Source organism: Agrobacterium cavarae (assembly GCF_004310285.1).
GTDB lineage: Bacteria > Pseudomonadota > Alphaproteobacteria > Rhizobiales > Rhizobiaceae > Agrobacterium > Agrobacterium cavarae.
Genome location: NZ_SISF01000033.1, coordinates 172,488 through 228,946, shown reverse-complemented (window position 1 = coordinate 228,946; position 56,459 = coordinate 172,488). Strand labels below are relative to the sequence as shown.

Genomic DNA, 56,459 nt, shown 5'->3' with positions numbered 1-56,459 from the left:
AATCCCTACGGCATGCAGAGCCATCTCTACGACAAGACGCAGGTGGAGAACCTCGCCTTCCTCAAGCGCTTCCGCGCTCTGCTGGATGAGTATGAGGGACGCATGACGGTGGGCGAGGTGGGCGATGGTGCGCGCTCACTCAAAACCGTCGCCGCCTATACGGCGGATAATGACAAGCTCAACATGTGCTACACATTCGACCTGTTGGGGCCGGATTTCACCGCCAGCCATATTCGCGGTGCCGTCGATGGCTTTCAGAAAGCCGTGACCGATGGTTGGGTCTGCTGGGCTTTTTCCAACCACGACGTTGTCCGTCATCTCAGCCGCTTTGCCGAAAATGTGGAAGAGCAGATCCGCGTGGCAAAGCTTGCCGTCTGCGTGCTGGCATCCCTGCGCGGCTCCATCTGCCTTTATCAGGGTGAAGAGTTGGCGCTGACGGAGGCGGATCTTGCTTTCGAGGATCTGCGCGATCCTTACGGCATTCGCTTCTGGCCGGCTTTCAAGGGCCGCGATGGGTGCCGCACGCCGATGGTGTGGGAGACGGGCAAGCCGCATGCCGGTTTCACTGCCGCCGAAAAGCCGTGGCTGCCGGTTCCTTACGCCCATGCCATGCTGGCGGCGGATGGGCAGGAGCGGAAATCGGACTCGGTTCTCAATCATTACAAGGCGATGCTGGCCTTCCGTCGCAGCCATGCGGGCCTTCGCGATGGCGACCTGGCGTTTCTCGATACGAATCAGGATCTGCTCGTCTTCACACGTGAGAAGAACGGCGAGAGCCTGCTCTTCGTCTTCAACCTGACGCGTCAGCCAGCCGATTTTCGCCTGCCGCCGGAGTTTCGCGTCGTCGAGCATCTGGCAATGCCCGGGTTTGAGCCGGCCTTCGATATCGATATGGTGAAGCTGGAGCCACTGGATGCGTTCTGCGCACGGATCGAGCGGTCGTAATTCATTGGATCACTGACATGCGGTCTCAGAGGAGGCCCTTCGTCATGTCGGTGTCGAGGCTGAGAATGAAGCGGCGCAGCAATGTCCTGTCGAACTGGCCCTCGCGATCCATCATCCAGGACAGAGCCTGCTGTGAGGACCAGCCCTTCTTATAGGAACGGGCAGATGTGAGGGCATCGAACACATCGCAGATCGTGCTCATGCGCACCTCCGGGCTGATCTGCGCGCCTGAGAGACCCTGCGGATAGCCTCTGCCATCAATCCGCTCATGATGGTATCGACAGATATCCAGTACCAGTTCCGGCATATCCGATTGTTTTTGCAGAATCTTGTAGCCAAGCTCGGGATGTTGCTCGACGTATAATCGCTCTTCGGCGGTGAGCGGCCCCTGCTTGTGCAGAACCTCCCGCGGGATGGAAAGCTTGCCGACATCGTGTAGGATTCCGGCAATGCAGAGCTGCTGAACCACGGCCTCATCCATTTCCAGCGATCGGGCAAAATGCGTGAGCAGCGCCGCAACGGACAACGAATGGACAAAGGTTGCGGTATCGCGTGACCGAAGGCGTGAGATCCCGATGTAAAGACCAGGGTTTTCGTCCATTGCCCGGCCGATATCGTCCGCAAGCGGCGCAAATGCATCGATGGCGATATCGCGACCGTCAAACACACCCTCGATGAGGCTTTTCGCTTCATCGGCCTGTGCGCTTATCTTTTGTGCGACGCGGCTCTTGTCTTCCTTGCTGGCAGTCCTGATCGTTTTCGGCACCGCACCGTCAACACCAGTGTCCGGGGCATTCGTGCCGAGCGCAGTGTTGATAAAAACACCGCTGATCTCACCATTCACGATGGCGGAGAGTTGCTTGGCGTTCTTTACGGTGAAACGGCGGCCAACAGCAGGGTCATCCTGCCAGGGGCCTTCTATGCCCTCGACAAACATGCCGATCTTGACTTGCTTTTTGTCGATGCGTTTGATGACCAAAGATTTCCTCCAGGTCGCCGGTCATTGAACGATCATCATATATACTTCCTCAGGCCTTAATTTACTATGATTTTGGCGCGCGCGGGAAATAGAATTAGACTATTTACTTATGATTGTCTCCGCGAGCAGGCACGTGTTCATCCTTCAGCCGTGATGAGCTTGAAAAGATCGACATCCACCAGGCCCTTATCGGAAATCTTCAGGTGAGGTATGACGGGAAGAGGCAGGAACGCCACCTGAAGGAAGGGTTCTTCCAGTGTCGTGCCCAGCGCATAGGCCGCTTGGCGCAGGGTGTGCAGCGTGTCGCGCACGGTCTCATAGGGCTCCAGGCTCATCAGACCGGCAACGGGTAGGGCGATCTCGCCGGTGATCCTGCCGTTTTCCGCCACGACGAAGCCGCCCTTGATCTCTCCGAGACGATTGGCAGCGAGCGCCATGTCGTCTTCGCTGACGCCCACGACGCAGATATTGTGGCTGTCATGGCCGACGGTGGAGGCGATGGCGCCCTTCTTCAGGCCAAAGCCCTGAACGAAGCCGTTGGCGTGATTGCCGTTCTTGCCGTGCCGCTCGATGACGGCCACCTTGATGATGTCGTTGTCGAGATCGACGCTCGTCTGGTTGCCGTCGCTCGGTAGCTTGTAGCGGCGATGTTCGGTGATGATTTTGCCCGGCAATACGCCGAGAACGGACGTCTTACCTTCCGTTACCGGCACGCCAAAATGGGCGGCGAGCACCCGCCTTGCCTTGACGCTGTCGAGACCGACGGGAGCAACCGATTTGCGGGTGGCGAAAAGCGCGTCCGTGACGCGTCTGCCGGCGGAGAAGACCATGGAGGCCTTGCAGTTCTGCAGCGTGTCGATCACCACCAGATCGGCGCGCCAACCGGGCGCGACGAGGCCACGATCTCGCAAGCCGAAGGCTTTGGCTGCCGAAATCGATGCGGCGCGGTAGACGGCCAGCGGCTGAACGCCATTGGCGATGGCAGTGCGGATCATATAGTCCAGATGACCCTGTTCGGCGATATCGAGGGGATTGCGGTCATCGGTGCAGAGCGCCAGATAGGGCGACAGGCGCTCGGTGATGATCGGCATCAGCGCGTGCAGGTCTTTCGATACCGACCCTTCACGGACCAGAATATGCACGCCCTTGCGGATCTTTTCGAGCGCTTCCTTGGCGCTGGTGCATTCATGTTCGGTGCGGATGCCGGTCGAGAGATAGCCGTTAAGCCCGGTGCCGGACAGAAGCGGCGCGTGGCCGTCGATATGCTGTCCCTGAAACGCCTCGAGTTTCGCGATGCAGATCGGATCCTTATGGATCACGCCGGGAAAATTCATGAATTCCGCAAGGCCTATGACCTGTGGATGATCGCGGAAAGGCAGGAGCTTTTCGATCGGCAGATCCGCGCCAGCGGTTTCCAGATGGGTGGCGGGCACGCAGGAGGAAAGCTGCACGCGGATATCCATGATCGTCTCAAGCGAGGAATCCAGGAAGAACTGGATACCCTCCGCGCCGAGCACGTTGGCGATTTCATGCGGATCGCAGATCACGGTCGTCACACCATAGGGCAGGACGCAGCGGTCGAATTCGTGCGGCGTGACGAGCGAAGATTCGATGTGAAGATGCGTGTCGATGAAGCCCGGCACGACGATCTTGCCGGAGATGTCGATCTCCTCGACGCCGTGATAGGTCTCACAGGTGCCAACGATCGTGTCGCCGCAGATCGCAATATCGGAAGCGACGAGTTCGCCCGTGACCAGATCGAAGAAGCGTCCGCCCTTCAGAACGATATCCGCCTTCTCACGTCCGGTTCCCTGGTCGATCTTGCGTTCGAGTTTCGATACCACGCGTCACCTCATTTCGATTCTGTGCCTTGCGACAATTAAGCCTGGAAAGCGCTTTTCATGCAAAAAGAAAACCGGGCGCGTTGAGCGCGCCCGGTTCGATCAGCTTGTCTTTCGGTTGCGGTCACCATCCTCGCGCTCGATCAGCGGAGGAGGGCGCAGCACCTTATTCGGCCGAAACGATCTTGCCGCCCTGCCACTTGTAGAGCGAGAAAGCCTGGGAGGTGAGGTCGCCTGTTTCGCCATAGGTCAGCTTGCCGATGGCTGTCGGGATCGGCTCGCCGCCCTTCAGCGCCGTGGCAACCGCTTCGGAATCCTTAGCAGAGCCAGCCTTTTCGATGCCGGCTTTGAGAACTTCCACGGCGGCATAGGCATTCAGGGTGAAGGCTTCGGCCGGAATGTTGGCGGCCTTCAACGCGTCAGCGGCTGCCTTGGAGTCTGCGCTCTTCGTTGCGTCGGCAGCATTGGTGAAGATGGTGCCATCTGCCGCGGTGCCGCCGATATTGGCGAATTCGGAGTTGGAAAGGCCGTCACCGGCAATCACTGTTGCCTTCGCGCCGATGTCGTGCAGCTGGCGTACCAGAAGACCGGCTTCCGGATGGTAACCGCCGAAATAGACGACGTCCACGCCCTCGGACTTGAGACGGGCGGTGAGCGCGCTCAGATCCTTTTCGCCCGGTGTCAGCGCGTCATACATGACTTCCGTCACGCCGCCGGCATTCAAGGTCTTCTTGAAGGCGTCGGCAAGGCCTTTACCGTAAGCGCCCTTGTCGTGGATGATGGCGATCTGACGGTCCTTAAGCTGCGCCAGAACGAACTTCGCAGCCACTTCAGCCTGCTGGTCGTCACGACCGCAGGTGCGGAAGATGTTTGTCAGGCCGCGATTGGTGAGGTCCGGTGCCGTTGCTGTGGGTGTGACCATGACGACGCCATTTTCAGCGAAAACGTCGGAGGCCGGAATGGCAACGCCGGACGTGACCGGGCCGACGACGAATTTGATGCCGTCTGCAACCAGCTGGTTGGCGGCGGAAACGCCCTGCTTGGGTTCGCCGGCATCATCGGCAAGCTTCAGCACGACCTTCTCGCCGAGAATGCCGCCATTCTTGTTGATGACGTCGACGGCAGTCTGCGCGCCGTTCTTCACCTGGTCGCCGTAAGCGGCAACCGGACCCGTGAGCGGCGCCACGAGACCGATGACGATCTCGGCATGCGCTGCGGGTGCAAAGGCCACGGAGGCGGCAAGCGCCAGGCCGGTCAAAATCTTGATTTTCATTCATTTCTCCTTGGGTTGGGCGCATCGCCCGATTCGGCCCGATACCGGCAATGTGCTCGCTGATACGAGGCGCCGTTCGTCAGGCAAAGGAGTGCCGTTTCACATTTGAATTCCGTACCCCAGTCTTGCTTTGTGACAAGGCGGTGGCGATTTAGCAAGTCGTGTTTGATCTGGAAGCGGCGCGTGGACGTAAAAGCCCTTGTAAAAGCTATGTGATCGCCGCCACAGTAGGGAGGCGAGGTTTGGTCTATGACAGCGCGATAAAGACTGGCTTTTCCATCAGGCGGGGAGGATATTATGACGATGCTGTCGTCCGATGAAGAATTTCTGTCCCACCTGCCTGTCTTTCGACATTTCGAAGATGTCGCTGAGCCGGAACTCTATCGTCCGCTTCCCGATGGCTGGGCGCTGGCGCTTGCCGACATCGTCGATTCCACCGATGCCATTGCGCAAGGCCGGTACAAGTCCGTCAATATGGCGGGTGCTGGCGTCATCTCCGGCATCCTCAACGCCTTGGCGCGCCATGATCTGCCCTTTGTTTTCGGCGGCGATGGTGCGGCTGTCGCCGTGCCGCCGCAGGCGATCGAAGCATCGCGCGCGGCGCTCTCGAAAGTCCGGCGGTGGGTGAGCGAGGATCTTGGTCTGACGCTGCGTGCAGCACTCGTGCCATTGACGGAAATCAGGGCCAATGGGCTGGATGTGCGCGTTGCGCGGTTTCAGGCGAGCGATGACGTGTCCTATGCCATGTTCTCCGGTGGCGGCAACAACTGGGCGGACATGCAGATGAAGGGCGGGCACTATCTTGTCGACGAGGCGGAGGCAGGCGACAGGCCTGATCTTTCCGGCCTGTCGTGCCGATGGAATCCCATACAGGCGCGCTATGGTGCGGTGGTGTCGATCATCGCCACCCCACGTCCGGGCGGAGACATGGCGGCCTTCCGTCGGCTGGTTGCCGATATCGTCACACTTGCGAATGAAGACGGTCGCGAAGGCCACCCCGTGCCTGTCGAGGGGCCGGCACTCGGCTTCATTCGTGAGGGGCTGGTGATGGAGGCCAAAGCGCTGTCCGGTCTCGGTGATCGCGTGTCGCAGTTTCGCAAAGGCTGTTGGGTGGCGTTCCAGACCGTTCTGATCACGGTGCTCTACTGGCTGCGAAAGCCGGTGGGGCGCTTCGACCCTGTTCAGTACAAGACGACTGTCGCGAGCAATACGGACTTTCGTAAGTTTGATGACGGGCTGAAGATGACGATCGATGTGGATGCAGACCGGCTTTCTCGCATCAAGGCACGGCTGGAAGGTGCGGAGCGTGACGGTGTCTGCTTTTATGGATTGCATGAGCAGGATGCGGCCCTGATGACCTGCGTCGTCCCGTCACCACTGTCACGCGATCACATGCATTTTGTCGATGGGGCTGCCGGTGGCTATGCACGCGCGGCGCAGATGCTGAAAGAGCGTTCGGCGTCATCGGTCTGAACGGTCGAGGTGCCTGCGTGGCTTGAGCACTAAACACTCATCTGGAGCGCCGCGCACCCCGGCTCCGGGCTTCTAAAGCGCGTTGCGATCTTTCAGATTCGCTCTTTGCGCTTTAGGTCTTTGGTTTGTCGCAGGTCGGTGTCGCAAAACCGCTGAACAGTTTTGCTTTTACCATGCTTTAAAGCGCCGTGCGGCCTATTGGGCGCATAAAGACGCTTTACCTTTTTGATCGTGCTTTTCGAAGATCGAACTCGATGTTCGGGCCGATGCTGTCGATCAGGCCGCGGACTTGCTGTCGCTCTGCGCGCAGTAAATTTCTTCCAGCGATGCCAGGATCTTCTTCACCGAGTCCGACGTGCTGGAATAATAGATCGTCTGTGCATCGCGGCGCGTCTTGACGAGGCGTTGTGCACGAAGCTTGGAGAGATGCTGAGACAAGGCCGACTGGCTGAGGCCTACCTGTGTTGCCAGAACGCCGACAGGAACTTCACCCTCGACCAAGCTGCAAAGGATCATCAGCCTTTTGGGATTAGCCATTGCCGACAGAAGACCTGCTGCAACATTAGCTTGGTCTGATAAGGTCTGCGTCGTCATTTCCAGTCTCCTAAATTCGAAGCCGCCCCTGGCTTTCTAGTCCGGCAACGAATTGCCCCATGCGTCAAGTTTTACCAACATGGTCGCGAGACTGTATATACCTAAATCTAAGGTAAAGGCCACGCTTTATTAGAAGTGTCGTAATTTAGGCACTCATTATCTCGCAAGGCTGTTTTGGAGTATTATTTTCTGCTAAAAATCGTAAGTAACGCGAACGAAGAAATGATTAATGTCAAATCCGGTCAAAAATAATATTTTTTTATTCTTCGTAATTTTGACTGATGTAGTCATATTTTAATCTCAAATCTCGGCATGTCCCAAATCTAGTAGTGTGTGCGTTGCGGGGTGAGGGAAAGAAAGCAGCGCAGGCCTGTCGGGCCAACGCTGCTTCGAATGCCGTGGTATTGAAAAGATCCCGTTCTTTGGGATCAGCCCGCCATTGGCTGGTTGTCCTCCAGCCAGGCAGAATTTAGACGTTGCGGTGACGCGTCAGTCCTCGGACGATGTCTTCCGAGGTGATGGTGCCAATGACGGCACCCTGTTCGACGACGCCGATCGTGCCGGGCTGTCTCGCCATGGCATCGAGAATGTCGATCAAGGGCAAAGAAGGGCGAGCCGTGGCCACGACCGGGCTGTTGCCGTTATCGACTGCCACGCCGCGCCGCATCACGTCGGCGGCCGTCAGCATGGAAATCGGGTTCATGTTCTGGACGAAATCCGCAACATACTGGGTGGCGGGGTTACGCACGATCTCCTGCGGCGTGCCGCACTGGATGATGCGTCCACCCTCCATCATGGCGATGCGATTGCCGATGCGGAAGGCCTCGTCCAGATCGTGGCTGACGAAGAGGATCGTTTTCTTCAGCCTGCTTTGAAACTCCAGCAGCTCTTCCTGAAGTCGGCTGCGGATCAGCGGGTCGAGGGCTGAGAACGGCTCGTCCATCAAGAGGATCGGCGCGCCGGTCGCAAAAGCGCGGGCAAGACCCACACGCTGCTGCATGCCGCCGGAAAGCTCGCCCACCTTGCGCTCGGCCCAGTCCGACAGATTGACGAGTTCGAGCTGTTCGGCAACGCGCTTCTTGCGCTCGGCCTCCCGCACGCCGGAAAGCTCCAGCCCGAAGCCGACATTATCGGCAACATTGCGCCAGGGCAGGAGTCCGAACTGCTGAAAGACCATGGAGACGGTGCGGGAGCGAAGATCGCGCAGCACCTTGGACGATGCACGATAGGGATCGACATAGCCCGTATCGGTCTTGACGCTGACACTGCCGCGCACCACCGGGGCAAGGCGGTTGACGGCGCGCAGCAGCGTGGATTTGCCGGAGCCCGACAGCCCCATGAGGACGAGGATTTCGCCCTCCTTGACCGAGAGGGAGGCATTGGCAACGCCAAGCACCAGACCGGTCTCTTTGTTGATTTCGCTGCGGGTCCGCTCCGCATCGATCAGCGGAAGCGCAAGGTGAGGATTGTCGCCGAAGACGATATCGACATTTCCGAAGATGATCGCGTCACTCATACTTCATCCTCCGAGCCTGGCAGGCGAAAGAGCCGGTCAAGAATGATCGCCACGATGACGATACAGAGACCCGCTTCGAAGCCCATGGCAATGTTGACCGTATTTAGCGCGCGCACCACCGGCACGCCAAGGCCGTTGGCGCCGACAAGAGCGGAGATCACCACCATGGAAAGCGATAGCATGATGGTCTGTGTCAGCCCCGCCATGATCTGCGGCATGGCAAAGGGCAGTTCCACCTTGCGCAGCACCTGGGAGGGCGTGGCGCCGAAGGCGACGGCCGCCTCCACCAGCGCCGGCGGCGTGGAAATGATGCCAAGTCGCGTGAGACGGATGGGAGCGGGGACGGAGAAGATCACTGTTGCGATCAGGCCCGGCACCATGCCGAGACCGAAGAGCACCAGTGCCGGGATCAGATAGACGAAGGTCGGGATCGTCTGCATCAAATCCAGAACGGGACGCATGAAGCTGTAGACCCATTTGCGCCGTGCGGCGAGAATGCCGAGCGGGACGCCGATCAGCATACAGACGGAGCTTGCCGCGATCACGAGCGCCAGCGTCTCGGTGGTTGCTTTCCAATATCCGAGATTGATGATGAGAAGCAGGCCAAGGGCTGTGAAGAGCGGCATTCCGATGGAGCGTCGCATCCAGGCGGAGAGCGCGGTCAAAAGCGCCACGATGATAAGAGGGTGGGGCGCCTGCAGCAGGTAGAGGATAGCGTCGATAACGCTTCCGAAAATAAAGGCTAACCAATCAAAAAAGAAAGAAAGATTTGTGGTCAGCCAGTCAACTGCCTCTTTGGCGTAACGACCGACCGGTAAACGATTTTGGGGTGCACTGAGCCATTCCACGGTAAGATTTTGCCTTTCGTGAACGGGTTCATCTGTTCGGCTTCCGACGCTTGGAAGGTCGGAGGCCGGGCGTAGCAGGCGGGTAACCGGCCTTTACAGGCCGATATTCTTCTTGGCTGCAGCCAGCGCGTCGCCGCTGCCGTCCTTGGTCTTGACGCCTGCGAGCCATGGCTCGATGGCGCTCGGGTTTGCCTTTAGCCATGCGGTGGCTGCGGCTTCACCTTCCATGCCGTCATTCAAGATTTTGCCCATGATCTCGTTTTCCATGGGAAGCGAGAATTGCAGGTTCTTGATGAAGGTGCCGACATTCGGGCATTCGTCCAGATAGCCCTTGCGCACGTTCGTGTAGATCGTCGCGCCGCCAAGGTTCGGACCGAAGACGTCGTCGCCGCCTGTCAGATAGGTCATCTTGAAATTGGAGTTCATCGGGTGGGGTTCCCAACCGAGGAACACGATGGGCTCGCCAGCCTTATCGGCACGCGCCACCTGCGCCAGCATGCCCTGCTCGGAGGATTCCACCACCTGGAAGTCCTTCAGGCCGAAGGTGTCCTTCTCGACCATGCCGAGAATCAGGCGGTTGCCGTCATTGCCCGGCTCGATGCCATAAATCTTGCCGCCGAGCTGGTCGCTGTGGGGTGCGATATCCTTGAAGTCCTTGATGCCGAGTTCGGCACCCTTGGCATTGGTGGCAAGCGTATATTTTGCACCCGTCAAGTTTTCGCGCACCGTCTCGACCGACTTGTCTTCGCGGTAAGGTTTGATATCGCCTTCCATCGTCGGCATCCAGTTGCCGAGGAAGACGTCGATGTCCTGGTTTTTCAACGACGTATAGGTCACCGGAACGGAGAGGATTTTCACGTCGGTGTCGTAGCCGAGGCTTTTCAGAATGACGGAGGCTGTGGCGGTCGTCGCGGTGATGTCGGTCCAGCCGACGTCGGAGAAGCGGACGGTTCCGCAGCTTGCCGGTTCGGCAGCCTGTGCGCTGGCGGAAAAGACGGCGATTGCGGAAATTGCCGCGGCAAGAGCCAGACAGCGACGTTGATGTGCAAGCATTGCTTACTCCCTTTTTTGTTCCCTTATCATTATCAATATCCGCCAATCACAATCAACTCATGCGCATTTGCGTGAGCGGCGGTGTTGTTTGCGACATTGTACACTATCAGCCGCGACGAACAGAATTTCTATTCGAATCGGGTTTCGACCCTAAAGCTGTGACTTTCGTTCGGACACCCTTCCTTCTGTGGGTTCTGCGGGGCAAAAGAGCCTGAAACCTGATTCTTTTGTTGTCATTTGTCTTTTCGGGATAACCGGTTTCCCGCTTATCCCTGACAGACTTTAGAGGGCATGATGGCCAAGCTCTATTTCAATTACTCCGCGATGAATGCCGGAAAATCCACCATGCTCCTGCAGGCGTCCTACAATTATCAGGAGCGCGGAATGCGGACCCTGATCTTCACCGCCGCCTTCGACAACCGGGCCGGTGTGGGAAAGGTGGCCTCGCGCATCGGCCTGTCGTCGGATGCGATGATCTTTGAAGACAGCACGGATATTTTCGCCGAGGTGGCGCGCTTGCATGACGAGGAGCCGGTCGCCTGCGTCTTCGTCGACGAGGCGAATTTTCTCTCCGAACACCACGTCTGGCAGCTCGCCATGATTGCCGACAGGCTGAACATTCCGGTGATGACCTATGGTCTACGGACGGATTTTCAGGGCAAGCTTTTTCCCGCTTCCAAGGAGCTTCTTGCGATTGCCGACGAGCTTCGGGAAATCCGCACCATCTGCCATTGCGGCCGCAAGGCAACGATGGTGGCGCGCTTCGATGAAAGCGGCAAGGTGGTGAAGGAGGGCGCGCAGATCGATGTGGGGGGCAACGAAAAATACGTCTCCTTCTGCCGCCGTCACTGGGTGGAGGCCGTTCAAGACGCCTGAGCCGCGCGTTCTGCTGCGTTTGATTTTGGTCAAAGAAGGCAGGTGCGTGGGGGAGTAGGACCTGGCGTGGAAAGACCGCATCCGGCGGTTCCACTTCAGGAGTAAGCGCAATGCAAAGTTACGTTCTTCGTCTTCTCACAGCCGCTGCCATTGCCGGCTTCTTCACCTTTCCGGCCGCTGCCGCCGAAATCGAGATCAAGATGCTGAACAAGGGCGCAGATGGGCAGGCCATGGTGTTCGAGCCCGCAGCCGTGAAAGCAAATGTTGGCGATGTCATCACCTTCGTTCCGGTCGACAAGGGTCACGATGCCGCTTCGATCAAGGAACTGGTGCCGGAGGGTGTGGCGGAAGCCAAGGGCAAGATGAATGAGACGCTGAAGGTGACGGTCGACAGGCAAGGCGCTTATGTCTTCAAGTGCACGCCGCATTTCGGCATGGGCATGGTGGCGCTTGTGGTCGTTGGCGATCAGCCTGCCAATCTGGATGCGGTGAAGGCTGGCAAGATGCCGAAGAAGGCGCGTGAGAGACTGGATGCGGAACTGGCAAAGCTCAACCTATAAGCCTGCCTTCCTTCAAGCTCTCGCATTGAGATGAGGCCGTTCGTGGATATATGAAACGAGCGGCCTTATGCGTGTCGCGATCTTTCAGATTCGCTCCCCGCGTCGGCTCTTGTTTTGTCGCATGTCGTTTTTGCAAAACCGCTGCACAGTTTTGCGCGACATGCTTTAGTGCCCCATCGATTCGGGAGAGAACCTGCCATGGCGAAGACGCCGCCCCTTGAGAGCGAGATTGAAAAGGCCAAGGCGGCGATCAGCGACACACGCGCAGCCGAGGTCAGCCTGTTCCAACAATTCTCGGCACTCTTTGGCGCAGATGGGGCGGATGACAAGGCGCAGGTCAGTCATGAGCGCGAGCGTCAGGCGCTCGATTCCCTCCTTGCACGCTATGATGAGGTTGAGAAGACTCTCGCCAATCTCACGCTCTACCTTTCCGGCGACATCGAAAAATGCTTCGAACGTTTTGACGCCGCCAGTGAACGGACGCGCTATGAGAATTTCGTCGCCTTCTTCTCGCGCAACAGGGCGACGAAGCTTCAGGCCGAACGGGTGAAGACGTTTGCGATCGCCGGGACCTTGAAGCGGCTGCTGTTTCTTTCGGACGATGTGGCCGTGCTTCTGGCGAACGAGAAAGCTGCCGCTTCGGAGCTTTACGAGAGATGCGAAGCGCCGCTGACTGCGATGATGGAGAAGCGCCGCCAGTCGGCAGCCGAGATCGAGGCTGGGCGTCAGCGGTTGAAGGAGATCAATGCGTCGCTCGCAACCGTGCAATGGAAGCTTGGCAGTGTGACGGATGACAAGCGCCGCGCTTCACTGGAATCCGAACGGGAAAGCCTGTCGCTTGAACTGGAAGAACAGGAAAAATCCTATCAGGTTTTGAGAACCCGCCACCAGCGTCTGGAAGACCAGATCCAGCTGCAGGAATCGCTGTCGCAAAGCGCAACCCAGCGGCTTTCGGCACATGCCATGCTCTACAACATGCTGTCGCTGGCGATGGAGCGCGCCATCCAACTCTACGGCGCCGTGACCATGACGCTTGACGGGCTGATGCGGGAAATTGAAAAAGACACGTCGCCACATCCCCATCTTCTCGATCTTCTCAGGATCCACGCACACAACGCCATCACGCTCGATGATATCGACAAGCGCAAGGCCCCCGTCAGCGAGGCTTTTGTCCGTCGCTACAGAATAGAACGATCCCGTATCGTGGCAATTGAAGGTGCTGCGCGGTAAAAAGATACCTTTGCTGCGTTGTATCCATCGCGCGCGCACCTATCTGAGAACGAAGCTGTACTCGCAGAGGAGTGGGCCGTTGACTGACAATCGAGAGAGGTGGGTATGCTTGATTCCGTTTCGGCGTTCTTCAGACGTGTTTTCAGCGCGCTTGGACGAGGCCTGTCGGTTCTTGGCGCGGCGCTGATCTGGCCGTTCCGCGCCAGACAAGGATCTGCCGGCCCGCGGGCATGGATGGTACAGGCACCGCTTGCCGTCGGCCTCGTGCTCATCTTCGGTCTCTATGGCTACTTCATCTGGCAAACCCAGGTCTGGACGAACTTCAATCCGGATTACGTCAACGACTACAAGCTTTCGACCCGCACGGTCGGAGCAGGGCAGGAGTTGCCTGCCACGCCTGCGACAGTGCCTCAAGCGCAAACAGAGGCGCAGCCCACGACCGAGGGGGCCGCAACAGCGCCGGCCCCAGTTGCCGCAGCTCAGGCTGCTCGCAGTTGCCAGCCATCCGCCACCGTCGATGTTGCAGCAGGGCTTATCGATTTCAATGTCGATCAGAATGCCTGGATTTCTTCAATGCTGCTCTACAAGCTTGGCCTCTTCGGCGTCGATTGGGACAGTACGCCGTTTCTGGACAACAAGGCCTCCTTCCAGCGCGGCGTGAACCAGGCCGTTCGCCGTACCGCGGTGGAGCTAGTCGATACGCTCGGTCGTGTGCGCGGCACGTCCGGCATCAACAACGACCTGCAGAATGCCCGTGGCAATCTGCAGTATGATGAGTATTCCTGGTATTTCGGTCTGAGCCCCTTCGGCCCGAAGACGCCGACGCCAAGCTACTACCGTTCGGCCGCAGACAGTCTGCGCAAGTTCAACACCAGTCTTGCTCAATGCGCCTCTGTCTTCGATACGCGTGCGGACAACCTCATCCAGTTCATCGATCGCATCGCCAACGATATTGGCGGCACTTCCGCAATCCTTCGCGAGCGTTCCGAGAATTATAATGGCGGCTGGTTCGACACGCGCGCCGACGATCGCTTCTGGTTCGCTTATGGCCAGCTTTACGGTTACTACGGCATCCTCTCAGCCGCTGGCGCGGATTTCCAGCAGGTCATTCGCGAGCGAAACGTGACCAGCTTGTGGAACGATACATTGGCGCAGACGCGGGCAGCCCTTCGCATTCAGCCCTTCATCATCTCCAATGGCGATGAAAGCGGGTGGATCATGCCATCGCATCTGGCGACCATGGGCTTCTATGTACTGAGAGTGCGCTCCAACCTTGTAGAGTTGCGTTCCGTGCTGGACCGCTGAGCTCAGGAGCTTAGCCTGCGCTCCGACTGGATAGCGGAGCGCTTGAGCCGGCCCTGAAACGACTAAGTGGTTGTGCGGCTGGCACGCTCCGTCAAGCGAAGACGTAAAGCGTCAGGAGCGAGCCGCGACATCGCGCAGCGTTTCGATCATGATCAGCTGATCACTTTCAGCCGGATCGCCTTGGCGACGAGCTGGGTCCGGTTGACGCAATCCAGCTTCTTGATCGCATTGTTCAAATAGGCGTTGATCGTGTGGTCGGACAGCGAAAGGATCTGTCCGATCTCGGAGGATGTCTTTCCGTGAGACGTCCACCGGATGACTTCGATCTCGCGCTTCGTCAGCGTTTTCGGCGCCACCAGTTCCGCCTTGCGAATACGATCATAAACGTCGAAGGCATGGATGGCGACAATGCCCAGCTCATTGAGCACATTCTGACTGGGCTTTGGCGAATCTCCTTCGAAGCGCAGAACGTATCGACGACCGTTGAGACAGTTGATGGGCGCGATCACGCCACTGACGAGCCCGTATTGCACCATCAAGTTCTTCAACTCCGCGCTATAGGGCGGCACGGGAATGTCGTCTTCGAAGCACCAATATTGCGGCATCGATGAATTGGCAATTTTTGCCAGGATGGGGCAATCCGGCAGTTTGCGATGCTGATCGACGCTGCGAATGAAGTTGACCGGGACAGTCGTTTCCAGCACCACCGGAGCCAGAAGGTCGTCGCCCTGGGTCGGCACCTTCATCAGCGTGGTGTGGGTGAAGCCGAATGTTTTGGTGAGACGGGAGACGGTCTGCAGCCACTCAGGACGACTTTGGGAGGCCACTATCTCCTGACTGAATACAGACTGCCGTTCCAGTGTTGTCATGGTGATTACATTCGATAAGGTTTATATGTTAACATCAAGAAATATACGAACGGCAACAAATTTCCACCCCTAATTTCCAATAGTCCCAACTTTGGTTAGCACGGTGTTTTTCTAATCGTTTGAATATCTTGATTATTGGAGCGATTGAACTCACGACTTTCAAAGTCGCGTGGTTTGCTCGACCACCGGCTTCTCGCCTTGTGCCTGTCTAAGCGTGCCCGCGTGTCGCGCAAAACTGCTGCACGTTTTTGCGCGACACGATTTGATCGACGAGATCAAAGATCGAGATCGGCCTTGCCGGGCTTCGGCTTGTTCATCAGCTTTTCCAGGAAACCCAACATCACGGCAGAGATGACGAAAGCGAGGTGGATGATGGTGAACCACATCAGCTTGCTGTCGGAATACTGGTTGGCGTTCAGGAAGATCTGCAACAAATGGATCGAGGAGATCGCCACGATTGAGGAGGCGACCTTGATCTTGAGACTGCCGGCGTCGAGCTTTCCGAGGAACGATACCTCATCGTCCGCTTCATCAAAGCGGCTGACGAAGTTCTCATAGCCGGAGATCATTACCATCACGATAAGGCTTGCCACCAGCGCCGCGTCAATCAAGGCCAGCATGGCGAGAATCATGTCCGCATCCGTGTAGACGAAGACGTTCTGGGCGATCTTCAGAAACTTCAGTGCGAAGGAAAAAGCGTAGACGGCAAGTGCTGCCACGAGTCCAAAATAGAAGACGACGAGGATCCAGCGGCTTGAGAGAATGATTCGTTCAATAATGAGTTCAAGTGATTTCATGTCAGCGGGGCGCCCTTGGCTCGCGTTGAGATAATGTGCGTATTCGTAAAGCGGTGATTTAAGCGGAAAAGACCGATCTTCAAGACCATAGCATGCTGCACATTCTGTTTATCACGGGATGTTTTACGGTGGACCGAGCCTGAGGTCGCCGCACGTTCGGCGTCACAATTTTGCAACAATATGGTCCTCGCAAAATGGTGAGTGTTATAATCATATTTATTATGTTGACTCACATAATCAGGTTTTCTAATTCTCCCCCAGCGGCTCAGCCGTCACATTTCAGCACATATCCGTCGAGCTAGCCTTGAGGCTGTAGCGCGCACCGTCGCGCTTGCCTCTTGCTGTCCGACATCAGGGGGTCATCATGCTTATCCGCGGTTCTCAATCCGCCTTGTTCGTCTGCACGGCGCTGGCGCTTGTGCTCAATAGCGTTGGCGCGCAGGCGCAGACCGTGTCTCCGCAGGACGGACAAGAGCCCACTGTGCTGAAACGGATTACCATCAAGGGCGCGCGCGTTGCGTCGGGTAACCCGGCGGCGAACGCAGCGTCCGATACGCCGCTTGCGAGCGTGACGACGGCAGACGAGATCCGCAAGAAGGACATCAGCAATCTGCGCGATCTCGGCAATACGACGGAGCCTGGGGTGGATTTCACCGAGAGCAAGCCAGGCAAGGTGGGCGGGTTGTTCATCCGCGGTCTCGGTGGTCCACGCATCGTTACGCTGCTGGACGGAATCCCGGTATCGTCCTTCGGCAACCTCGTGCGTTCAGGTCCATCGTCTCCGACGACGGGCTTGAGTGACGGTGCAAACACGTTCGACTTTGCAGCGCTCTCGGCTGTCGATGTTGTGCGCGGCGCGGATTCGAGCCGGATCGGTCCAGGTGCCATGGGCGGCGCGCTGGTGCTGAGAACGCTTGAACCGGAAGACCTGATAGACCCAGAAAAGGGCTGGGGCGGCGTGGCGAAGCTTGGCTATGACAGCTCCGACAAGAGCCTCGGTGGTTCGCTGGCGGTTGCGAAAAAGATCGAGAACACTTCGGTGTTGTTCCAAGGCGCTTACAAGAAGGGTCATGAGCGCGACAACCTCGGCAAGCAAGACATTGACGGCTTCCAGCGGACCGCGCCAAACCCTGCCGATTTCGATCAGAAGAATGTCATGGCCAAGGTCCGTCAGGATCTTGCTGGTGGGCATCGCATTGGCGTGACTGCAGAGCGCTATGATCTCGATACCGATTTCGACCTGAGAACAATGCAGAGCCCCACAGTCGTCATATCCGGCGGGCGTCCTGCTACGACCTATCTGCCCGGTCAGGGCTGGGGTGAGGAAAACACCCACCGCGACCGCGTATCTTTCGATTATAGCTACGAGGCGGAGAGCGAAGACTCCGTTATCGACGCGGCCAATGCAACGATCTTCTGGCAAAAGCTGACCAAAGAAGCTGGATCGGATGGCCTGCGCACCAGCGATTCCGCTCGATACATGAGACACAACAGGGTGGAGGAAAACTCCTACGGTCTGACGGGCAACACCATCTCGCGTTTCGATGCCGGCTCTCTCGACCACGAAATTCGCTTTGGCGGCACGCTGCAGTTTTTCCAGACCGAACAATATCTGGCAGGTCTGCCCGCAAGCGCTGCCGTCAACAAGCCAGATATGCCGGATGTGGATGGCAAGAAGCTTGGCATCTATCTCGATGATCGTATCGGTTTTGGCGATAGCGGTTTTGCTTTGACCCCGGGCGTGCGCTTCGATTGGTATGATTATGATCCGCAAACGACGGCCGGTTACAACGGCGCATTGACACCAAAGAGCGGGACGCGCCTCTCGCCGAAAGTGTTGGCGACATATCAAGTCACGCCTGAAACCGAGCTTTTCGCGCAATGGTCGATGACATATCGGCCACCAACGATCGATGAGTATTACATCTACTTCCCCAATATCGGCTACGAGGTTCGCGGCAATCCGGACCTGAAACCAGAGACCGGGCAGGGGTTCGAGGTCGGCGCGAATTATGAGAGCGGCGATCTTTCTGGAAAAGTCACCGTATTCCATAACCGCTACTCGAACTTCATCGAGGACTACACCGTCTCACAGGCGCCGCTCGTCATGTCATGGCGCAATGTCGATAAGGCGCAGATTTCTGGTATCGAGCTAAAAACCCGCAAGGAGTTTGCAAACGGGCTTTTCCTCAACGGCTCTATTGCCTACGCCTATGGACGAAACAGCACTGATAAATCCTATCTACGATCCGTTGCGCCGTTCAAGGCGGTGGCAGGCGTCGGCTATGATCAGGATATTTGGGGCGTCGAATTGTCCGGCATCTTCTCAGCACCAATGCCCAACGATAACAATCCCAACACGTTCGATGCGCCGGGCTACGGCATCGCCAACCTGACGGGCTGGTGGGAGCCGGAACAGTTGAACGGCCTTCGCATCCAGGCTGGCGTCTACAATATTTTCGACAAGAAATATTGGAACGCCGTTGCCGCTCGCGACGTCAACCCGACGGCACAATCCAGCGGCAATCAGCCGGTCGATTTCTACACCGAGGCGGGAAGGTCGTTTAAGGTCTCTCTGACCAAGACGTTCTGATCAGGTTCTCCCAGATCGATAGGGTGGCGCGGAAGCGCCACCGTTTCAACTGAACTACGCCGCGATTTTTACCGGCAATACAAATAACCGCCCTTTCGCTCCAGCACATCCAGATGCAGATGGTCCTGATGGGTCGCGTCGCTTCCGGGCGACAGGACAGTGCGGAAGAAGAGGCAGGCGGCGGTGGTGATGGTGCGTTGGAAGGCGCCTTCCATGGTGCCGTCCTCGGTGCGCGGTTTCATCACCAGGGGCTCGCCCTTGTCGAAGGTCATGGTCGCAATGTCGACGGCGTTGCCCTTGGCATGTTCCGACATCTTGCCTGTCGCCGCGCTGTTGCGATTGCGGCAGATATAGGTGGAGGCATTGCCAAAGGCCGTGACCTGACGGTCGGGCATGGCGATCTTGGCGGTGGGGATGACTACGTCCTTTGTCCAGCGGGAAAGCGCAAGGGCTGCCTCGCAGCGCATCGTTCCCTTCGGCTCGAGTTTGATGCCGGGCAGAACCGCGGAGACCTCAAGGGGTGAGGCAATGCCGCAGCCGTCTTCTTCGCCCTTGATCGGCTCGATCTCCCGAAACTCGGCGCCGAGCTCTTTCAGTTGAGACAGGCAGGCCTTCAGCTCTTCCTGGTTCTCTTGCATCACCGGTTCGGGCGCGGGCTCGTCGGCTTTCTTCTCTTCAGTGGGCTTTTCCTCGGTCGGCTTTGCATCGCCGGGCTTGCCTTGTTCGGCTTTGTCGGCCTCCGGCTTTCCATCCTCGGACTTCTTCTCCTCCGGCGTGTTGCTTTCGCTCGGTGACGCATCTTGGGGCTCTGGCGTCTGAGGTTTTTCCTGCGGCTTAGGCACCGTGTTCTCTGGTGGTGGCGAGACCTGCTCGGGAGCCTTCTCGTTCTTCTCCGGCGAGGTCGCCTTTTCAGGCGTTTCCTGCTGTGGCTTTGCTTCCGGAACGGGAACCTGTTTTGGCGGTTCGGATGCGGCAATCAGCAGCGATGCCGCTGCCAGAATGAAGAAACGGTGAAGCATGTCGGTCTGTCGCCCTCTGTCGCGCAGATGGTTGCGCAAAAGCGAGAACGCGCCAACGGGCGATACGGTTCAGGAACGGCCCGCAAATCCGCTTGCCAAGCGGCTTTATTGCCGCTAACAATTTCGCCCATGAACACAACATCGAAGAACATTGCGATCTGGTGGTGGGGCAGCTGAGGCGGCCTTGACCAGTCATGTTCACACGACACGTCCAAGCCGCCCGAAATTTCAGGCGGCTTTTTTGTTATTCTGCCGCCGGTCATCATCGGGTCTAAAACACGGGAACTGCAGGTAAAATGGTTACAATCACTCAGGATGACGGTTCGGAAATCTACGAGACGAAGGGCGGCATCAAGGTCTCGCGCAAGCGTCGCGCAGCCGATTACGCTAGCGCAATCGACAGCTATGTCGATGGTCTGGACTCCCGTCGCGGCGCGGTCTTCTCGTCTAATTATGAATATCCTGGCCGCTACACGCGCTGGGATACCGCCATCATCGATCCTCCGCTTGGCATTTCCTCTTTCGGCCGCAAGATGTGGATCGAAGCCTATAACGGCCGCGGCGAGGTCCTGCTTTCCTTCATTGCAAAGAAGCTGAAAGCAACGCCGGATCTGACGCTTGGTGCGTTGACCGCCCGCCGTCTCGATCTGACGGTCAACGAGCCGGACCGCGTCTTTACCGAGGAAGAGCGTTCCAAAATTCCGACCGTCTTCACCCCGCTTCGTGCCATTGTCGATCTGTTCTATTCCAATGCGGATTCGGCCATCGGCCTTTTCGGTGCCTTCGGCTACGATCTCGCCTTCCAGTTCGATGCCATCAAGCTCTCGCTGCAGCGCCCGGAAGACCAGCGCGACATGGTGCTCTTCCTGCCGGATGAAATTCTGGTGGTGGATCACTATTCCGCCAAAGCCTGGATCGACCGCTACGACTTCGAGAAGGCCGGGCTGACGACCGAGGGCAAGTCGGAAGAGACCGAGGCCGAGCCATTCAAGACCACTGATGCGATCCCGCCGCGCGGTGATCATCATCCTGGCGAATATTCCGAACTGGTGATCAAGGCGAAAGAAAGCTTCCGCCGTGGCGACCTCTTCGAAGTGGTGCCAGGCCAGAAATTCATGGAGCGCTGCGACAGCAATCCATCGGCGATTTCCCGACGATTGAAGGCGATCAACCCGTCGCCCTATTCCTTCTTCATCAATCTCGGCCATCAGGAATATCTGGTCGGTGCATCGCCGGAAATGTTTGTGCGTGTCTCCGGTCGTCGTATCGAGACCTGCCCGATTTCGGGCACCATCAAGCGCGGTGACGATCCGATTGCCGATAGCGAGCAGATCCTCAAGCTGTTGAATTCGAAGAAGGACGAGTCCGAACTCACCATGTGCTCGGATGTCGACCGCAACGACAAGAGCCGTGTGTGCGAGCCGGGCTCCGTCAAGGTCATCGGCCGTCGCCAGATCGAGATGTATTCGCGCCTCATCCACACGGTGGACCATATCGAGGGACGCCTGCGCGACGACATGGATGCATTCGACGGCTTCCTCAGCCACGCCTGGGCTGTAACGGTGACGGGGGCGCCAAAGCTTTGGGCGATGCGTTTCATCGAAAACCATGAAAAGAGCCCGCGTGCATGGTATGGTGGCGCCATCGGCATGGTTGGCTTCAACGGCGACATGAATACGGGCCTGACGCTGCGCACCATCCGCATCAAGGATGGCATTGCGGAAGTGCGGGCAGGGGCGACGCTATTGAACGATTCCATTCCACAGGAAGAAGAAGCGGAAACCGAACTGAAGGCATCGGCCATGATTGCAGCCATTCGCGATGCGAAAGCCCAGAATTCGACCGTCGGCAAGCGTGATGCGGCCAAAGTCGGAACGGGCGTGAAGATCCTGCTGGTCGATCACGAAGACAGCTTCGTGCATACTCTGGCAAATTACTTCCGGCAGACGGGTGCGACGGTCTCGACCGTTCGCACACCGGTTCCGGCGGAAATCTTCGATCGCTTCCAGCCGGATCTCGTGGTTCTCTCACCCGGACCGGGCAACCCCGGCGATTTCGATTGCAAGGCGACGATCAAGGCTGCCCGTGCGCGCGAGTTGCCGATCTTCGGCGTCTGCCTCGGGCTCCAGGCGCTGGCCGAAGCCTATGGCGGCGAGCTTCGCCAACTGGCGATCCCGATGCACGGCAAGCCCTCGCGCATCCGCGTTCTGGAGCCGGGCCTTGTCTTTTCCGGTCTGGGCCGCGAAGTCACCGTCGGTCGTTACCACTCGATCTTTGCCGATCCGGCCACGCTTCACCGCGATTTCATGATCACGGCGGAAAGCGAAGACGGCACGATCATGGGCATCGAGCACACGAAGGAGCCGGTGGCAGCGGTGCAGTTCCACCCGGAATCGATCATGACGCTTGGCGGCGATGCCGGTATGCGGATGATCGAGAATGTGGTGACGCATCTGGTGCGCAAGGCGAAGACCAAGGCTGCGTGATCATTTGAAATCTTTTGGCGGCGACTTTAGGCGCCGCCATTTCTCCTGATCGCGTGAGCGCTGGTGAAGATCCTAAAATATATATTTATCGTTTTGGTTCTTGCCGTTACGGGCATCGGCCTTTGCGTGGCTGTGCCAAGGCAGCCAGCCGTCTCCGATGACGGGTCACCCGCAGAAGCGTCCCGTCGCATTTTGGTGCTCAGCAATCCCATCCATACAGACATTGCGGTGCCGGTGGATGCGGAACTGCTGGCGCGCTTTGCCTTCCTCAGGGATGGCAACCTCGAGATCGATCATCCCGGCCTTCGCTATATCGTCTTCGGCTGGGGCGGCCGGGCGTTCTACACGCAAACGCCGACATGGGCGGATCTTAAACCCATGCCTGTGTTGAAGAGCTTTACCATCGACCAGTCGGTGATGCATGTGGCGCTTGCCGGCGATATCCCGCTGTCGGAACCGAGTGTCATGCCGGTTGATCTCTCGGCCGCAGGATATGCGAGAATGCTCGATTTTATTGTTGCGAGTTTTTCCCGACCGGAGGGTCGGGAGGTTCCGCTCATCGGCCAGTCTTACGGTGCAGACGATGCGTTTTTCGAAGCGGAAGGCGCTTTCAACGTGCTGGTCGGCTGCAACATCTGGACGGCGGCGGCACTTCGTCAGGCGGGGATCGGCACGGGGTGGTGGACGCCTTTGCCGTGGCTTTTAACGACGTCCTTGCGCTTGCATAATGATGCGGGCGTGTTCTCAGGGAGGCCGTTTCGGGTCGGCGGTTTGGGGTGAGCGACGGTCGAGCCGGTTGGCACTGTTGCTGTACCCCCTCACGTTCAACGCTTCGGCGCGCCCCGAATTGACACGACACTGCCAGTCGGATGACATGGCACCTGAAGCCTCGCCCAAAGGAAGCCAGCCACAATGCTCGACCCCCACCAACTTCTGATCGTCTACGCCGCCTACATCATTGCCACCGCGAGCCCAGGTCCGAGCAACATGACGATAATGGGCGTCGCCATGAGCCAGGGCAGGGCGCCGGCTGTGGTGCTTGCGCTCGGTGTGATGACCGGGTCTCTCACTTGGGCTGCGATTGCCGCAACTGGCCTCTCCGCCGTGCTGGCTTCCTTCGCCAACGCGCTGTTCGTCATCAAGATATTGGGTGGGATCTATCTGCTCTATCTTGCCTACAAGTCTGCGCGCTCTGCTTTCATCAACGCGCCGCAAGCAGGGGTTGGTGCAGGGAATGGCGGCAAGGCGGATTACGGCAAGCTCTATCGGCGTGGGCTTTTGCTGCATCTCACCAACCCGAAGGCGGTTCTCGGGTGGATGGCGGTCATGTCGCTTGGCCTCAAGCCCGGTGCTGGTCCCGCCACGCTTGCCGCGATCGTTGGCGGTTGCGGGCTGCTTGGACTGGTGGTTTTCTGTGGCTATGCGTTGCTGTTCTCCACCGCGCCCGCCATCCGCATGTATCAAAAGGCCAAGCGCTCGATTGAGGCAACACTTGCGCTCTTCTTTGGCTTTGCCGGTATTAAGCTGCTGCTCAGCAGGGTTTGATAGACTGCGCCAATCAGACGGGATTTCACATGTCGCACGAAACGCACACCATCCGCTTCAACCGTGTCTGCCCGATCCTGCGTATTTTCGATGAGGCCAAGGCGCGGGAGTTCTATGTCGACTTCCTCGGCTTCTCGGTGGATTGGGAGCATCGCTTCGGGGAAAACTATCCGCTCTATATGCAGGTTTCGCGCGGCGGGCTTGTTCTTCACCTCTCCGGACATCATGGCGATGCGACGCCTGGTTCGACTGTGTTTGTCGAGACGCTTAGGGTGGAAGCCTATCAGCGCGAGCTTGCGGCGAGGGACTACACTTACATGAAGCCGGGCGTCGAGCCGCTGCCCTGGGGCCTGCAGATGGAAGTGACCGATCCCTTCGGCAATCGTATCCGCTTCTGCGAGCGGCTCGAGACGGAAAGCGCTTGACCCTTCTGCGAGATTAAATCATAGAACGCGCCAACAGCGAACCGCCTGCACGAACCCTCGTGCGGGCGGTTCGTGCGTTTTGGGGTTCATTTCTGCAATTCGTTTGCATCTGCACAGGGTTTCGCCATGAATGATGAAGGTAACGCTCTCGTCCGAAAGCTGGCTTTCTGGGGCATTCCGTTTTCGTTTCTCGTCCTTGGACTGAAACTCTCGGCATGGTGGGTCACGGGCTCCGTCGCGCTACTGTCCGACGGTCTGGAATCGACCGTCAATGTGGTTGCGGCCTTCATTGCCTACTTCGTCATTCGCTATGCGCAGAAGCCAGCCGATGACGATCATCAGTTTGGTCACCACAAGGCAGAATATATATCTGCTGTGGTGGAGGGTGTGCTGATCGTCGTGGCGGCGCTGTTGATCGTCAAGGAAGCCTGGGGTGGGTTGTTCGAGCCGCGCCTGCCGGAAGCGCCGGTGCTAGGTCTGGCAATCAATGCTTTTGCCGGCGGTCTCAATGCGGTCTGGGCAACCATTCTCATTCGCGTCGGTCGCAAGCATGCTTCGCCGGCGCTAACGGCCGATGGCCATCACATCATGTCGGATGTCGTGACCTCGGTTGGCGTTCTGATCGGGCTCGTGCTGGCGATCGTCACGGGCTACGCGATCCTCGATCCGCTGCTCGCCATTCTGGTTGCCATCAATATTCTCATTCAGGGCTCCAAGGTCATTCTACACTCGCTGAGCGGACTGATGGACAAGGCGGTGGAGCCAGAGGAGGACGAGGCAATCAAGAAGGCCATTGCAGAGCATTCCGCCGGCGTCCTCAACGTGCATGACTTGAAGACGCGCCGTGCAGGGTCTGCCGCCTTCATCGATTTTCACGTCGTCGTGCCCGCCAGCATGTCGGTGGGCGCGGCGCATGAGATTTGCGATCGCCTTGAAGATGCCATAAGGGGCGTGATACCCGGAGCCACACTCGCCATCCACGTCGAGCCTGAAAGCGAACAGGCGCATGGCGTCAGGGTCAATGTTCTAGAACCAGGAGTTTAAGCCATGTCAGTGACGGATGTTTCCGGCCTGTCCCAGCTGGGCGCGCAGGTCGCAGCCCCTGAAAATCCAGAAAGTGCCGTTCTGGAGCGCGTGCCGAACGGAAATGCGGGGACGGATTACGTCGTGCGCTTCACCGCGCCGGAATTCACCTCGCTGTGCCCGATGACGGGACAGCCGGATTTCGCCCATATCGTCATCGACTATATTCCCGGTGACTTTCTGGTGGAATCGAAGTCGCTGAAACTCTTCCTGCATTCCTTCCGCAACCACGGTGCCTTCCACGAGGATTGCTCGATCTATATCGCCAAGCGGCTGGTCGATCTGCTGGCGCCTAAGTGGCTGCGTATCGGCGCTTACTGGTATCCGCGCGGCGGCATTCCCATCGATGTGTTCTGGCAGACCGGGACAGCGCCCGAAGGCGTCTGGCTGCCGGATCAGGGAGTGGCGACCTATCGTGGTCGCGGCTGACAGCCTATCCAGGAATCTCCGTTGGTCGCCTGCAAATGGCAATGTCTGCAATTCCGGTGCTCACACCAACGGAAGTTCCTGGTCAAAGTGATCAAGACTCAGACGAAGGAGCTATCGTCGCCTGAGTCGTAGTCCGTGTCATTGCTGCTGTCGTCATAGCTCGGGTCGTTGTCATCAGGCGTGTAGTCGGCCTGCTGCACGTCGTTGCCGTTGTTATCGGCATTGGCCTGCTGCTGGTCGTCGCCATAGTAATTGTTGATGACCGTTTCCTCGACCGGCGCATTGCCAAGTGCATTGCCGCCGGAGAAGGGCGAACCCCAACCGGACGACGCCATGTGGTTGGAGAAGATGCCGCTCAGCGAATTGGCAAGCAGCATGCCGCCTGCGACACCCGCGGCCGTTCCAAGCGCACCCTGAAGGAAACTGCCGCCACCGCCACCGGACCGTCCGAAGCCGGATGTCTGCTGGCTCCACGGCCCACTCGGCTGCTGTGGCTCAGGGCTTCTGCCCCAAGGTCCAGATGTCTGGCCGGACATGTCGTTGCGATAGACCGACTGCGGCTGTGGGGGCTGCGGGGTTGGGGCAGGGGCGGGAGCCTGCGGCTGATTGGTGCCGAAAATGGAGCTTAGGAAGCCGCCCTGGGTTCCGCGCTGTTGATCGCCCGCACCGGTTTCCAGCTGGTGGATGCGTTCTTCAAGCTGCTTGATGTGGGCGGCGGCCGCTTCCAATCCCTTTTCCTGCACGATAACGGCCTGTGCGAGGTAATAGGGTGCATGCGGCTGATCCCGGACCGACTGGTCGATCAGCGCTTCGGCTTCCGGGTCACGGGCGGTGGACGATGCGGTCCTGATCCTGTCGAACAGGCCCTTGAGCAGTTGGGTTTCTTCTGGTGACATCTCTTGCCTCCTTGGCATGTCGAGAAACGCATACCAAGGAAGTAGAGTTCAAATCGGATTTTTCAAAGCCCCGATTTCTTACATTTCTGTAATCCGATACCTCATCCGCCGAAGGCGAGCGAGAGACCTGCCAGCGCTGTCATGCCACCGGCGATGCGGGCTGCGATAGGACCGAAGCGCGAGACGCCGAGACCAAGGGCCACACCGGCAAGATGCAGAAGTGCCGTGGCGATCATAAAGCCGATGCCGAACTGCAGCGCGCCTGCCGTTCCAAGTTCCCCGCCATGGGCGTGACCGTGGAAGAGTGCGAAAACGCCGACAATGGCGGCCGCCGCAACGGTCGGCAACTTGGCAGCGATGGCGACCAGAAGGCCAAGGCCGATGACGGACGCAAGGATCGCAGGTTCGACGAAGGGCAGCTCGATGCCGTAGACCGCCATGAAGAAGCCGATCGCCATGGTGCCGACAAAGGCTGCCGGGACGGCCCACAATGCGTTTCTGCGGCCCTCTGTCGTCGCGATCTGCGATGCCCAAAGGCCAACCGCCACCATGGCAAGGATATGGTCTGCGCCAAACAGCGGGTGTGAAACGCCGGCCATGAAGGAGCCGTGCTCTTCCGGATTGAGATGGGCGAAAGCGGGCAGGGTGGTGGCGCCAAGGCCGGCTGCGGCAAGGATAAGTCTTTTCAACATCGTTCCCTCTTCGAATGTCTGGTCGGGTGCCTGCCGTTCTTGGGATAACGGCCACACCTTATCGCGGCCAACGATATGTCGATTCAGAAGAGCCTGTCCATGCGGCATTTGCCGGTGGTCCATGGATTGAGCGCTTTTATTAAGCAGTTCCGCGCCTTGTCTTTTTCGCTCATTGTTTTACGACACAAATCACACTATGTCCGATAGGCACTGAATTATGTTGGAGACCGTCCGTATGAACGAAGAAGAAGACGACAAGAGCAAGGAACTGCCGATCGGTAAAGAAACGGAAGCGAATCTTTTCAAGTCGCGTTCGATCTTCATTTATGGCGGTATTACCCAGGAACTGGCGCAGAAGGTCTGCACGCAGCTTGTCGCCCTCGCTGCTGCGAGCGACGACGACATCCGCGTCTACGTCAATTCGCCAGGCGGCCACGTCGAGTCCGGCGACAGCATCCACGACATGATCAAGTTCATCAAGCCGAAGGTGTACATCATCGGCACGGGCTGGGTCGCATCTGCCGGCGCGCTGATCTACGTATCGGTGCCGAAGGAACGTCGTCTTTGCCTGCCGAACACGCGCTTCCTGCTGCACCAACCCTCCGGTGGCACGCGCGGCATGGCGTCCGACATCGAAATCCAGGCGCGCGAAATCATCAAGATGAACCAGCGCCTGATCAGGATCTTCTCCAAGGCCACTGGCCAGACGGAAGAAAAGATCGCCAAGGACATCGATCGCGATTACTGGCTCGGCGCAGACGATGCCGTTTCCTATGGTCTGGTCGGCAAGATCGTCGAGCACCAGTCGGAAGTTTGACAGTCTGTCCGATAATCGCCGTTGGTGGACCGCAAATGGCAATTTCTGCGCTTCCGGTGCTCACGTACCTTAAGTACGCTGCGCTCCAGTTCTTGAAATCACCATTTTCGTCTCACCATCGACAATTCTTGAACAGACTGTGAGACGTTTCGATCTGAATTCAAAGCCCGTGCCGGTGAAAGCGGCGCGGGCTTTTTGCTTTGGGTCTGAACCTTGGCCATCTCCCACCGCAACCTCACGCAATGCGAGGCCTGCAAGGCAAGCGAAAGAGCAGGTCGGCACCCGGAATGGCTGTAATGGCCTTGCACGACTCTGTGTTTTTTGGTCAGCCTCTACTCGATCCATTATCAGAGTAGACCATGTTGAAAGATTTCTCCCTCCAGGCCCTGTTCATGGGCTGCCTCACGGCTTTCGTCGGTTTTGCCAGCTCCTTTGCCGTGGTGCTACAAGGGTTGAAGGCGGTTGGCGCGACGGATTTCGAGGCGGCGTCCGGCTTGATGGCTCTTTCGGTTTCGATGGGGCTTTGCGCCATCGTGCTGTCGGCGACGACGAGACTGCCGGTCAGCATCGCGTGGTCCACGCCCGGAGCAGCACTATTGGCGACGACGGGCGTGATCGAGGGCGGGTTTCCGGCTGCTGTGGGCGCCTTCATCATCTGCGCGGCCTTCATCATCATTGCCGGGCTGTTCCGCCCGCTTGGGCGCGCGGTGGCCTCCATTCCGGCGCCGCTTGCCAATGCCATGCTTTCGGGCGTCATCATCGGGCTCTGCTTTGCGCCGATCAAGGCGATTGGTTTCAATCCGGCGCTCGGCCTGCCGATCATTCTGGCCTGGATCGTCGTTGGGGCCTTCAAGCGGCTGTTTGCCGTGCCGGCAGCACTCGCAGCTTTCGTGCTGGTGATGATCTTCGGCGTGGACATCCCGGCTGGCGCCTTCGATGCGCTGGCGCAATCTTTGACCCCGCCGATGGAATGGGTGACACCGAGTTTCAGCCTGCATGCGTTGGTTTCCATCGCATTGCCGCTCTTCATCGTCACCATGGCATCGCAGAATATTCCCGGCATCGCGGTGCTGAAGGTCAATCATTACGATCCGCAGCCCGGGCCACTCTTTGCAACGACCGGCTTCTTTTCGCTTCTTTCCGCACCCTTCGGCGGCCATGCGGTCAACCTCGCCGCCATCACCGCTGCCATGTGCGCCGGTGAGGACGCCCATCCCGATCCCAAGCGCCGCTACTGGGCCGCGATCATTGGCGGCGTCGGCTACATCATCTTAGGCCTGCTGGCCGGTGTCGTGACCGCCTTCGTTGCATTGGCGCCGCCCATTCTCATTCAAGCGGTGGCGGGTCTGGCGCTTGTCGGCGCTTTTTCGGGCTCGGCGGTTGCTGCCTTCAAGGAGCCGGAGACACGGGAAGCGGCGGCGATCACGTTTCTCGTCACGGCATCCGGGCTTTCCTTCGGTGGAATTTCCGGCGCATTCTGGGGTTTGCTCGGGGGAGGGCTGATGCTGGCGCTGCAGCGAGCTGTCATCGCCGTGCGAGCACGCTCGCTAAAATGACAAGTCACGGCAGAAGATTACTTGTCAGATCAAAAACCGCTGTTTATAGAAAAACCATGACCAGTTGCACCAAGATCTTTTCCGGCATGAGCGCGCAGATTTCTGCGAAGGCTTCGCCGTGCGGTGCACTCTCGCTTCTTAGCCTCGACCTTACACGCGGTTGCCGGGTCCAGTGAGGAGCGCCCGGCGGCCGAAAGCCCGCTGGTGCCAATGCTCCTCATCTCGAAATCTCATTTCATTCTGGATTTAGGCCCGACAACGGGTGAAGCATCCGCAGGCGGCTTTTCAAGCGCCTGGATGCTCAAGGAGCAAGACGATGGACGCGAAGACAAACAGCATTTCCAAGGGCATGCCGGAAGCAGGCGTGAAATATCGCCCCTATCCCGCCATCAACATTCCCGACCGCACATGGCCCGGCAAGACCATCGACAAGGCCCCGATCTGGTGTTCGGTGGACTTGCGTGACGGCAACCAGTCGCTGGTCAATCCAATGGGTCATGATCGCAAGGCGCGCATGTTCAAGCTGCTGCTCGACATGGGCTTCAAGGAAATCGAGATCGGTTTCCCATCCGCCTCGCAGACGGATTTCGACTTTGCCCGCTGGTGCGTGGAAGAGGGGAATGTGCCGGATGACGTATCGCTGCAGGTCTTGGTGCAGTGCCGCCCGGAACTGATCACCCGCACCTTCGAGGCGCTGGAAGGTGCCAAGAACCCGATCATCCATTTCTACAACTCGACCAGCGAATTGCAGCGCCGCGTGGTCTTCGGCAAGGACGTCCACGGCATCAAGCAGATTGCCGTCGATGCGGCGAAGATGATCACCGACATGGCGACAAAGGCTGGCGGCGGTTATCGCTTCGAATATTCGCCGGAAAGCTTTACCGGCACGGAGCTGGAAGTGGCGCTGGACATCTGCAACGCCGTGATCGACGTTGTGAAGCCGACCGCCGATAACAAGCTGATCCTCAATCTGCCCTCCACCGTGGAAATGGCGACGCCGAACATCTATGCCGACCAGATCGAATGGATGTGCCGCAATATCGACAACCGCGAAAATATCATCATCTCGCTGCACCCGCACAATGACCGCGGCACGGGCATTGCCGCAACCGAACTCGGCCTGATGGCTGGTGCTGACCGTGTCGAAGGCACGCTGTTTGGCAATGGCGAGCGCACGGGCAATGTGGATGTGGTGACGCTCGCGCTGAACATGTATACTCAGGGCGTGGACCCGGAACTGGATTGCACCGATATCGAGCGCATCAAGGCCGTCTACGAATATTCCAATGAAATGACGATCCCCGAGCGTCACCCCTATGTCGGCGAACTGGTCTACACCGCCTTCTCCGGCTCGCATCAGGATGCGATCAACAAGGGCATGAAGGCGATCAAGGTCGCCAATCACCCCGTCTGGGAAGTGCCCTATCTGCCGATCGATCCTAAGGATGTCGGCCGCTCCTACGAGGCGATCATCCGTATCAACTCGCAGTCCGGCAAGGGTGGCATCGCCTATATCCTGCAGGAGGATTACGGCCTGAACCTGCCGCGCAATCTGCAGGTGGAGTTTCGCGAGGACATTCAGCGCATCACTGACGAGGAAGGCGTGGAACTGCCCGCCAAGCGCATCTATGAGCGCTTCATGGAGCGCTATGTGACGCAGTCCAATGCGCGTCTGAAATTCGTCGATCACCACACCTATCCGGCTGGCGACTTCAAGGGCGTACGCGTCGTTGCTGCCGAGATCATGGACAAGGGCGAAGTGAAGCGGATCGAGGGCAAGGGTACCGGTCCGATTGATGGCTTCATCAATGCGCTGTCGACCTATCTCGGCATCGATCTGTCGGTGAATGACTATTCCGAACACTCGCTGCAGCACGGCTCCAACGCATCGGCCATCGCCTATGTCGAGATGGAGCATCCGGGCGGAAAGCTCTTCGGTGCCGGCATCAATACCAACATCGTTGCGGCCTCGCTGGAAGCGATCGTTTCTGCGGCCAACCGCGTGCTGGAAGAGCGGGCGAAGTAAGTGGAGCGTATCTGGTCAGCCCGAGTTTCGGGCTGACGTCCTCTTCGTTGCGCAGACGCGCAACGGCTGGATCCCTGTGACAAGCACAGGGATGAGGGGAGAGTGAGGAGCTTTTCGAGAGATCATAAACCGTGCAGGTAGTGAGAAATATCCTGCCAATCGGGGTTCTCCGCCTCTATGAGGTTCAACTTCCATTGGCGAGGCCATTTCTTGATCGTCTTTTCACGCGTAATTGCCGTCGTCAGCAGATCGTACTCTTCAAACCAGACCAGGGTTTTGACGTTATATCTTGGATGTAAAGCCTGGAGTTAGTTCGTTTTGATGCTCAAAAAGCCTATTGGGTAAGTCCTTCGTTACACCGGTGTAGAGGGTGCCGTTTCGCTTCGAGGCAAGAATGTAGACATAACCTTTCATAGTCGCATCCTGCCGGGAGAAAGATGACGATGCAAGATGCTCACGTCTGGGCGCACTTAGCCCAAGGCGCGGAAGTCTTTGATTGGCAGGACGGTTTCAATGACCTCCCTCATCCCTGTGCTCGTCACAGGGATCCAGCGTGATCAAGTCTTTGATCACCCAAGACTCTTCCTTCAACCAGACAGATCTACTCCTCCGGCGCCTGTTCCACCGGGTTGCTGAACCCAAGCGGGTGGCCGTTGTGGTAGAAGACGCGGATGTCTTCGAGTTCTATGCCGGTTGCCTTCTCGTTGAGGCTGAAGCGTTCGCAGGTCACCTCCCATGTGCCGGGGCCGCCCGAAATGTTGAAGAGATTGTAGCCGGCGCGCGGCTTCTCGGCGCCCGGCCCCTGGCTCGCCGAGGCGATGCCGACGACAGGGATGTGGTCCTGGCCACGATGGGTGTTCAGCCAGTAGACGGTGTTGAGGTGGGTGTGGCCGTGGAGCACGAGTTCGGCGCCGCCGGTGCCGAGTGCTGCAGCAAAGCGGCGGATGCCGATCATGCGCTTGTGGGTAGCAGCCGCGCCGCGCACGGGTGGGTGATGGATCATCACCACGCGGAACAGGCCTTGCTCTCCGGCCTTTTTCAGCAGATCCGCGGTCGCACGCGCCTGGCGGCGGCCGAAATATCCTGTGGCGGAGAAGGGCGGGGTGGCGATCGAGGTGGAGCAGCCGATCAGTGCGACCGGGCCGCGCACGCGCATATAGGGGAATATCTTGCGGTCTTCATTCCAGTCTTGCGCATCGCCATCGCCTCGAACGTAAGGATACCAGGCCGCCATGGCCTTGTCGTGTGCGCCAGGCACATAGGCGTCGTGGTTGCCGGGCACGACGGACACCTTCAGCGGGTCGCCCACTTCCTCCAGCCAGTCGGCGGCAGCGCGGATTTCGATGCCGGTCGCCAGATTGACGAGGTCTCCGGTGATCGCGATGTGATCCGGCGCCTTGGTTTCCATATCGTCCACCAAGCGCTCCAGCGTGTCGGTGAAAAGATGCTTGCGGCGGTTGAGCCGCCAGTTCACAAAGCCGGTGATGCGCTTGGACGCCAATTCGCGGAAGGTGAGCTTTGGCAATGGGCCGAGGTGAACGTCGGAAATATGGGCGAGCTTGAACATGGGGTCAGACATATCGTATCCGTGTTGAGGCGTCCAATGCGAAGCCTCGGCATTTCAAGGGGATAAGTGCTTCAATCGGGCAGAAATCCATCAGGTGACGGAGAGTTGAACGTTGGTTGAGAACCGCAAGCTCGGTGAAGGGTTCCGGCAACTCCTTCGGAATATCGCCAAAAGGATTGTACACCGGTTCTTTTTTCTGCGGCGCGGCATGACGCTTGGGGTGCGGGCGGCGTGTTTCGATGATGAGGGCCGCATCTTTCTCGTGCGCCACACCTATGTCTCCGGCTGGCATATGCCGGGTGGCGGCGTTGAGCGACAGGAAACGGGATTGCAGGCGCTGCACAAGGAAATCCGCGAAGAGGGCAATCTGGTCGCGACGTCTGCTCCTCACCTGATGCACGTCTATTTCAACAACCGCACGAGCGATCGCGACCATGTGCTGTTCTATCGCCTCAGCGTTAGACAGACCGCGGTGAAGGTGCCGGATCGCGAGATTGCCGAGAGCGGGTTTTTCCCGCTCGATGCTCTGCCCGACGGGACGACACCAGCGACGCGTCGTCGTCTCGCGGACCTCACGGGTGACGCTTTGCCGGACGATTACTGGTAGCCTCCCGCCAACCTTGCGCGATCATGGGCCTTTTCGAGCTCCAATTCCGGTCCAACCGGGACGATGCCCGTCGGGTTGATCGTCTTGTGGCTGCGGTAATAATGCTCCTTGATGTGGCGCATATCGACCGTCTCCGGCACGCCGGGCGTCTGGAAGAGATCGCGCAGATAGCCGGTGAGATTCGGGTAGTCGTGAATGCGGCGGATGTTGCATTTGAAGTGGCCGACATAGACCGGATCGAAACGCACGAGCGTGGTGAACAGCCGCCAGTCGGCCTCCGTCTGCTCAGGCCCTAGAAGAAAGCGCTGGTTTGAGAGGCGTTCTTCAAGGATGTTGAGTGTTTCGAAGACCTTGATGGCACTTTCCTGATAGGCGTCCTGCGTGGTGGCAAAGCCCGCCTTGTAGACGCCGTTGTTGACGGTGTCGTAGATCAGGTCGTTGAGCTGGTCGATTTCACTGCGCCTTTGTTCCGGATAGAAATCGAGCTCAGATCCGGTCAACGCATCGAAGGCGCTATTGAACATGCGGATGATCTCCGCCGACTCATTGGAGACGATGGTGTTCTGCTGCTTGTCCCAAAGAACGGGCACGGTGACGCGGCCGGAATAGTGCGGATCGGCCTTGGTGTAGACCTGCCAGAGAAACGACGAACCGAAGAGATGATCCTCCGTCGCGCCCGGCGTGCGCTCCTCCTGAGGCTTGAACTCCCAGCCGTTTTCCAGCATCAGCGGATCGACGACGGAAACCGAAATATAGTCGTCGAGCTTCTTCAGCTTGCGGAAGATGAGGGTGCGATGCGCCCAGGGACAAGCGAGCGAGACGTAGAGGTGATAGCGATCCTTCTCCGCCTTGAAGCCGCCCTTGCCGGAGGGGCCGGGCTCGCCATCGGCGGTGATCCAGTTGCGGAACTGCGAAGCGCTGCGCTTAAAATGGCCCTTGGTTTCCTTGGTGTCGTACCACACATCCTGCCAAACGCCCTCGACCAGCCTGCCCATCTGCATTCTCCCTTTGTTTCTTCTCTCACCCTAAGGCGCTCAGCGGTTAAAGCGAACCCTCGCATCAATGAACAATGCGTTCTCCCTTCGTGAATGCAACCGCAGGGCCATTTGTTCTGGACCGTCTCATAATTTCCTGATATCTGCGATTTTCATAATCTTGAGGAAATTCTCCCCTATGACCGAACCACGGACGCTCCGACGACGCTGACGCTCTTCTTGCCCTGTCAGGCAATGTCAGGTGCACCGTCACATATCGTCATGTCCGTATTCAACGTTCCGGTCTCTTCATGTCCAAGCACGAACTGGTCTACCTCACCGAGGACGCGTCTCACGACGCCGTTATCGAACTTATCAATGCAGAAGCTTTCGGCCCAGGCCGGCACACACGCGCTGCCGCGCGTATCCGCGAGCAGGGGCCTCATGACCGCTCGCTCTCCTTTATCTGCGCCGATGATGGCGAGACCATCGCTTCGGTGCGGATGACGCCGGTTCGCGCAGGTGAGGTGAAGGGCCATATGCTTGGGCCGCTGGCGGTTCGGCCCTCGCACAAGAACAGGGGCATCGGGCGTGAACTGGTGCGCATTGCGATTGCAGCTGCCAAGCGCAAGGGCTCCGAGGCGGTAATCCTGATCGGCGATCCACCCTATTACATGCCGCTCGGCTTCGAGAAGGTCGCCTATGGTGCGCTCGATTTTCCAGGACCTGTCGACATGAACCGGGTGCTCGTCGTGCCCTTGGTGGATGATGTTCATGCTCGGTTGAAAGGCACGATTGGCTGGCGGAATGACGACGCCGAAGCGGTGGATGCGCAGGACGAGGTTGTGTTTAATCTGCCTCTTCGTGCCATGGGTTGACGCAACCGCAGCTATAACGCCTTGACAGTCTCTACCAGCGGACCGTAGCACTTTGCCCTAGGGTAACGACTCTGGTCGCAAGGGGGCGATGATGACGTCAATTACGATGAACGATGCGCTGGCTCGCGCAGGAGCCGGTGCCTACCAGCGCCGGTTGATGGGTATCTTCGGACTGGTCTGGGCGGCGGATGCCATGCAGGTGCTGGCGGTGGGGTTCACCGCCGCCTCGATTGCCGCGACGTTCGGGCTTACCGTCCCGCAGGCACTGCAGACGGGGACCGCCTTCTTCCTCGGCATGCTGCTTGGCGCCATCGGCTTTGGTCGGATGGCGGATCGTTATGGTCGCCGTCGGGTCTTGATCGTCACCGTGGCCTGCGATGCCGTCTTCGGCATTCTCTCTATATTTGCACCGGATTTCACCATTCTTCTGGTTCTGCGCTTCCTCACGGGTGCAGCTGTCGGCGGTACGCTGCCGGTGGATTATGCGATGATGGCGGAATTTCTGCCGGCAAAAAACCGTGGCCGCTGGCTCGTTCTGCTGGAAGGCTTCTGGGCCGTCGGTACGCTCGTGGTGGCAATTGCCGCATGGATTGCGAGCCTTTACCAACTCCAGGATGCATGGCGCTACATCTTTGCCGTCACCGCATTCCCTGCGCTGATCGGCATCGGCCTGCGTTTCCTCGTGCCGGAATCGCCGCTCTATCTGTTGAAGAGCGGTCGTTCGGAAGAAGCGAAAGTCGTGGTCAATGCCATGCTGAAGACCAATGGTCGCGCGCAACTGGATGCAGGCACAGGCATCGCCCAGTCCAAGGCTGTGAAGGGGCAGGGCCTGTTTTCGCCGGCTCTTCGTCAGCGCAGCATCATGATCCTTGCCATCTGGTTCCTGGTCTCGGTCTCTTATTATGGCGTCTTCACCTGGATGCCCGCCCGACTTGCGGGTGAAGGCTTCGGCTTCGTTCGCGGCTATGGCTTCCTGGTCCTCGTCGCACTCGCCCAGATCCCCGGCTATGCGCTTGCTGCCTACGGCGTGGAAAAATGGGGCCGCAAGCCAACGCTGATCGGCTTCTGCCTGCTTTCCGCGCTCGGCTGCCTGCTCTTCACACTCGCGACGACCGGTACGATCATCGCCGCATCTCTGCTCCTGATGAGCTTTGCGCTGCTCGGCACATGGGGCGCGCTCTATGCCTATACGCCGGAGCTCTACCCGACGGAATCACGCGCCACCGGCATGGGGGCAGCCGGTGCCATGGCCCGCCTCGGCGGGTTGCTGGCACCTTCGGTGCTTGGCTATGCCATTGCTCAGGGGTTTGGGTTTGCAGTTGGCATATTCGCAGGTCTCCTGGTGCTGGCGGCAATCGCCGCAACCATGATCAATGCCGAGACGCGGCAGGTCAGCCTGTCTTGAACGGACCTCAAGTCAGATCGTCGAGGTCCACCTTGAGGACTTCGGCGATCTTCTTCATGACGGAGAGGCTTCCTTCCTTCTTGCCGCCTTCAATCTCTGAAAGATAGGGCGCGCTGATGCCCGCCTCGGCCGCAAGGTCTTTCGCCGATAGTCCTCGGTGAGAACGCCATACCTTCACGGCACTCTCCCCAGAAAGAAGGCGGGTTACGATTTCCGCTGGCACAAGTTCGTCACGTCCGGCCGAGATGTCTGCCTTGATCCTGTTTGCCGCGGCAATGTCTGCCTGGTCGATCAAGCTCTCATACTCCGCTAGAGGTAGGATGACGAGTGTTTCGCCGTTGGGTGTCTTTATCGTTTGCATATGCAACTCCTACTGATAGACGCTGCCACGCGGGCCGATTTGAATGATCTCCAAGATATGCCCGTCGTCGTCCATTATGACGCGCCAATTGCCCACTCGAAGCCTGATGTATGGTGATCCCACAAGCGCCTTGACATTATTGGTCAGAGAGGTCGGATCATCCGCATATTGTTCGATCTTAGCGACAATCCGCTTTGCTTCGGTTGCCGACAGGCGACGAAGAGTTCTGATCGACGCTTTGCTGTAGGCAATTTTCTTCATGACTTAAAATAGCTAAATGCGAAAATTTTTCAAGAAAATTCGCTTTCAGCTAACTTTCGCGTCTTGAAGCAATTTCTTCAAGTACGTCATGGCGTAATTCGGGCCGAACTCTGCGATCTGGCCGAAGATCTCGTAGCCGCATTTTTGGTAGAGCGTCAGCGCGTCAGCACTCATCGTGTCAATATAGGCGCCGGTGCAGCCGCGTTTGCGGGCTTCGTCTTCTGCCATTTGAAGAAGCTTGGGGCCGAGGCCTTGTCCGCGCAGGTCTTCGGGAATGAAGAGAAGGGCGGTATAAAGCCAGCCGCGGGCGGTGTGGCCGGAGAGGCCGCCGATCACTTTGCCGTCTTCGTCTTTCAGCGCGATGACCAGCTCTTTCCAATCGGCAGGGCCGAAGCGATGGAGATTGTAGTCTTTCAGGCCGGCGAGAATGGCGGCCGTGGCGCTCTCATCCGCGCCATCGCTGAGTTCGATCCTGTCGTGCATCTTATCTGCCTTCGCGCCACCACAGAGCAGAGAAGGCCAGCAGCAGGGCGGCGAGGCCGGCGAAGCCTGCAAAGAGTGGCAGGGTGTTGACGCCCTTCAGCACGGTCTCATCCGTCATGCGGATCAGCATGCGGTCATTGTCTGCAACGCGAACTTCGCCGCGCACGGGGAGAATATCCGGCAGGACCACACGATTGGCGTCGTCTACCACGCGATGGACGCTGCCTCTTGTCGCATCGGCCAGAGGCTTCAGCGTATCCGTGGTGGAGATCATCGCCTTGAATTCCGCCGCATCGACTGCGCCGACATGGACGAGTGTGGTGAAGTCACCGTTGGAGACTTCGTAGAGACCCGTCTCGTTCATGCGGCGTTCGATCTTGTAGAGACCGGGGTCCGTTTGGGTAAAGTTCATCGTTTCGGTCTTGCCGGAGGGGAATTTGACCGTGGCGTCGCCCGGATTGTCGCCGATGGTCTGGCGGGTGATCTCAAGCATGCGGCCATTGGCGCGCGCCGTCAGGGCCTCTTCCTCAAGTTCCGGCTCCTTCATCAGCCAGTGGGCGATGCGGCGATAGAGCGCCACATGCGGACCACCGCCTTCAAAGCCGCGCGCCCAGAGCCAGCCCTGGTCGGACAGCAGCATGGCGACGCGGCCTTCGCCCTGGCGGTTCAGTACCAGCAATGGGTCCTGGCTGGCGCCGAGCATGACTGTCTGGCCCTGGGGTTGCTCCACGCCGACAGTGCGGAACCAGCGACCCCAATGGGGTGGCTCGTCGCCAGAGCCTTCCAAGCCGCGTGTGACCGGGTGCTTCTTACCGGCTTCGGAAAGGCGCGGGAAGAAGGCGCCCTGATTGACCTGGCCGGTCGGCTGGGCGGGCAGCACCGATTCCAGCGGCGTCATCGCAATCGAATCCTGGCCCGCATGTTCAGGGCCTGCGGCAATCAGGAGCGCACCGCCCTTTTCCACATATTGAGCGATGTAATCATAATAGAGGATCGGCAGCACGCCGCGATGCTGGTAGCGGTCGAAGATGATCAGATCGAAATCGTTGATCTTTTCGACGAAGAGTTCACGCGTCGGGAAAGCGATCAGCGACAGTTCATTGATCGGCGTCCCATCCTGCTTTTCCGGCGGACGCAGAATGGTGAAGTGAACGAGGTCTACGGAGGTGTCCGACTTCAACAGGTTGCGCCAGGCGCGCTCACCGGCATGCGGCTCACCGGAGACGAGCAGCACACGCAGGTTCTGGCGAATACCCTCGATGACATGGACGGCGCGGTTGTTGGCGGTGGTGACTTCGCCCGGCAGCTCCGCGACGGAGAATTCCATCACATTGTTGCCGCCGCGCGGAACCTTGAAGGTGAAGGGAATGGGGCGTCCCGGCACGGCTTGCAGATTGCCGATTTCCTGGCCGTTCATCTTGATGGTGACATTCGCCGTGCCGCTTTGCGTGCGACCCTCGTCGAAGACGCGCAATGTGAGTTGCTGCTCTTCATTGACGATCCCGAAGCGGGGAGCGCGAACGACCTCGATACGACGATCGAATTCGTCAGCGCGGCCGGTGATCAGGCCATGGATCGGCGCCTTGAAGCCAAGCGTCTGTTCGACATCCGGCGTAGCGTTGGGAATGTCGTGGATCTGACCGTCGCTGAGAAAGATCGCGCCGCCGACGCGCGAGGGCGAGACATCCGAGACGGAGGCCGAGAGTGCCGAGAAAAGGTTCGTCGCGGGCGAGTCGCTGTTCTCGTCGTTGCGAACCTCGACGATGCGCGGCTCGATCCGGGGGAAGCGAGCAAGGCGCTCTCTGAGATTGGCCAAGGCCTGATCGGTCTGCGCGGTGCGCTGCTGCACGTCCTGGCTCTGCGACCGGTCGACGATCACCGGCACGATCGTGGAGAGCGGCTCGCGCTCCTCATTGGTCAGCAGCGGATTGGCGATGGCGAGCAGAAGGGCTGCAAGCGCAAGTCCGCGCAGCCATGCGCCGCGCACGCCACGCAGCAGACCGGCGACAGCCAGAACGAGCGCGGCTGCGGCCAGAATGGCGATGACGGTCCAGGGGAGGAAGGGGGCGAATGAGAGCGTCATGCGTTACTGCCCCAATCTCTGGAGAATATCGGGCACATGCACCTGATCGGCCTTATAGTTTCCGGTCAGCATATACATCATGATGTTGACGCCGGCGCGGTAGGCATATTCGCGCTGCATCTCGTCTGGCGGCACGGTTGGCAGAACCGGCGCGCCATTGTCATCCACCGCCCAGGCACCGGCAAAGTCGTTGCCGGTAATGATGATCGGCGATACGCCATCGCCCGAAGACGAAATGCCGGAGGTGGTCTTGGCCGCATCCTGGCGCGACTCGACCCACAGCGGGCTGCCGGTGTAGCGGCCGGGAAAATTCTTCAGCAGATAGAAGGAGCGTGTAACGACGTGATCCTGCGGCACGGGCTCCAGCGGCGGAATATCGACATTGGCGAGGATTTCCTGAAGCCGCTGCCCGTTGGCGCTGGTGCCGCTGTTCAACGACGAAAACTGGTCTCGCGTATCGAAGAGTACGGTGCCGCCGGCGCGCATATAGGCATCGATGCGCGAAATGGCCGCCGTCGACGGCATGGGTGCTGTGGCGGAAATCGGCCAATAGATGATCGGATAAAAGGAGAGCTCGTCCTTGGAGATATCGAGCCCGACTGGCGCACCCGGTTCCAGCGTCGTGCGCCAGGTCATGAACTCGGTCAGGCCCTGCAGGCCCTGTTGGGACACCCGATCGACATCATCCTCGCCGGTCTTCACATAGGCAAGATGGGTGGTGTCGAGACGGTTGAGGATTTCCTCGTCACCCGGCTTGGCGTCATTGGCATGAACCGGATTTGGCGTCAGCAGGGCGAAGGCACCGAGTGATGCAATGAGGATCGCGGCTGCAGATGAGCGCGCGCGCGGCATCTTGGAAAATGCGCCATTCATGAAAAGGATGATCAGGCTATCGGCAAAGAGCATGAGAAGAGCCGCGATGAAGAGAGCAGGGCGCAGCGACGTTGCCGCTTCGCCGACGAGACCTTCGGTAGCGACGGGCGTGCCGGCAAGTGACGTGTCGATCGGGCGAAGCGTCGCCCCAGGTGGCAGAAGGTTCAAGGCAACGAAGCCGGTTTCCGTGCCGTAGAGGCCGGGCGGATTGTCGAAACTTGCGCGCGGCGCTTGACCGGGGCGCGCTTCCAGCGGGCGGGCGGCGCCAATATCGGGTGAGAGCGAGCCTGTCGCGGTCAACACGCGATAAGGCGGCAAGGCTGCGGCCGGCGCATTCGCGGACGCCGAAGAGCCACCGACCTGCGACTGCTGAACGATCCGGCGCAGCATTTCGACAAAGTGGCCGGAGATGGGCAGGTCAGACCAGCTTGCTTCGGCGCTGACATGGAAGAGCACGATGCGACCGGCATCGACCGTGCGCGTGGTCACCAGCGGCGTGCCATCGGCAAGGCTTGCCCAGGTGCGCTCGGCAAGATCGGGCGTCGGTTCGGCGAGAACCTGGCGCTTGATGTGAACGCCTTCGGCACGTGGCATTCCGGCAAAGGGACCAAAATTGGGGAAGTCCGCCAGCGGCTGAGGCTCGGCCCAGGACAGAGCGCCGCCGAGAGCGCGTTCGCCCTGGCGCAAGGTCACCGGCACCAGCGGATCGTCTGCCGGCGCGGCGGCGAGGCGTGGACCGGCAAAGCGGATCAGCGTGCCGCCACGCGAAAGCCAGCGTTCGAGCGGCGCATAGGTTTCCTGCGGCAAGCGGCCGATATCGGCCATGACGATGACGGAAGGGTTGGTCTGCAGCAATTCTGGAATGGCGACGGCCAGATCGGGCTGCTGCTGCGGCACCAGATCCACATAGGGCTGGAGGGCGCGGCTGATATAATAGAGCGGCTGGAGCAGTGGCTGGAAATCATTGCCGGTCTCACCGGCAAGAAGCGCCACGCGACGGCGGCGGAAACCGTCATCCAGAAGATGGACCGCACCAGCGGTGGACAGCCGGTCGATAGAGAGACGGGCGAAATCATTGCGCAGCTCGAATGGCGCATTGATCTTCGCTGTGGTTTCAGCGGCACCGGGCGCAAAGCTTGCGCCGTCGCTGGCGAGAATACGTCCTTGGGAATCCTGCGCATTGATCGTGTAGTTGGCCGCCCCACTGGTGCTGAGGCGAGAGAGGGACACCGTCATGGTGTCGGCGCCGTTCTCCGCGCCGGTAATCGCGGCAACCTGCTGACCGTCGCCTTCGATCACGCGGAACTCGGAGGCCTGCAGGCTGGCAAGGCTGCTCAGTGCCGCGCGGTCTTCCGGTGTTGCGACGCCATCGGTGATATAGGCAAGTGTACCGGGCGCGGTGCCGTTCATCGCCTCGATGACGGACTCGGCAGCACGAACACGGTCCGGGACCAGCGGTTGTGGCTTGGCGGCGGCGAGCTTTTCCAGTGCGGCTGCTGTCGTGCCAGGCTCGGCATCATGTTCCCGGTCCGAGGTGAAGGTGATAGACACGGGGCGCTCGGCGCGCTCCGCATCGCCGATCAAGGCTTCTGCGGTTCTGACGCGGCGCTCCCAATCCGGGGCGGCAGCCCAGCTATTGTCGACGATCAGCACCAGCGGGCCGCTTCCCGCCAGCGTGTTGTTGCGCGGATTGATGACGGGATCGGCAAGCGCAAAGATGACGGCTGCGGCAAGCAGCATGCGCAAGAGTGTTAGCCACCAGGGGCTTTTCGACGGTGTTTCCTCGCGCTTCAGAACCGTTGCGAGAATACGCAGCGGCGGAAAGACTTCCGCCCTCGGGCGCGGTGGCGTGAGGCGCAAGAGCCACCAGATGGCGGGCAAAGCGAGGAGGCCGAAAAGAATATAGGGGCTGGTGAAGACGAAGGGGAGCGCGCTCATGGGCGGTCTCCGTTTCGCCCGCCAGCTGGTGAGCCGGAGAGATACATGTGCATGGCGACCAGCGCTTCGGATGCCAGATGGTCGGTGCGGTGGAAGATGAAGTTCCAGCCAAGCCGGCGCAGCGACGAGGAAAGCGCCTCACGACGGGCGAAGTAGGCGCGGGTGTAGTCCTCCCGGATGGTTTCGGCACGTCCCGAGGTCAGCTTCTCGCCGGTTTCGGGATCTGAAAATTCCGTGCGCCCGCTATAGGGGAACACCTCTTCCGCCGGATCGGCAATCTCCACCACGTGACCGCCAAGACCACGGCGTGCCAGCGGCGAGAGCCGCTCCATGATCGTGGTCGCATCATCGAGAAAATCGCCGATCAGGACGATGTCGCTGGCGCCACGGATCATGCTGGTATCGGGAAGGCCGGTGGTGGCGGGTGCGTGCATGATGGCATTGGCCAGCCGTTCTGCGGCGTTGCGGGCGGAGACCGGTTCCATGATGCCGGGGCAGCCGATGCGCTCACCGGAACGGGCGAGGATCTCCGCCAGTGCCAGCAGCAGCACGAGCGCGCGGCTTTCCTTGGAGACGGTTCCCAGCGTCGATTTATACATCATAGAGGGCGACAGATCCGCCCAAAGCCAGATCGTGTGAGCGGCTTCCCATTCGCGATCGCGCACATAGGTATGATCGTCGCGGGCGGAACGCCGCCAATCGATGCGCGACAGGCTTTCACCATCGGCATAGGGCCGGAACTGCCAGAAGTTTTCGCCGATGCCGCGCTTGCGGCGACCGTGCCAGCCGGCGGTCACGGTATTGGCGATGCGCCTGGCTTCGACCATGCAATCCGGCACCAGAGCGGCGCGCTGGCGCGCACGGGCCAGCACGTCGCTGCCCGATGTCTGCTCTACGATCTGGCCGATGGATGCCACATGCGCTCCTGTCTGTTTCTAAAGACCGTCGTCTTCTTTGGTGACGGCTTAGTTCTTGGCGTGCTCTACGAGGCCGGCAATCACGTCACGTACCGACATTCCCTCGGCGCGTGCGGCAAAGGTCAGCGCCATGCGGTGTTCCAGCACGGGCTCTGCCAGCGCATAGATATCATCAAGCGAGGGCGCCAGGCGGCCTTCGTAAAGCGCGCGGGCGCGGGCCGTCAGCATCAGGGATTGTCCGGCACGCGGGCCTGGACCCCATGCGACGTTCTTGTCGGTCAGCTTGTTGCCCTGGCCTGGGCGGGCCGAGCGGACGAGCGAGAGGATCGCATCCACCACCTTGTCGCTGACAGGCATCTGGCGGATCAGGGTCTGGATTTCGATCAGCCGCTCGGACTCGATCATGCGGCGTGCTTCGGCCGATGCCGTTCCAGTGGTGTCGAGAAGGATCTGACGTTCGGCGGCAAGTTCCGGATAATCCACATCCACCTGGAGGAGGAAGCGGTCGAGCTGCGCTTCGGGCAGCGGATAGGTGCCTTCCTGTTCCAACGGGTTCTGGGTTGCCAGCACATGGAAGGGCTTGGGCAGATCGTAACGCTGGCCGGCCACCGTGATGTGATATTCCTGCATGGACTGCAGCAGCGCCGACTGGGTGCGCGGGCTGGCACGGTTGATCTCGTCGGCCATCAGCAACTGGCCGAAGATTGGTCCCTTGATGAAGCGGAAGGAGCGACGACCGCTCTCGTCCTGATCCATGACTTCGGAGCCGAGAATATCCGAGGGCATCAGGTCGGGGGTAAACTGGATGCGGTTGGCATCGAGCCCCAGCACCGTGCCGAGCGTGGTGACGAGCTTGGTCTTTGCCAGACCCGGAACGCCGACGAGCAGCGCGTGGCCGCCGGAGAGAATGGCGAGAAGCGTGTTCTGCACCACTTTTTCCTGACCGAAAATGACCTTGGAGACTTCGCCGCGAATAGCGGCAATATCGGCCAGCGCCTTTTCCGCAGCGGCGACGATCGCCTTTTCGTCGAGGGTTTCGGTGGTGTTCATCACGCCCATATGGCTCTCCTCAAAACCCCGCCGCAGCGGTCCCAGAATCGATTCTTTGTTGCCGTTTGTCTCTTCGGGATAACCGGTTTCCACTTATCCCTGACAAACTCCGACGTTCAACCTTCCTATTGGAATACAGGAGGGATTTGGCGCTGCCTATAGCTTATTGCCACGCAAACCGCTGACAAGCATCCTTTAAGTGACTATCTCGTTACCCATGTTCCTTTATTGCATAATTGGCAAAGCAGGGCTCGAATATGGCAGATGACAGGATTAATGCGGCGACGGATGCGGCAGGGCTTGCGGCATTGATTTCCCGCGCCAGCGAGCAGACGGGTGACAAGCCCCGGGGACCGGCCCCCGTGGAGAAATGGAACCCGCCTTTCTGTGGCGATCTCGACATGGAAATCCGCGCCGATGGCACATGGTTCTATATGGGGACGCCGATCGGCAGAGCACCGCTTGTGCGTTTGTTTTCAACGGTTTTGCGCAAGGATGAGGATGGCAAGACCTACCTCGTCACGCCGGTGGAAAAAGTCGGCATCCGGGTCGTCGATGCGCCTTTCATCGCCGTCGAAATGAGTGTCGGCGAGAAGGACGGCGCCCCGCTTTTGACCTTCCGAACAAATGTTGGTGATGTGGTCGAAGCCGGGCTTGAGCATCCCCTTCGTTTCACCACAGACGGCGAGAATAATGAGCTGAAACCCTATATCCTCGTGCGTGGGCGGCTGGAGGCTTTGGTGTCGCGCGCGGTGATGTATGATCTGGTGGAGCTCGGGGAGGCGATCGATATTGACGGCCGGGCGATGTTCTCCGTGCGCTCCGGCGGAGAGGTGTTTCCGATCATGCCTGCGGATGAGCTGGAAGCGCTTGCCCGATGAGAGCTGAACTGATGGCATTTTCCGCTGCCGACTTCCGGCGGCGGGTCCTGGAGGATGGCGAGGGTGTTGCCGAGCGGGAGGATCGCGACGCGGGGGATATCGGCGATCATATTCTCAATCCGAGTGTGCGACTTTCCGGCGATGGTATTCGGCTGAAGGATGCGGCGGTGCTGGTTCCGGTCATCGATGACGGCGACGAGGCGAGGGTGATCTTCACCCAGCGGACCAAGACGTTGCGCAATCATTCCGGCCAGATCTCCTTTCCCGGTGGCGGCATCGATGCGCAGGATCGCTCGCCGGAAGAGGCGGCACTGCGCGAGACGGAAGAAGAAATCGGCATGTCGCGCCGGTTTGTCGAAACGGTCGGGCGCATGCCCGATTATATTTCCGGCACGGGGTTTCGCATCAAGCCGGTTCTGGCTGTCGTCAGGCCTGGATTTACACTGACGCCGAACCCGGCGGAGGTGGATGAGGTGTTCGAGGTACCATTGTCCTTTCTGATGAACCCTGCCAACCACAGCCGTGGCAGCCGGATGTTTCAGGGGAGAGAGCGGTTTTTCTACGAAATGCCCTATGGCGAACGCTACATTTGGGGCATTACGGCGGGCATCGTGCGCAGCATTTACGAGAGGTTCTATTCATGAGCGGCATTGCCGGGCAGAGCTGGTTTTCCAAACCCGGCCTTCAGCGGATTTTTTCGCTTCTGAACGCCGATGGCGGCGAGGCGCGCGTGGTGGGTGGGGCTGTGCGCAACGCGCTTATGGGACTGCCGGTCGGCGATATCGACATGGCGACGACGCTGCCGCCGCGGGATGTTGTGGAGCGGGCAAAAGATGCCGGTATAAAGGCGGTGCCGACGGGTATCGACCACGGCACCGTGACGCTGGTTGTGGATGGTGAAGGTTATGAGGTGACGACGCTTCGTCGCGATGTGACGACCGACGGGCGCCACGCCGAGGTCGCCTTCGGTACGGACTGGAAAGAAGACGCCGAACGGCGCGACCTGACGATCAATGCGCTTTATGCCGACGCCTCCGGCGAGGTCATCGACCTGATCGGTGGACTTGCCGATATCGAAACCAAGACCGTTCGCTTCATCGGCGATGCGGCAACACGGATTGCCGAAGATCATCTGCGCATCCTGCGCTTCTTCCGCTTCTTTGCCTATTATGGTTCTGGTCGCCCGGATGCGGATGGCCTGCGGGCGAGTGCGCGCGCCAAGGACAAGCTTTCGACGCTATCGGCCGAACGGGTCTGGAGCGAAATGAAGAAGCTGCTTGGCGCCGAGGACCCGTCGCGGGCACTGCTCTGGATGCGGCAAGCCGGCGTTTTGGCGCAAATCCTCCCCGAGACGGAGAAGTGGGGCATCGACTCGATCCACGGTTTGGTCGCAACCGAGCAGGCGCTGGGCTGGAAGCCCGACCCGATGCTACGGCTCGCCTCCATCATCCCGCCCGATGCAGAGCGGGTCGCCGTTCTTTCCAGCCGGTTGCGCATGTCCAAGAACGAAGCGGCGCGTCTCGATCAATGGGCGAAAGCCCCGGCAGTCGATCCGTCACTCGCCGAGACCGCACTCGATCGTCTCCTTTATCGACAAGGCGTCGAGGGCGTGAAGACGGGGCTGAAACTTGCTCTTTCCTCTGCAAGAGCGGACATGTCTGCGGGGGACGCCGCGATGCAGAAGATTGCCAAGCTTTCCACCTTGCTTGCGCGTGCCGAAAAGTTCAACAAGCCTTCTTTCCCACTCAGCGGTGCGGATGTGCTGGCAGCCGGTCTTCCTGCTGGCCCTCAGGTGGGCGAGGTTCTGGGTGAACTCGAAGCGGCGTGGGTGGATGGCAACTTCGCGGCTGACCGTGAGACGTTGCTTACACGCCTGGTGACGAAACTGCAGCAGCGCTCATGATGTATTCCACCCCGGACAACGTCCGGGGTGATACGTGATTGGGCGCGTCGAAGCTCAGGCTTCGACCTGGTTTTCATCGCGAATACGGGCCTTGATGTTTTCGACCATGTTTTCGCGGATGATGGTTTCACCATGGGCCTGGCGCATGTGCTCGACGCTGCGGCGTACAACCTCGGCGTCTTCATCGGCGCGGGTGTGCCATTCGCAACCGGGTACCAATGTTCCACATTCGAAAAGTCTCATAACAGCCTCCCTATATGGATGGTCGGCCAAGGTCACTGTTGCAACCGGCCTGACGTTCAAACGGTCGCGACAGGGTTATGTTCCTGGCGTTGTCGGCTAAGGCGCCGTGCGTCCGATTGATCCTATGCTTTATCGGCTCACGCGATTTGTCGTTCAGAGACCGCCAGCGTCTCCTCGATGGGGCAAGGTTTTCCAAGGAGGTAGCCTTGACCGATATCGCATCCGAGGTCTTGGAGCCGCCGGAGCTGTGATGCGTCTTCGATGCCCTCTGCGGTGATTTTGACCCCGAGCCCAATCCCAAGCGCAATGATTGCCCGGACGACCTTTTCCTGCCGATCGCTTTCCTCGAATGTTGCTACAAACTTTCTGTCGATCTTGATTTTATTGAACTGATAGTTTGATAGCTGAGAAAGACTGGAATAGCCGGTCCCAAAGTCATCCAGAGCGATTTTGATGCCGGATTTGACGAGACCGTCAAGAACGTCGCGCGCCGTTTCGGCGTCGTTGATGAGAGCACTCTCTGTGACCTCAAGTTCCAGGCGATGCACGGGTAAACCGACCTCGCCAAGCACCTTGAGGAGACGCAGTCCAAGCAGCCTGTCGCTGAGCTGGACTGGAGAGATATTGAAGGACAGAACGGTGTGAGGGGGCCATGATAACGCATCCTGGCAGGCAATGCGGAATAACTGGTCGGTCAGTTCGACAATCAGTCCAGCGTTTTCCGCCAAAGGGATGAACTCGCACGGGGAAACGAATTTGCCAGGCTCTCTTTCCCAACGGGCAAGTGCCTCGTAGCCGACAATTTCCTGTGTCTTGAGATCAACGAGCGGCTGATAGTATGGGCGGATTTTTCCCAGCTTCATGGCAAGCTTCAGGTCCGCTTCCATCTGAATTTTCTTGATCAACTCTTCCTGCATCTCCGGCACGAAGGCCTTGACGATGTTGCGGCCGATTTTCTTGGCCGCATACATCGCGCAATCGGAGTATTGGATGGCTTCTGCCGGGAAGGCGCTGTCTTCCGGGATACGAGCAAATCCAATGCTCGCACCAATCTCAACAGTCGCGCCATTGATGGCGATGGGTTTACTGATCGCAACAACCATGCGTTTTCCCAGGGCAGACAGATCCTGATTGCCCTTTCTCTCGACCACCACCACAAATTCATCGCCACCCAGCCGATAGACATTGTCTTCCGGGAACATCGAACAGAGCCGTTTTGCCACGACCTTCAGCACCTGGTCTCCATGCTCGTGGCCGAGAAGATCATTCACCTTCTTGAACCCGTCCAGGTCGAGACTAAAGATCGCACTTCGCTGCGTTTGAGAGAGGGTTAGAAGCTTTAAGAGGGCGACCTCCAGCAACCTCCTGTTCGGCAACTCCGTCAGCGGATCATGGCAGGCAATCCAGTCGACATGTTTCTCAGCCGTTACACGCAGTTGGATTTCTCGGTGCATGTCCTTGATGCGAAGCACCGAGTAAATCAGACCAAGCCCGCCGGCTATCGTCAACGCGGTGAATATCTCATCGAGATTGTAGGCTTCTTGAGAGACGAACAGGGCGTCGATAGCTTCGTGGCCGTCGAAGAGGAAGGCGGTGCCATAGATGAGCGCAAATGCGAGGAGCCAGACAATCGCCTCCCATTTGGCGCGGTTTGGATGCATGGACGGCATGACGTTTCTGCCTCGCGCTGAGAAATGGCATCATGCCGGTCGTATGGGAATGCATCCTCCCAACGTTTATGTATATTGCCGAATATGCGTTTCGCACGTGTTAAGGCATTCTGCCTCGACACCTGCGGTAACGCGTCAAGCTGCCAGCGCATCACTTGATGCAAACATGGCCTGGAGATCGAGAAAACAGATCATGCCCGATATGTGGGTGATGATGCCTGCGCACCAGGATCTATCGAAGGAACTGGCAACGGACGGTGTCGGCTGCAATTGATCGGAGGTGACAGACAGCATGTCGGTCACCTGATCGACCACCAATCCCAAAGGCGTGCCGCTCACCTCCACCACGACGATGGCGCTCCTCTCCGTGGTCTCGCCTGATCGCATGCCGAGTTTGCGCGACAGGTCGATCGTGGGAATGACCATCCCACGCAGATTGATGATCCCAAGAAGCTCTGGCGAGGCATGCGGTAGCGGTGTCGAAGCAGCCCATCCACGGATCTCGCGAACAGAGGTTGTTTCGATGCAGAAGGTCTGCTCTCCAAGCTGGAAGGCGATGATATCGAGCGTCGTCAGACCGTTCATATTTTGCGAAAGGTTGGACATCAGAACTCCTCCCAACTGTCGGTTTTGATCGCGGCATTGCCTTGAAACGCATTTGATATCCTTGCCACCATCTGCCGGGGCTGGGATGCCACGGGACGCGCAGCGACTGATACAGGCACCGGCATCGAACGGCGCGCGGGTGCGTTTGAGCCGATCTTGAACTGAGACAACAGCTGGAAGAGCGCCTCCGCTTCTTTTGCAAGGCTATGGGCCGCAGCCGATGTTTCTTCGACCATGGCAGCATTTTGCTGGGTGCCCTGATCAATCGTATTCACGGCCGTGTTGATTTCCTTAAGCCCTGTCGCCTGTTCCCTTGAGGCCTCGACGATCGCGACAACATTCGCATCGACGTGGACGACCTGTCCGACGATCTCCTCCAGTACCTTTCCTGTTTCGCCGACAAGAGCCACGCCGCTCTTGACGTGTCCATTCGAGGCGCTGATCAGACCTTTGATTTCCTTGGCGGCCTTCGCCGAGCGTTGCGCAAGTTCACGAACTTCCTGCGCGACAACGGCAAAACCCTTGCCTGCGTCTCCGGCGCGTGCCGCTTCAACGCCGGCATTCAATGCCAGGAGGTTGGTTTGAAAGGCAATTTCATCGATGACGCCAATAATATTGGCAATTTCGGACGCAGAGGATTCAATCTTGCCCATTGCATCGACGGCCTGGCGAACCACAAGACCGGAGCGCTCGGCATTGTCCTTCGTCTTGCGAACAAGCTGTCCTGCTTCCTGCGCGCGCTGGCTGGAATCCGAACCGGTCGTGGTTATTTCCTCAAGAGCCGCCGCCGTTTCTTCGACGGACGCGGCCTGCTGTTCCGTCCGGCGGGACAAATCGTCAGAGGCAGATCGGATTTCCTGGGATGCGGCCGCTATGGCGCTTGCGTTCTCCGACACCGCTTCCATTGCCGAGCAGAGTTTTGACGCCGCAACGTTGAAATCCGTGCGGAGTTTCTCAAGCGCCGGCAAGAACGGTGTTGAAAGCTGTTGTGTCAGATCGCCTTCTGCGACGCTCTGGAGCGCTGCCGCAAGCAAGTCCACGTTGTCTACGCGAGCCGTGACATCGGTCGCAAACTTGACCACCTTGAAGACGTTACCGTTCATGTCCAAGATCGGATTATAGGACGCTTGGATGTGCACCTTTTTGCCACCCTTGCCGATGCGCAGAAACTCGTCTGCGACAAATTCTCCTTCCGATAGGCGCGCCCAGAAATTCTGGTAGTCGTTGCTGCCGACATAGGCCTTGTCGCAGAACATGGAGTGGTGTTTGCCCTTAATCTCGGCCAGCTGATAGCCGAGGACCGTCAGGAAGTTCTGGTTGGCTGTCAGAATTTCGCCTGTCGGTGTAAACTCGATCACGGCCTGCGAGCGGGAGAGAGCATCGAGCTTGCCTGCATCCTCGGCAGACTTCAATTTCTGCTCGGTGATGTCGGTTGCGAATTTGACCACCTTGTAGAATTTGCCGCCGCGCGACACCGGATTGTAGGATGCCTCGATCCAGACTTCCTTTCCGCCTTTGGCGATCCGTTTGTATTGGCGGCGATCGAACCTGCCGGCGTTGAGTTCGCTCCAGAATTGCCTGTAATCTGCGCTGGCGGCTTCAGCCGGATCGACGAAGATGCGGTGGTGTTGGCCAACGATTTCGCTCAGCTCATAGCCGAGCGCTTTGCAAAAATTCTCATTCGCCGTCAGGATTTTGCCGGTCATATCGAATTCGATAATCGCTTGCGATTTACTCATTGCAGCCAAAACGGCTTTGGCGTCGTTCGAGAAACTCAAAGACATCATTCTCAAGACACTCCCTATCTGCCGGAGGCTCGGGTGCCTGATCCCTATCGATCTCGGTCATTTTGGCCACGGCTGTTAAACGCAATACAGGCAGGGCGACCAATTGTTTTGAGAGCTGCTTTCGTCCTGTCGCCCCCAGTTTTAGGGGTCAATTGTTGCCAAAGGCTTAATGCCAATATCCGCAATTGAGCTTTTGCTCATAAATTATGCGCTTTGCCCAATAAGTGATTCATAGAGCGCGGTGCTTTCTATTGAACGCACAAAGGATGCCCTCTCTTTTTTGATCTACGCATCTGTGCTTTCCGGAAATCGATTTCGGTTTTCGGGCCGCTGCTGTCGTTTGACGCAGGGACATAAATTAGGCGGCGCAGAACTGTGGGGGCGCGAAAAGGCCGTCCGATCAAGCCAGAACTGAAGTCAGGGCGAGCGAGCCTGAAGGATCGCGGCCGGCCTTAATGGATCAGACCGCGGCGGATGGCTTCGGCAATTGCGTGAACACGATTGTCCGCGCCAAGCTTGCGAATAGCCGTCTTGATATAGCTGTTCACCGTATCGGGCGTATAGCCGCTCGATTTCGCGATATCATCCGTCGTCTTGCCAAGGCTGGCATATCGTAGACAGACGATTTCGCCCTCGCTCAGTTTCAGGGTCTGAGCCGAGAACTTTTCCATGATCGGACGCGTGATCACGCGGTGCGTCACTTCCGCCTGCTCCTTGAGGAAGCTGATTTCATCCTGATCGAACGGCGTCGCTCTCGAGAAGGTTATTGCGCCGAAGACAACGTCGCCACGCCGTATGGGAAACAACGTCCGGTTCAGAACGCCGAAGGTGCGTGCAAGATAGATCAGCCGCTGCGGTGGAGCTGCCTGCTCGTAAACCTTCTCGTCGATGATGACATCTGTTGCCGTTACGGAGGCTTGAACGAATGGGTCGGCTTTCAGAAGATCGTCGCCGTAATAGGCATCAAGAAACGCCGGCGGCACGTCCGTGTCGATCGAGAACCCGCTACCGAAGCGATATCCGTCCAAATCGAGTCCCGCTACAGCAAAGAAGTCAAACGGCACGGCCTTGCGCAGCCTCTCCATGAAAGGATGTTGTGCCACATGACGCCGGGTCGGCACCGACCTCAGATCAACGGCCTCGTTTAACAACTCCTGCGGGGCAAGCGCGCGTGAATATGGCAAATCGCAACTCCTAGAAACAGAAATCCAGTTTCTGGGGTGCGGATGTTAATTTTCTATGAAATTTTAAGCTGAAACTATGAGGGGTGTTATCCTGACGCGCCGCACTTCCCAGCGAGACGCGCCAGAAATATCGTTCGCCTTCACCCTTGTTCGGGCAAAGCCCAGCAAGCGAAGACCGAAGATGTTGCAACGGCAGGGCCGGTCTTCTCATTCACCTTGTCGTCATTGGCGGCGTTTTCATTGGCCAGCTTGCGCTTCACCTGCTCGACATAGAACGACAGCGGCAGTTCGCGATCTCCCGTCTCGCGCATTTCCGTGGCCAGCCGGTCGATCAGTTCTGATGTGGGGATGATGCGCGGCTGTTTGCCGTCAACCGTAGAAATGGGCATGCTGTTCGAAGTAATCATGACGATAGCTCCTCCAGTCCATCTAGCACTCAAAGACTATCACCGCCCGATTTTTGCGATAGGGTCAATTTTTCAAAAAACCGCCACTTCACGCGAAGGACGATCAAAATTTTCGTGATTGCTTGATTTTTTTTAAGGCCAGCGCACGACAGGCGGGAGGGACGACAGGATCGACTCCACATTGCCCCCGGTCTTCAGGCCGAAAATCGTGCCGCGATCGTGGAGAAGATTGAATTCCACGTAGCGACCACGGCGAATCAGCTGTTCGTCACGGTCTTCTTCGGTCCATGGCTGATTGAAATTGCCGCGCACGATCTTGGGGTAGGCAAGGTTGAAGGCGCGGCCGACATCCTGGACGAAGGCGAAATTGGCGTTCCAGCCGCCCTTGTCCTCACCCGGATGCAACCAGTCGAAAAAGATGCCACCGATGCCGCGCGGCTCGTTGCGATGCTTGAGGAAGAAATATTCATCGCACCATTGCTTGTAGCGCGGATAATCGGCGACCGCGTGCCGGTTGCAGGTAATCTCGAAGACGCGGTGAAAGAGCTGCGTGTCCTGATCATCCTGGGTGCGGCGACGGTTGAGGACTGGTGTCAGATCGGCGCCGCCACCGAACCAGTGGCTGGTCGTCACCACCATGCGTGTGTTCATATGCACGGCAGGTACATTGGGATTGACCGGATGGGCAATCAGCGAAATGCCGGACGCCCAGAAGCTTGGGTCCTCGTCGGCACCCGGCATCTGCTTGCGGAATTCCTCCGAGAACTCGCCATGAACGGTAGAGGTGTGGACGCCGACTTTCTCGAACACCCGGCCTTCCATCATCGACATGATGCCGCCGCCGCCTTGGCCTTCATCGCGCAGCCATTTCTTCTGAACGAAGCGTCCAGGCGGCTGATCGGAGAGCGGACCCTGAAGCTCATCCTCGATGGTCTCAAAGGAGGCAACGATCGTGTCTCGCAGGCTCTCGAACCAGGCTTTGGCGATCGCCTTCTTGTCCTCGATGTCGTCCGGCAGGCCCTTTGGCAAAACGGGGCGTTCCATATCCGGTCTCCTTCATGCGATTCGATTTTGTTCTGACGATTTAGAGCATTTCCATCAGAAGTGTGTAGCGGTTTTGCGCAGGGAAATGACGTCCCAACAAAAGGTGATCGCCATGGGTTGCGGATGCGATTTCGACTCGCCAAGCGCGCAGTCGCGCACTATCTTTTGAGGATCAGAGGTATTGGCATGACGAAATTTACCGGACCGCCACCGCTTGAAGGCTTGAAACGCAGGATCGCCGCGCACCGCCGCGACCGCGATGGCGGCGTACCCAAAAACCAGAAAAGCGGCATGTTCGTGCGCCAGACATTCTGCATGACGCGGGCCGAGGCCCGTGCCAAGGCGAAAGAATGGTTCGAGGAATATCCAAAGGCCGCATACTGGACGGAAGTCGAAAGCTGGCGGCAGCTGGAAGGCGATCAGATCGAGTTCACCATGCGGCGTTTGCCCTCGGCGGATTGAGGGGCGGTCGCTGTTTTGCCGGGACTGTCCACACTGACTGCCGTCATCCTCGGGCTTGACCCGAGGATTCACAACCTCATAAGATCGTTGGATAAAGATGGATCCTCGCGTCAAGCCCGAGGATGACGATGATGGGTGGCGCGGATGGCAGAGCCCGCCAAGAACGTAGCCGGTAAACCCTTACGCCCGCGTCTCGGCGGTGCGTAGACGGCTCTCGCCCAGAATGCCGCTTTCATCCAGAATGGGATGCGCGACCGAGACGATATGGGCGTTGATGCGTTTCAGGTCTCGTAGCATGTCGAGATGCAGCGAGCTGGTCTGCAGGCTTTCCATCAATCCGTCGCGCAGACGTTCCAGATGACGGCCTGAGGAGCGCTTTTCGAGGCGGCGGATATCGATCTTGATCTCCATCAGTCGCCGGGCAAGCGACAGGTCGCCGGTCACGAAGATGCTTTGGGCGGCGCGCAGGTTCTCGATGGTCATGTCGAAGAGCGTCTTCAATTCGTCATAGCCTTCATCGGAGAACTTGAAGCCGTTCAGGATCTTCTTGCGGATCTGCTCGCACAGGCCTTTCTCGATGATGTCGCCCATATGTTCCAGATTGATGGCGTAGTCGATGACCGTGATCGAACGGCGCGCATCGTTCTCGTCCAGTCCCTTGCGGCCGAGTTGCGAGAGGTAGATCTTCACCTCCTGCTGTAGCTGGTCCACCTTCTTTTCCAGCATTGCGATTTCGGCAAGCGGTGCCAGGTCGTTGTGCTTGAAGGCGTTTTCAGCGCGGATCAGCATGCGCTCGATCGTATCGCCGATGACCAGAACTTCGCGCGTGGCATTGGCCAGTGCGACGACCGGCGTATCGAGCGCGTCCTTATCGAGAAAGCGCGGGCCGTCATCGCTCTGCACATCGCTTGGCACGACCTTTGCCATCAGATCGGATACGAAGCCTGAAAGCGGCCATGCAACGATCGTCAGCAGAATGTTGAAGATCAGATGGGCATCCACCGGCAGCATGCTTTCCGACAGCGGAAGTTGTTGCAGCGCGATCGCGCCATAGGACGCAAGCGGCATGGCGATGGCGCAGCCGATGGCGCGAATGACCAGATTGCCGAGCGTGATGCGCCGCGCGGCGGCAGGGCCGCTCATCGTGGC

Annotated in this window: 53 protein-coding genes and 1 pseudogene (2 of these 54 cut by a window edge); 23 read left to right on the top strand and 31 right to left on the bottom strand. The window is 58.7% G+C overall.

Annotated elements, in window-relative coordinates; translation table 11 throughout:
• On the top strand, positions 1–945 hold the 3' portion of the coding sequence (bglA, locus tag EYC79_RS19455; RefSeq protein WP_130979195.1) for a beta-galactosidase BglA. The gene continues 729 nt to the left of window position 1, outside the view; 945 of the gene's 1,674 nt are visible here — the last part of the coding sequence; its start codon lies beyond the left edge, outside the window; its stop codon occupies positions 943–945.
• 25 nt (positions 946–970) lie between these two features.
• Here bglA and EYC79_RS19450 read toward each other — a convergent pair whose 3' ends face one another.
• The 3 genes from EYC79_RS19450 to EYC79_RS19440 form a co-directional block, all read right to left on the bottom strand.
• Positions 971–1,924, bottom strand: coding sequence for an HD-GYP domain-containing protein (locus tag EYC79_RS19450; RefSeq protein ID WP_112955141.1), 954 nt, complete (start codon positions 1,922–1,924; stop codon positions 971–973).
• A 137-nt stretch (positions 1,925–2,061) separates the two neighbouring features.
• Positions 2,062–3,768 (bottom strand): adenine deaminase, encoded by a 1,707-nt coding sequence (gene ade, locus EYC79_RS19445; protein WP_130979193.1) that lies wholly within the window; start codon positions 3,766–3,768, stop codon positions 2,062–2,064.
• 163 nt (positions 3,769–3,931) lie between these two features.
• Entirely contained in the window at positions 3,932–5,038 is a 1,107-nt protein-coding gene (locus EYC79_RS19440) for a branched-chain amino acid ABC transporter substrate-binding protein (protein WP_130979191.1), read from the bottom strand.
• Positions 5,039–5,341: 303 nt separating this feature from the next.
• Here EYC79_RS19440 and EYC79_RS19435 point away from each other — a divergent pair, with 303 nt between their 5' ends.
• Positions 5,342–6,511: a DUF3095 domain-containing protein gene (locus tag EYC79_RS19435; RefSeq protein WP_130979381.1), complete on the top strand. Its 1,170-nt coding sequence runs from the start codon at positions 5,342–5,344 to the stop codon at positions 6,509–6,511.
• Between the two features lie 276 nt (positions 6,512–6,787).
• On the opposite strand, the gene EYC79_RS19430 is transcribed toward EYC79_RS19435, so the two are convergent.
• From EYC79_RS19430 to EYC79_RS19415, 4 genes are all read right to left on the bottom strand, one after another.
• Entirely contained in the window at positions 6,788–7,105 is a 318-nt protein-coding gene (locus EYC79_RS19430; protein WP_116492093.1) for an ArsR/SmtB family transcription factor, read from the bottom strand.
• 469 nt (positions 7,106–7,574) lie between these two features.
• Positions 7,575–8,621 (bottom strand): choline ABC transporter ATP-binding protein, encoded by a 1,047-nt coding sequence (gene choV / locus EYC79_RS19425; RefSeq protein WP_113180618.1) that lies wholly within the window; start codon positions 8,619–8,621, stop codon positions 7,575–7,577.
• Positions 8,618–9,469 (bottom strand): choline ABC transporter permease subunit, encoded by an 852-nt coding sequence (gene choW / locus EYC79_RS19420; protein WP_062426336.1) that lies wholly within the window; start codon positions 9,467–9,469, stop codon positions 8,618–8,620. The genes choV and choW overlap by 4 nt, the downstream gene beginning before the upstream one ends.
• Before the next feature lie 93 nt (positions 9,470–9,562).
• A complete protein-coding gene (locus EYC79_RS19415) occupies positions 9,563–10,522 on the bottom strand; it encodes a choline ABC transporter substrate-binding protein (protein WP_130979189.1) in 960 nt (319 codons plus the stop codon).
• 294 nt (positions 10,523–10,816) lie between these two features.
• Between EYC79_RS19415 and EYC79_RS19410 the strand changes: the two genes are divergently transcribed.
• From EYC79_RS19410 to EYC79_RS19395, 4 genes are all read left to right on the top strand, one after another.
• Positions 10,817–11,398: a thymidine kinase gene (locus EYC79_RS19410; RefSeq protein WP_130979187.1), complete on the top strand. Its 582-nt coding sequence runs from the start codon at positions 10,817–10,819 to the stop codon at positions 11,396–11,398.
• Between the two features lie 110 nt (positions 11,399–11,508).
• The gene (locus EYC79_RS19405; protein ID WP_130979186.1) at positions 11,509–11,958 is read left to right on the top strand and encodes a pseudoazurin; all 450 of its coding nucleotides are present in this window, start codon (positions 11,509–11,511) and stop codon (positions 11,956–11,958) included.
• A gap of 198 nt (positions 11,959–12,156) precedes the next feature.
• Positions 12,157–13,188 (top strand): hypothetical protein, encoded by a 1,032-nt coding sequence (locus tag EYC79_RS19400; RefSeq protein WP_130979184.1) that lies wholly within the window; start codon positions 12,157–12,159, stop codon positions 13,186–13,188.
• A 105-nt stretch (positions 13,189–13,293) separates the two neighbouring features.
• Positions 13,294–14,493: a DUF2333 family protein gene (locus EYC79_RS19395; protein ID WP_130979182.1), complete on the top strand. Its 1,200-nt coding sequence runs from the start codon at positions 13,294–13,296 to the stop codon at positions 14,491–14,493.
• 152 nt (positions 14,494–14,645) lie between these two features.
• On the opposite strand, the gene EYC79_RS19390 is transcribed toward EYC79_RS19395, so the two are convergent.
• Both EYC79_RS19390 and EYC79_RS19385 read right to left on the bottom strand, forming a co-directional pair.
• Positions 14,646–15,320, bottom strand: a complete 675-nt coding sequence (locus EYC79_RS19390; RefSeq protein WP_062440187.1) for a helix-turn-helix transcriptional regulator — start codon at positions 15,318–15,320, stop codon at positions 14,646–14,648.
• A gap of 317 nt (positions 15,321–15,637) precedes the next feature.
• The gene (locus tag EYC79_RS19385) at positions 15,638–16,159 is read right to left on the bottom strand and encodes a TIGR00645 family protein (protein WP_062426342.1); all 522 of its coding nucleotides are present in this window, start codon (positions 16,157–16,159) and stop codon (positions 15,638–15,640) included.
• Between the two features lie 364 nt (positions 16,160–16,523).
• Here EYC79_RS19385 and EYC79_RS19380 point away from each other — a divergent pair, with 364 nt between their 5' ends.
• Complete coding sequence (locus tag EYC79_RS19380) at positions 16,524–18,752, top strand: TonB-dependent hemoglobin/transferrin/lactoferrin family receptor (RefSeq protein WP_130979180.1); 2,229 nt, start codon at positions 16,524–16,526, stop codon at positions 18,750–18,752.
• Positions 18,753–18,820: 68 nt separating this feature from the next.
• On the opposite strand, the gene EYC79_RS19375 is transcribed toward EYC79_RS19380, so the two are convergent.
• Positions 18,821–19,771 carry an extensin-like domain-containing protein gene (locus EYC79_RS19375; protein ID WP_113262275.1) on the bottom strand — a complete coding sequence of 317 codons (951 nt, stop codon included), beginning with the start codon at positions 19,769–19,771 and terminating at the stop codon, positions 18,821–18,823.
• Positions 19,772–20,067: 296 nt separating this feature from the next.
• On the opposite strand from EYC79_RS19375, the gene EYC79_RS19370 reads away from it, so the two are divergent.
• The 6 genes from EYC79_RS19370 (at position 20,068) to queF (ending at position 25,739) form a co-directional block, all read left to right on the top strand.
• The gene (locus tag EYC79_RS19370) at positions 20,068–22,257 is read left to right on the top strand and encodes an anthranilate synthase (RefSeq protein WP_113262274.1); all 2,190 of its coding nucleotides are present in this window, start codon (positions 20,068–20,070) and stop codon (positions 22,255–22,257) included.
• 63 nt (positions 22,258–22,320) lie between these two features.
• A complete protein-coding gene (locus EYC79_RS19365; protein WP_245495321.1) occupies positions 22,321–23,037 on the top strand; it encodes a TIGR02117 family protein in 717 nt (238 codons plus the stop codon).
• A gap of 132 nt (positions 23,038–23,169) precedes the next feature.
• Positions 23,170–23,802, top strand: coding sequence for a LysE family translocator (locus EYC79_RS19360; protein ID WP_130979177.1), 633 nt, complete (start codon positions 23,170–23,172; stop codon positions 23,800–23,802).
• Between the two features lie 29 nt (positions 23,803–23,831).
• Positions 23,832–24,227, top strand: a complete 396-nt coding sequence (locus EYC79_RS19355) for a glyoxalase superfamily protein (RefSeq protein ID WP_130979175.1) — start codon at positions 23,832–23,834, stop codon at positions 24,225–24,227.
• Positions 24,228–24,353: 126 nt separating this feature from the next.
• Positions 24,354–25,271 carry a cation diffusion facilitator family transporter gene (locus EYC79_RS19350; protein WP_112955125.1) on the top strand — a complete coding sequence of 306 codons (918 nt, stop codon included), beginning with the start codon at positions 24,354–24,356 and terminating at the stop codon, positions 25,269–25,271.
• A 3-nt stretch (positions 25,272–25,274) separates the two neighbouring features.
• Positions 25,275–25,739, top strand: coding sequence for a preQ(1) synthase (queF, locus tag EYC79_RS19345; protein WP_130979173.1), 465 nt, complete (start codon positions 25,275–25,277; stop codon positions 25,737–25,739).
• Between the two features lie 98 nt (positions 25,740–25,837).
• Here the strand turns inward: queF and EYC79_RS19340 are convergent, their stop codons facing one another.
• Together EYC79_RS19340 and EYC79_RS19335 are read right to left on the bottom strand one after the other, a co-directional pair.
• The gene (locus EYC79_RS19340) at positions 25,838–26,635 is read right to left on the bottom strand and encodes a DUF2076 domain-containing protein (protein WP_062440204.1); all 798 of its coding nucleotides are present in this window, start codon (positions 26,633–26,635) and stop codon (positions 25,838–25,840) included.
• Between the two features lie 101 nt (positions 26,636–26,736).
• A complete protein-coding gene (locus tag EYC79_RS19335) occupies positions 26,737–27,327 on the bottom strand; it encodes a HupE/UreJ family protein (RefSeq protein ID WP_130979171.1) in 591 nt (196 codons plus the stop codon).
• Positions 27,328–27,562: 235 nt separating this feature from the next.
• Between EYC79_RS19335 and EYC79_RS19330 the strand changes: the two genes are divergently transcribed.
• The 3 genes from EYC79_RS19330 to leuA all read left to right on the top strand — a co-directional run bounded on the left by EYC79_RS19330 (position 27,563) and on the right by leuA (position 31,726).
• Positions 27,563–28,144: an ATP-dependent Clp protease proteolytic subunit gene (locus EYC79_RS19330; RefSeq protein ID WP_062426353.1), complete on the top strand. Its 582-nt coding sequence runs from the start codon at positions 27,563–27,565 to the stop codon at positions 28,142–28,144.
• Positions 28,145–28,503: 359 nt separating this feature from the next.
• On the top strand, positions 28,504–29,700 hold the full coding sequence (locus EYC79_RS19325; RefSeq protein WP_130979169.1) for a benzoate/H(+) symporter BenE family transporter: 1,197 nt from the start codon (positions 28,504–28,506) through the stop codon (positions 29,698–29,700).
• A 316-nt stretch (positions 29,701–30,016) separates the two neighbouring features.
• On the top strand, positions 30,017–31,726 hold the full coding sequence (gene leuA, locus EYC79_RS19320) for a 2-isopropylmalate synthase (RefSeq protein ID WP_130979167.1): 1,710 nt from the start codon (positions 30,017–30,019) through the stop codon (positions 31,724–31,726).
• Positions 31,727–31,848: 122 nt separating this feature from the next.
• Here leuA and EYC79_RS19315 read toward each other — a convergent pair.
• The 3 genes and pseudogenes from EYC79_RS19315 to EYC79_RS23525 form a co-directional block, all read right to left on the bottom strand.
• Positions 31,849–32,140: pseudogene (locus tag EYC79_RS19315) on the bottom strand (GIY-YIG nuclease family protein).
• 187 nt (positions 32,141–32,327) lie between these two features.
• Complete coding sequence (locus EYC79_RS19310) at positions 32,328–33,293, bottom strand: metallophosphoesterase family protein (RefSeq protein ID WP_130979380.1); 966 nt, start codon at positions 33,291–33,293, stop codon at positions 32,328–32,330.
• A 4-nt stretch (positions 33,294–33,297) separates the two neighbouring features.
• A complete protein-coding gene (locus tag EYC79_RS23525) occupies positions 33,298–33,564 on the bottom strand; it encodes a hypothetical protein (RefSeq protein ID WP_165457076.1) in 267 nt (88 codons plus the stop codon).
• On the opposite strand from EYC79_RS23525, the gene EYC79_RS19305 reads away from it, so the two are divergent.
• The gene (locus EYC79_RS19305) at positions 33,502–33,900 is read left to right on the top strand and encodes an NUDIX domain-containing protein (RefSeq protein WP_130979165.1); all 399 of its coding nucleotides are present in this window, start codon (positions 33,502–33,504) and stop codon (positions 33,898–33,900) included. The two genes, EYC79_RS23525 and EYC79_RS19305, sit on opposite strands and share 63 nt — an antisense overlap.
• Here EYC79_RS19305 and EYC79_RS19300 read toward each other — a convergent pair.
• Positions 33,891–34,895, bottom strand: a complete 1,005-nt coding sequence (locus EYC79_RS19300) for a glutathione S-transferase family protein (RefSeq protein ID WP_130979164.1) — start codon at positions 34,893–34,895, stop codon at positions 33,891–33,893. The genes EYC79_RS19305 and EYC79_RS19300 overlap by 10 nt on opposite strands.
• A gap of 290 nt (positions 34,896–35,185) precedes the next feature.
• Between EYC79_RS19300 and EYC79_RS19295 the strand changes: the two genes are divergently transcribed.
• Together EYC79_RS19295 and EYC79_RS19290 are read left to right on the top strand one after the other, a co-directional pair.
• Entirely contained in the window at positions 35,186–35,752 is a 567-nt protein-coding gene (locus tag EYC79_RS19295) for a GNAT family N-acetyltransferase (protein WP_130979162.1), read from the top strand.
• A gap of 91 nt (positions 35,753–35,843) precedes the next feature.
• Positions 35,844–37,157, top strand: coding sequence for an MFS transporter (locus tag EYC79_RS19290; protein ID WP_130979160.1), 1,314 nt, complete (start codon positions 35,844–35,846; stop codon positions 37,155–37,157).
• A 7-nt stretch (positions 37,158–37,164) separates the two neighbouring features.
• Here EYC79_RS19290 and EYC79_RS19285 read toward each other — a convergent pair whose 3' ends face one another.
• The 7 genes from EYC79_RS19285 to EYC79_RS19255 are packed head-to-tail and all read right to left on the bottom strand — an operon-like array spanning position 37,165 to position 45,132.
• Positions 37,165–37,518: a helix-turn-helix domain-containing protein gene (locus EYC79_RS19285; protein ID WP_130979158.1), complete on the bottom strand. Its 354-nt coding sequence runs from the start codon at positions 37,516–37,518 to the stop codon at positions 37,165–37,167.
• Positions 37,519–37,527: 9 nt separating this feature from the next.
• Complete coding sequence (locus EYC79_RS19280; RefSeq protein ID WP_130979157.1) at positions 37,528–37,779, bottom strand: type II toxin-antitoxin system RelE family toxin; 252 nt, start codon at positions 37,777–37,779, stop codon at positions 37,528–37,530.
• A 45-nt stretch (positions 37,780–37,824) separates the two neighbouring features.
• The gene (locus EYC79_RS19275) at positions 37,825–38,262 is read right to left on the bottom strand and encodes a GNAT family N-acetyltransferase (protein ID WP_130979155.1); all 438 of its coding nucleotides are present in this window, start codon (positions 38,260–38,262) and stop codon (positions 37,825–37,827) included.
• Between the two features lies 1 nt (position 38,263).
• Complete coding sequence (locus tag EYC79_RS19270; protein WP_130979153.1) at positions 38,264–40,345, bottom strand: hypothetical protein; 2,082 nt, start codon at positions 40,343–40,345, stop codon at positions 38,264–38,266.
• A 3-nt stretch (positions 40,346–40,348) separates the two neighbouring features.
• Positions 40,349–43,156: a DUF4159 domain-containing protein gene (locus EYC79_RS19265; RefSeq protein ID WP_130979151.1), complete on the bottom strand. Its 2,808-nt coding sequence runs from the start codon at positions 43,154–43,156 to the stop codon at positions 40,349–40,351.
• Complete coding sequence (locus tag EYC79_RS19260) at positions 43,153–44,073, bottom strand: DUF58 domain-containing protein (protein WP_062440233.1); 921 nt, start codon at positions 44,071–44,073, stop codon at positions 43,153–43,155. The genes EYC79_RS19265 and EYC79_RS19260 overlap by 4 nt, the downstream gene beginning before the upstream one ends.
• Before the next feature lie 48 nt (positions 44,074–44,121).
• Complete coding sequence (locus EYC79_RS19255) at positions 44,122–45,132, bottom strand: AAA family ATPase (protein WP_062426366.1); 1,011 nt, start codon at positions 45,130–45,132, stop codon at positions 44,122–44,124.
• A gap of 248 nt (positions 45,133–45,380) precedes the next feature.
• On the opposite strand from EYC79_RS19255, the gene EYC79_RS19250 reads away from it, so the two are divergent.
• From EYC79_RS19250 to EYC79_RS19240, 3 genes are read left to right on the top strand one after another with little or no spacing between them, the layout of a single operon-like run.
• Entirely contained in the window at positions 45,381–46,004 is a 624-nt protein-coding gene (locus tag EYC79_RS19250; protein ID WP_130979149.1) for a DUF1285 domain-containing protein, read from the top strand.
• The gene (locus EYC79_RS19245; RefSeq protein ID WP_130979147.1) at positions 46,001–46,648 is read left to right on the top strand and encodes an NUDIX hydrolase; all 648 of its coding nucleotides are present in this window, start codon (positions 46,001–46,003) and stop codon (positions 46,646–46,648) included. Before EYC79_RS19250 ends, EYC79_RS19245 begins: the two co-directional genes overlap by 4 nt.
• A complete protein-coding gene (locus tag EYC79_RS19240) occupies positions 46,645–47,907 on the top strand; it encodes a CCA tRNA nucleotidyltransferase (RefSeq protein WP_130979145.1) in 1,263 nt (420 codons plus the stop codon). Before EYC79_RS19245 ends, EYC79_RS19240 begins: the two co-directional genes overlap by 4 nt.
• A 54-nt stretch (positions 47,908–47,961) precedes the next feature.
• Here EYC79_RS19240 and EYC79_RS19235 read toward each other — a convergent pair whose 3' ends face one another.
• The 7 genes from EYC79_RS19235 to hemF form a co-directional block, all read right to left on the bottom strand.
• Positions 47,962–48,150 carry a DUF1059 domain-containing protein gene (locus EYC79_RS19235; RefSeq protein ID WP_062440243.1) on the bottom strand — a complete coding sequence of 63 codons (189 nt, stop codon included), beginning with the start codon at positions 48,148–48,150 and terminating at the stop codon, positions 47,962–47,964.
• Between the two features lie 137 nt (positions 48,151–48,287).
• The gene (locus tag EYC79_RS19230) at positions 48,288–49,820 is read right to left on the bottom strand and encodes a putative bifunctional diguanylate cyclase/phosphodiesterase (protein ID WP_130979143.1); all 1,533 of its coding nucleotides are present in this window, start codon (positions 49,818–49,820) and stop codon (positions 48,288–48,290) included.
• 135 nt (positions 49,821–49,955) lie between these two features.
• On the bottom strand, positions 49,956–50,426 hold the full coding sequence (locus EYC79_RS19225; RefSeq protein WP_062598697.1) for a chemotaxis protein CheW: 471 nt from the start codon (positions 50,424–50,426) through the stop codon (positions 49,956–49,958).
• The gene (locus EYC79_RS19220; protein ID WP_472240650.1) at positions 50,426–52,219 is read right to left on the bottom strand and encodes a methyl-accepting chemotaxis protein; all 1,794 of its coding nucleotides are present in this window, start codon (positions 52,217–52,219) and stop codon (positions 50,426–50,428) included. Before EYC79_RS19220 ends, EYC79_RS19225 begins: the two co-directional genes overlap by 1 nt.
• Positions 52,220–52,665: 446 nt before the next feature.
• Positions 52,666–53,397 carry a helix-turn-helix transcriptional regulator gene (locus EYC79_RS19215; RefSeq protein WP_062598695.1) on the bottom strand — a complete coding sequence of 244 codons (732 nt, stop codon included), beginning with the start codon at positions 53,395–53,397 and terminating at the stop codon, positions 52,666–52,668.
• Positions 53,398–53,537: 140 nt separating this feature from the next.
• Positions 53,538–53,804: a hypothetical protein gene (locus tag EYC79_RS19210; protein WP_062426375.1), complete on the bottom strand. Its 267-nt coding sequence runs from the start codon at positions 53,802–53,804 to the stop codon at positions 53,538–53,540.
• A gap of 132 nt (positions 53,805–53,936) precedes the next feature.
• Complete coding sequence (gene hemF / locus EYC79_RS19205; protein WP_130979139.1) at positions 53,937–54,848, bottom strand: oxygen-dependent coproporphyrinogen oxidase; 912 nt, start codon at positions 54,846–54,848, stop codon at positions 53,937–53,939.
• A gap of 186 nt (positions 54,849–55,034) precedes the next feature.
• Here hemF and EYC79_RS19200 point away from each other — a divergent pair, with 186 nt between their 5' ends.
• Positions 55,035–55,310, top strand: coding sequence for a hypothetical protein (locus EYC79_RS19200; RefSeq protein ID WP_062440259.1), 276 nt, complete (start codon positions 55,035–55,037; stop codon positions 55,308–55,310).
• Between the two features lie 180 nt (positions 55,311–55,490).
• Here EYC79_RS19200 and EYC79_RS19195 read toward each other — a convergent pair whose 3' ends face one another.
• Positions 55,491–56,459 carry the 3' portion of a Na/Pi cotransporter family protein gene (locus EYC79_RS19195; protein ID WP_062440261.1) on the bottom strand. The gene runs 684 nt beyond the window's last position, so the window shows 969 of its 1,653 coding nt (coding positions 685–1,653); its start codon lies beyond the right edge, outside the window — the gene reads right to left on this strand; the stop codon is at positions 55,491–55,493.

Excerpts from the sequence above, each read along its gene's own strand:
- queF (WP_130979173.1), top strand. The coding sequence starts at position 25,275 with ATGTCAGTGACGGATGTTTCCGGCCTGTCCCAGCTGGGCGCGCAGGTC.
- EYC79_RS19325 (WP_130979169.1), top strand. The coding sequence starts at position 28,504 with ATGTTGAAAGATTTCTCCCTCCAGGCCCTGTTCATGGGCTGCCTCACG.
- EYC79_RS19295 (WP_130979162.1), top strand. The coding sequence starts at position 35,186 with ATGTCCAAGCACGAACTGGTCTACCTCACCGAGGACGCGTCTCACGAC.
- EYC79_RS19440 (WP_130979191.1), bottom strand. The coding sequence starts at position 5,038 with ATGAAAATCAAGATTTTGACCGGCCTGGCGCTTGCCGCCTCCGTGGCC.
- EYC79_RS19230 (WP_130979143.1), bottom strand. The coding sequence starts at position 49,820 with ATGCCGTCCATGCATCCAAACCGCGCCAAATGGGAGGCGATTGTCTGG.
- EYC79_RS19435 (WP_130979381.1), top strand. The coding sequence starts at position 5,342 with ATGCTGTCGTCCGATGAAGAATTTCTGTCCCACCTGCCTGTCTTTCGA.
- EYC79_RS19400 (WP_130979184.1), top strand. The coding sequence starts at position 12,157 with ATGGCGAAGACGCCGCCCCTTGAGAGCGAGATTGAAAAGGCCAAGGCG.
- EYC79_RS19235 (WP_062440243.1), bottom strand. The coding sequence starts at position 48,150 with ATGAGACTTTTCGAATGTGGAACATTGGTACCCGGTTGCGAATGGCAC.
- hemF (WP_130979139.1), bottom strand. The coding sequence starts at position 54,848 with ATGGAACGCCCCGTTTTGCCAAAGGGCCTGCCGGACGACATCGAGGAC.
- EYC79_RS19245 (WP_130979147.1), top strand. The coding sequence starts at position 46,001 with ATGAGAGCTGAACTGATGGCATTTTCCGCTGCCGACTTCCGGCGGCGG.
- EYC79_RS19265 (WP_130979151.1), bottom strand. The coding sequence starts at position 43,156 with ATGAGCGCGCTCCCCTTCGTCTTCACCAGCCCCTATATTCTTTTCGGC.
- EYC79_RS19375 (WP_113262275.1), bottom strand. The coding sequence starts at position 19,771 with ATGCTTCACCGTTTCTTCATTCTGGCAGCGGCATCGCTGCTGATTGCC.
- EYC79_RS19380 (WP_130979180.1), top strand. The coding sequence starts at position 16,524 with ATGCTTATCCGCGGTTCTCAATCCGCCTTGTTCGTCTGCACGGCGCTG.
- leuA (WP_130979167.1), top strand. The coding sequence starts at position 30,017 with ATGGACGCGAAGACAAACAGCATTTCCAAGGGCATGCCGGAAGCAGGC.
- choV (WP_113180618.1), bottom strand. The coding sequence starts at position 8,621 with ATGAGTGACGCGATCATCTTCGGAAATGTCGATATCGTCTTCGGCGAC.
- EYC79_RS19330 (WP_062426353.1), top strand. The coding sequence starts at position 27,563 with ATGAACGAAGAAGAAGACGACAAGAGCAAGGAACTGCCGATCGGTAAA.
- EYC79_RS19210 (WP_062426375.1), bottom strand. The coding sequence starts at position 53,804 with ATGATTACTTCGAACAGCATGCCCATTTCTACGGTTGACGGCAAACAG.
- EYC79_RS19275 (WP_130979155.1), bottom strand. The coding sequence starts at position 38,262 with ATGCACGACAGGATCGAACTCAGCGATGGCGCGGATGAGAGCGCCACG.
- EYC79_RS19300 (WP_130979164.1), bottom strand. The coding sequence starts at position 34,895 with ATGGGCAGGCTGGTCGAGGGCGTTTGGCAGGATGTGTGGTACGACACC.
- EYC79_RS19385 (WP_062426342.1), bottom strand. The coding sequence starts at position 16,159 with ATGAAATCACTTGAACTCATTATTGAACGAATCATTCTCTCAAGCCGC.
- EYC79_RS19405 (WP_130979186.1), top strand. The coding sequence starts at position 11,509 with ATGCAAAGTTACGTTCTTCGTCTTCTCACAGCCGCTGCCATTGCCGGC.
- EYC79_RS19350 (WP_112955125.1), top strand. The coding sequence starts at position 24,354 with ATGAATGATGAAGGTAACGCTCTCGTCCGAAAGCTGGCTTTCTGGGGC.
- EYC79_RS19370 (WP_113262274.1), top strand. The coding sequence starts at position 20,068 with ATGGTTACAATCACTCAGGATGACGGTTCGGAAATCTACGAGACGAAG.
- EYC79_RS19395 (WP_130979182.1), top strand. The coding sequence starts at position 13,294 with ATGCTTGATTCCGTTTCGGCGTTCTTCAGACGTGTTTTCAGCGCGCTT.
- EYC79_RS19305 (WP_130979165.1), top strand. The coding sequence starts at position 33,502 with ATGACGCTTGGGGTGCGGGCGGCGTGTTTCGATGATGAGGGCCGCATC.
- EYC79_RS19255 (WP_062426366.1), bottom strand. The coding sequence starts at position 45,132 with ATGGGCGTGATGAACACCACCGAAACCCTCGACGAAAAGGCGATCGTC.
- EYC79_RS19415 (WP_130979189.1), bottom strand. The coding sequence starts at position 10,522 with ATGCTTGCACATCAACGTCGCTGTCTGGCTCTTGCCGCGGCAATTTCC.
- EYC79_RS19310 (WP_130979380.1), bottom strand. The coding sequence starts at position 33,293 with ATGTTCAAGCTCGCCCATATTTCCGACGTTCACCTCGGCCCATTGCCA.
- EYC79_RS19240 (WP_130979145.1), top strand. The coding sequence starts at position 46,645 with ATGAGCGGCATTGCCGGGCAGAGCTGGTTTTCCAAACCCGGCCTTCAG.
- EYC79_RS19270 (WP_130979153.1), bottom strand. The coding sequence starts at position 40,345 with ATGACGCTCTCATTCGCCCCCTTCCTCCCCTGGACCGTCATCGCCATT.
- EYC79_RS19285 (WP_130979158.1), bottom strand. The coding sequence starts at position 37,518 with ATGCAAACGATAAAGACACCCAACGGCGAAACACTCGTCATCCTACCT.
- EYC79_RS19250 (WP_130979149.1), top strand. The coding sequence starts at position 45,381 with ATGGCAGATGACAGGATTAATGCGGCGACGGATGCGGCAGGGCTTGCG.
- EYC79_RS19360 (WP_130979177.1), top strand. The coding sequence starts at position 23,170 with ATGCTCGACCCCCACCAACTTCTGATCGTCTACGCCGCCTACATCATT.
- EYC79_RS19290 (WP_130979160.1), top strand. The coding sequence starts at position 35,844 with ATGACGTCAATTACGATGAACGATGCGCTGGCTCGCGCAGGAGCCGGT.
- EYC79_RS19430 (WP_116492093.1), bottom strand. The coding sequence starts at position 7,105 with ATGACGACGCAGACCTTATCAGACCAAGCTAATGTTGCAGCAGGTCTT.
- EYC79_RS19340 (WP_062440204.1), bottom strand. The coding sequence starts at position 26,635 with ATGTCACCAGAAGAAACCCAACTGCTCAAGGGCCTGTTCGACAGGATC.
- EYC79_RS19335 (WP_130979171.1), bottom strand. The coding sequence starts at position 27,327 with ATGTTGAAAAGACTTATCCTTGCCGCAGCCGGCCTTGGCGCCACCACC.
- EYC79_RS19410 (WP_130979187.1), top strand. The coding sequence starts at position 10,817 with ATGGCCAAGCTCTATTTCAATTACTCCGCGATGAATGCCGGAAAATCC.
- EYC79_RS19355 (WP_130979175.1), top strand. The coding sequence starts at position 23,832 with ATGTCGCACGAAACGCACACCATCCGCTTCAACCGTGTCTGCCCGATC.
- EYC79_RS19225 (WP_062598697.1), bottom strand. The coding sequence starts at position 50,426 with ATGTCCAACCTTTCGCAAAATATGAACGGTCTGACGACGCTCGATATC.
- EYC79_RS19280 (WP_130979157.1), bottom strand. The coding sequence starts at position 37,779 with ATGAAGAAAATTGCCTACAGCAAAGCGTCGATCAGAACTCTTCGTCGC.
- EYC79_RS19200 (WP_062440259.1), top strand. The coding sequence starts at position 55,035 with ATGACGAAATTTACCGGACCGCCACCGCTTGAAGGCTTGAAACGCAGG.